54 protein-coding genes and 1 pseudogene (2 of these 55 running past the window's edge) are annotated in these 56,272 nt (G+C 63.1%); 30 read left to right on the top strand and 25 right to left on the bottom strand.

Annotated elements, in window-relative coordinates; genetic code table 11:
- A protein-coding gene (gene recN, locus F758_RS0113320) for a DNA repair protein RecN (RefSeq protein ID WP_024508336.1) crosses the window boundary here: on the top strand, positions 1-1,343 show its 3' portion. The gene continues 331 nt to the left of window position 1, outside the view; the window shows 1,343 of its 1,674 coding nt (coding positions 332-1,674); the start codon falls outside the window, past its left edge; it ends in the stop codon at positions 1,341-1,343.
- Positions 1,344-1,440: 97 nt separating this feature from the next.
- Here the strand turns inward: recN and F758_RS51790 are convergent.
- Positions 1,441-1,715 (bottom strand): annotated as a pseudogene (locus F758_RS51790) (GIY-YIG nuclease family protein).
- A 75-nt stretch (positions 1,716-1,790) separates the two neighbouring features.
- Between F758_RS51790 and ligA the strand changes: the two are divergent.
- The gene (gene ligA / locus F758_RS0113310; protein ID WP_024508335.1) at positions 1,791-3,938 is read left to right on the top strand and encodes an NAD-dependent DNA ligase LigA; all 2,148 of its coding nucleotides are present in this window, start codon (positions 1,791-1,793) and stop codon (positions 3,936-3,938) included.
- A gap of 69 nt (positions 3,939-4,007) precedes the next feature.
- Here ligA and F758_RS0113305 read toward each other — a convergent pair whose 3' ends face one another.
- Positions 4,008-5,288, bottom strand: a complete 1,281-nt coding sequence (locus F758_RS0113305; RefSeq protein ID WP_024508334.1) for a multidrug effflux MFS transporter — start codon at positions 5,286-5,288, stop codon at positions 4,008-4,010.
- A 328-nt stretch (positions 5,289-5,616) separates the two neighbouring features.
- Entirely contained in the window at positions 5,617-7,449 is a 1,833-nt protein-coding gene (locus tag F758_RS0113300; protein ID WP_024508333.1) for an aminopeptidase P family protein, read from the bottom strand.
- A 187-nt stretch (positions 7,450-7,636) separates the two neighbouring features.
- Here F758_RS0113300 and F758_RS0113295 point away from each other — a divergent pair, with 187 nt between their 5' ends.
- Positions 7,637-7,825, top strand: a complete 189-nt coding sequence (locus F758_RS0113295; protein ID WP_024508332.1) for a hypothetical protein — start codon at positions 7,637-7,639, stop codon at positions 7,823-7,825.
- Positions 7,826-7,949: 124 nt separating this feature from the next.
- On the opposite strand, the gene F758_RS0113290 is transcribed toward F758_RS0113295, so the two are convergent.
- Positions 7,950-8,846 (bottom strand): 50S ribosomal protein L11 methyltransferase, encoded by an 897-nt coding sequence (locus F758_RS0113290; protein ID WP_024508331.1) that lies wholly within the window; start codon positions 8,844-8,846, stop codon positions 7,950-7,952.
- Between the two features lie 158 nt (positions 8,847-9,004).
- Between F758_RS0113290 and F758_RS0113285 the strand changes: the two genes are divergently transcribed.
- Complete coding sequence (locus tag F758_RS0113285) at positions 9,005-9,169, top strand: Flp family type IVb pilin (RefSeq protein WP_024508330.1); 165 nt, start codon at positions 9,005-9,007, stop codon at positions 9,167-9,169.
- A 374-nt stretch (positions 9,170-9,543) separates the two neighbouring features.
- Here the strand turns inward: F758_RS0113285 and F758_RS0113280 are convergent, their stop codons facing one another.
- Entirely contained in the window at positions 9,544-11,151 is a 1,608-nt protein-coding gene (locus F758_RS0113280) for a phytoene desaturase family protein (protein WP_024508329.1), read from the bottom strand.
- Between the two features lie 235 nt (positions 11,152-11,386).
- Between F758_RS0113280 and F758_RS0113275 the strand changes: the two genes are divergently transcribed.
- Positions 11,387-13,660 carry a spermidine synthase gene (locus F758_RS0113275; RefSeq protein WP_024508328.1) on the top strand — a complete coding sequence of 758 codons (2,274 nt, stop codon included), beginning with the start codon at positions 11,387-11,389 and terminating at the stop codon, positions 13,658-13,660.
- A 333-nt stretch (positions 13,661-13,993) separates the two neighbouring features.
- Here the strand turns inward: F758_RS0113275 and F758_RS0113270 are convergent, their stop codons facing one another.
- A complete protein-coding gene (locus tag F758_RS0113270; RefSeq protein WP_024508327.1) occupies positions 13,994-14,776 on the bottom strand; it encodes a L,D-transpeptidase in 783 nt (260 codons plus the stop codon).
- Positions 14,777-15,062: 286 nt separating this feature from the next.
- On the opposite strand from F758_RS0113270, the gene F758_RS0113265 reads away from it, so the two are divergent.
- Positions 15,063-15,392 carry a hypothetical protein gene (locus F758_RS0113265; protein ID WP_024508326.1) on the top strand — a complete coding sequence of 110 codons (330 nt, stop codon included), beginning with the start codon at positions 15,063-15,065 and terminating at the stop codon, positions 15,390-15,392.
- Between the two features lie 171 nt (positions 15,393-15,563).
- Here the strand turns inward: F758_RS0113265 and F758_RS0113260 are convergent, their stop codons facing one another.
- The 5 genes from F758_RS0113260 to F758_RS0113240 form a co-directional block, all read right to left on the bottom strand.
- Positions 15,564-16,325, bottom strand: a complete 762-nt coding sequence (locus tag F758_RS0113260) for an ABC transporter permease (RefSeq protein ID WP_024508325.1) — start codon at positions 16,323-16,325, stop codon at positions 15,564-15,566.
- Positions 16,322-17,245, bottom strand: a complete 924-nt coding sequence (locus F758_RS0113255; RefSeq protein ID WP_024508324.1) for an ABC transporter ATP-binding protein — start codon at positions 17,243-17,245, stop codon at positions 16,322-16,324. The genes F758_RS0113260 and F758_RS0113255 overlap by 4 nt, the downstream gene beginning before the upstream one ends.
- 278 nt (positions 17,246-17,523) lie before the next feature.
- Positions 17,524-18,201: an OmpA family protein gene (locus tag F758_RS0113250; protein ID WP_024508323.1), complete on the bottom strand. Its 678-nt coding sequence runs from the start codon at positions 18,199-18,201 to the stop codon at positions 17,524-17,526.
- Entirely contained in the window at positions 18,201-18,614 is a 414-nt protein-coding gene (locus tag F758_RS0113245; protein WP_024508322.1) for a hypothetical protein, read from the bottom strand. Before F758_RS0113245 ends, F758_RS0113250 begins: the two co-directional genes overlap by 1 nt.
- 79 nt (positions 18,615-18,693) lie before the next feature.
- A complete protein-coding gene (locus F758_RS0113240) occupies positions 18,694-21,264 on the bottom strand; it encodes an ATP-dependent helicase (protein ID WP_024508321.1) in 2,571 nt (856 codons plus the stop codon).
- Positions 21,265-21,543: 279 nt separating this feature from the next.
- Here F758_RS0113240 and F758_RS47610 point away from each other — a divergent pair, with 279 nt between their 5' ends.
- On the top strand, positions 21,544-21,714 hold the full coding sequence (locus F758_RS47610) for a DUF1328 domain-containing protein (RefSeq protein ID WP_024508320.1): 171 nt from the start codon (positions 21,544-21,546) through the stop codon (positions 21,712-21,714).
- Here F758_RS47610 and F758_RS0113230 read toward each other — a convergent pair.
- Complete coding sequence (locus F758_RS0113230; protein ID WP_024508319.1) at positions 21,711-22,229, bottom strand: thioesterase family protein; 519 nt, start codon at positions 22,227-22,229, stop codon at positions 21,711-21,713. The genes F758_RS47610 and F758_RS0113230 overlap by 4 nt on opposite strands.
- Before the next feature lie 106 nt (positions 22,230-22,335).
- On the opposite strand from F758_RS0113230, the gene F758_RS0113225 reads away from it, so the two are divergent.
- Together F758_RS0113225 and F758_RS0113220 are read left to right on the top strand one after the other, a co-directional pair.
- Positions 22,336-23,736, top strand: coding sequence for an FAD-binding oxidoreductase (locus F758_RS0113225; protein WP_502689146.1), 1,401 nt, complete (start codon positions 22,336-22,338; stop codon positions 23,734-23,736).
- A 54-nt stretch (positions 23,737-23,790) separates the two neighbouring features.
- Positions 23,791-24,213, top strand: a complete 423-nt coding sequence (locus F758_RS0113220; protein WP_024508317.1) for a hypothetical protein — start codon at positions 23,791-23,793, stop codon at positions 24,211-24,213.
- A gap of 52 nt (positions 24,214-24,265) precedes the next feature.
- On the opposite strand, the gene F758_RS53240 is transcribed toward F758_RS0113220, so the two are convergent.
- Positions 24,266-24,418, bottom strand: a complete 153-nt coding sequence (locus tag F758_RS53240; RefSeq protein ID WP_502689145.1) for a microviridin/marinostatin family tricyclic proteinase inhibitor — start codon at positions 24,416-24,418, stop codon at positions 24,266-24,268.
- Here F758_RS53240 and F758_RS0113215 point away from each other — a divergent pair.
- Together F758_RS0113215 and F758_RS0113210 are read left to right on the top strand one after the other, a co-directional pair.
- Positions 24,353-25,657, top strand: a complete 1,305-nt coding sequence (locus F758_RS0113215) for a Spy/CpxP family protein refolding chaperone (protein WP_024508316.1) — start codon at positions 24,353-24,355, stop codon at positions 25,655-25,657. The two genes, F758_RS53240 and F758_RS0113215, sit on opposite strands and share 66 nt — an antisense overlap.
- Before the next feature lie 80 nt (positions 25,658-25,737).
- The gene (locus F758_RS0113210) at positions 25,738-27,147 is read left to right on the top strand and encodes a Spy/CpxP family protein refolding chaperone (RefSeq protein ID WP_024508315.1); all 1,410 of its coding nucleotides are present in this window, start codon (positions 25,738-25,740) and stop codon (positions 27,145-27,147) included.
- A gap of 123 nt (positions 27,148-27,270) precedes the next feature.
- On the opposite strand, the gene F758_RS0113205 is transcribed toward F758_RS0113210, so the two are convergent.
- Positions 27,271-28,980 carry a SulP family inorganic anion transporter gene (locus F758_RS0113205; protein WP_024508314.1) on the bottom strand — a complete coding sequence of 570 codons (1,710 nt, stop codon included), beginning with the start codon at positions 28,978-28,980 and terminating at the stop codon, positions 27,271-27,273.
- 220 nt (positions 28,981-29,200) lie between these two features.
- Complete coding sequence (locus tag F758_RS0113200) at positions 29,201-30,118, bottom strand: LysR family transcriptional regulator (RefSeq protein WP_024508313.1); 918 nt, start codon at positions 30,116-30,118, stop codon at positions 29,201-29,203.
- Between the two features lie 102 nt (positions 30,119-30,220).
- On the opposite strand from F758_RS0113200, the gene F758_RS0113195 reads away from it, so the two are divergent.
- The 3 genes from F758_RS0113195 (at position 30,221) to F758_RS0113185 (ending at position 32,180) form a co-directional block, all read left to right on the top strand.
- Positions 30,221-30,664, top strand: a complete 444-nt coding sequence (locus F758_RS0113195; protein WP_024508312.1) for a DoxX family protein — start codon at positions 30,221-30,223, stop codon at positions 30,662-30,664.
- A gap of 65 nt (positions 30,665-30,729) precedes the next feature.
- Positions 30,730-31,491: a DODA-type extradiol aromatic ring-opening family dioxygenase gene (locus F758_RS0113190; RefSeq protein WP_024508311.1), complete on the top strand. Its 762-nt coding sequence runs from the start codon at positions 30,730-30,732 to the stop codon at positions 31,489-31,491.
- 215 nt (positions 31,492-31,706) lie between these two features.
- Positions 31,707-32,180 carry a DsrE family protein gene (locus F758_RS0113185; protein ID WP_024508310.1) on the top strand — a complete coding sequence of 158 codons (474 nt, stop codon included), beginning with the start codon at positions 31,707-31,709 and terminating at the stop codon, positions 32,178-32,180.
- Positions 32,181-32,211: 31 nt separating this feature from the next.
- Here the strand turns inward: F758_RS0113185 and F758_RS49520 are convergent, their stop codons facing one another.
- Positions 32,212-32,658, bottom strand: coding sequence for a hypothetical protein (locus tag F758_RS49520; protein ID WP_157449988.1), 447 nt, complete (start codon positions 32,656-32,658; stop codon positions 32,212-32,214).
- A 506-nt stretch (positions 32,659-33,164) separates the two neighbouring features.
- Positions 33,165-34,187: a TAXI family TRAP transporter solute-binding subunit gene (locus tag F758_RS0113175; protein WP_024508308.1), complete on the bottom strand. Its 1,023-nt coding sequence runs from the start codon at positions 34,185-34,187 to the stop codon at positions 33,165-33,167.
- 455 nt (positions 34,188-34,642) lie between these two features.
- Between F758_RS0113175 and rfbB the strand changes: the two genes are divergently transcribed.
- Genes rfbB through rfbC form a run of 4 tightly spaced genes read left to right on the top strand, consistent with a single transcriptional unit; the run spans position 34,643 to position 38,023 of the window.
- Positions 34,643-35,701 carry a dTDP-glucose 4,6-dehydratase gene (rfbB, locus tag F758_RS0113170; RefSeq protein WP_024508307.1) on the top strand — a complete coding sequence of 353 codons (1,059 nt, stop codon included), beginning with the start codon at positions 34,643-34,645 and terminating at the stop codon, positions 35,699-35,701.
- Positions 35,698-36,597 carry a dTDP-4-dehydrorhamnose reductase gene (gene rfbD, locus F758_RS0113165; RefSeq protein WP_024508306.1) on the top strand — a complete coding sequence of 300 codons (900 nt, stop codon included), beginning with the start codon at positions 35,698-35,700 and terminating at the stop codon, positions 36,595-36,597. The genes rfbB and rfbD overlap by 4 nt, the downstream gene beginning before the upstream one ends.
- Complete coding sequence (gene rfbA / locus F758_RS0113160; protein WP_024508305.1) at positions 36,594-37,475, top strand: glucose-1-phosphate thymidylyltransferase RfbA; 882 nt, start codon at positions 36,594-36,596, stop codon at positions 37,473-37,475. Before rfbD ends, rfbA begins: the two co-directional genes overlap by 4 nt.
- Entirely contained in the window at positions 37,475-38,023 is a 549-nt protein-coding gene (rfbC, locus tag F758_RS0113155; RefSeq protein ID WP_024508304.1) for a dTDP-4-dehydrorhamnose 3,5-epimerase, read from the top strand. Before rfbA ends, rfbC begins: the two co-directional genes overlap by 1 nt.
- Positions 38,024-38,035: 12 nt before the next feature.
- On the opposite strand, the gene F758_RS0113150 is transcribed toward rfbC, so the two are convergent.
- The 5 genes from F758_RS0113150 to F758_RS51785 all read right to left on the bottom strand — a co-directional run bounded on the left by F758_RS0113150 (position 38,036) and on the right by F758_RS51785 (position 42,979).
- Entirely contained in the window at positions 38,036-39,463 is a 1,428-nt protein-coding gene (locus tag F758_RS0113150) for a lipopolysaccharide biosynthesis protein (protein ID WP_024508303.1), read from the bottom strand.
- A gap of 153 nt (positions 39,464-39,616) precedes the next feature.
- The gene (locus F758_RS0113145; RefSeq protein ID WP_024508302.1) at positions 39,617-40,693 is read right to left on the bottom strand and encodes an acyltransferase family protein; all 1,077 of its coding nucleotides are present in this window, start codon (positions 40,691-40,693) and stop codon (positions 39,617-39,619) included.
- 89 nt (positions 40,694-40,782) lie between these two features.
- Positions 40,783-41,793 (bottom strand): glycosyltransferase, encoded by a 1,011-nt coding sequence (locus F758_RS0113140; RefSeq protein WP_035721876.1) that lies wholly within the window; start codon positions 41,791-41,793, stop codon positions 40,783-40,785.
- A 239-nt stretch (positions 41,794-42,032) separates the two neighbouring features.
- On the bottom strand, positions 42,033-42,809 hold the full coding sequence (locus F758_RS43780; protein ID WP_245286487.1) for a c-type cytochrome: 777 nt from the start codon (positions 42,807-42,809) through the stop codon (positions 42,033-42,035).
- Positions 42,773-42,979, bottom strand: coding sequence for a hypothetical protein (locus tag F758_RS51785; protein WP_245286486.1), 207 nt, complete (start codon positions 42,977-42,979; stop codon positions 42,773-42,775). Before F758_RS51785 ends, F758_RS43780 begins: the two co-directional genes overlap by 37 nt.
- A 306-nt stretch (positions 42,980-43,285) precedes the next feature.
- Here F758_RS51785 and F758_RS0113130 point away from each other — a divergent pair, with 306 nt between their 5' ends.
- The 5 genes from F758_RS0113130 (at position 43,286) to F758_RS0113110 (ending at position 48,491) form a co-directional block, all read left to right on the top strand.
- Positions 43,286-44,107: a response regulator gene (locus F758_RS0113130; RefSeq protein WP_024508300.1), complete on the top strand. Its 822-nt coding sequence runs from the start codon at positions 43,286-43,288 to the stop codon at positions 44,105-44,107.
- A 188-nt stretch (positions 44,108-44,295) separates the two neighbouring features.
- On the top strand, positions 44,296-44,985 hold the full coding sequence (locus F758_RS51780) for a DUF1127 domain-containing protein (protein WP_024508299.1): 690 nt from the start codon (positions 44,296-44,298) through the stop codon (positions 44,983-44,985).
- A 2-nt stretch (positions 44,986-44,987) separates the two neighbouring features.
- A complete protein-coding gene (locus tag F758_RS0113120) occupies positions 44,988-45,983 on the top strand; it encodes a cytochrome-c peroxidase (RefSeq protein ID WP_349542667.1) in 996 nt (331 codons plus the stop codon).
- Entirely contained in the window at positions 45,980-47,788 is a 1,809-nt protein-coding gene (locus tag F758_RS0113115) for a DAHL domain-containing protein (protein WP_024508297.1), read from the top strand. Before F758_RS0113120 ends, F758_RS0113115 begins: the two co-directional genes overlap by 4 nt.
- Positions 47,712-48,491: an ATP-binding protein gene (locus F758_RS0113110; protein WP_024508296.1), complete on the top strand. Its 780-nt coding sequence runs from the start codon at positions 47,712-47,714 to the stop codon at positions 48,489-48,491. The genes F758_RS0113115 and F758_RS0113110 overlap by 77 nt, the downstream gene beginning before the upstream one ends.
- A 74-nt stretch (positions 48,492-48,565) precedes the next feature.
- On the opposite strand, the gene F758_RS0113105 is transcribed toward F758_RS0113110, so the two are convergent.
- A complete protein-coding gene (locus tag F758_RS0113105) occupies positions 48,566-48,793 on the bottom strand; it encodes a cysteine rich repeat-containing protein (protein WP_024508295.1) in 228 nt (75 codons plus the stop codon).
- Positions 48,794-49,059: 266 nt separating this feature from the next.
- Here F758_RS0113105 and F758_RS0113100 point away from each other — a divergent pair, with 266 nt between their 5' ends.
- Both F758_RS0113100 and F758_RS0113095 read left to right on the top strand, forming a co-directional pair.
- The gene (locus F758_RS0113100) at positions 49,060-49,296 is read left to right on the top strand and encodes a hypothetical protein (protein WP_024508294.1); all 237 of its coding nucleotides are present in this window, start codon (positions 49,060-49,062) and stop codon (positions 49,294-49,296) included.
- An 878-nt stretch (positions 49,297-50,174) separates the two neighbouring features.
- Entirely contained in the window at positions 50,175-50,468 is a 294-nt protein-coding gene (locus F758_RS0113095; RefSeq protein ID WP_024508293.1) for an antibiotic biosynthesis monooxygenase, read from the top strand.
- Between the two features lie 143 nt (positions 50,469-50,611).
- Here the strand turns inward: F758_RS0113095 and F758_RS0113090 are convergent, their stop codons facing one another.
- Complete coding sequence (locus tag F758_RS0113090; protein ID WP_024508292.1) at positions 50,612-52,057, bottom strand: helix-turn-helix domain-containing protein; 1,446 nt, start codon at positions 52,055-52,057, stop codon at positions 50,612-50,614.
- 174 nt (positions 52,058-52,231) lie between these two features.
- On the opposite strand from F758_RS0113090, the gene aceA reads away from it, so the two are divergent.
- From aceA to F758_RS0113075, 3 genes are all read left to right on the top strand, one after another.
- A complete protein-coding gene (gene aceA / locus F758_RS0113085; protein ID WP_024508291.1) occupies positions 52,232-53,539 on the top strand; it encodes an isocitrate lyase in 1,308 nt (435 codons plus the stop codon).
- A gap of 17 nt (positions 53,540-53,556) precedes the next feature.
- Positions 53,557-53,769, top strand: a complete 213-nt coding sequence (locus F758_RS0113080) for a DUF4170 domain-containing protein (protein WP_024508290.1) — start codon at positions 53,557-53,559, stop codon at positions 53,767-53,769.
- A gap of 233 nt (positions 53,770-54,002) precedes the next feature.
- Positions 54,003-54,554 (top strand): hypothetical protein, encoded by a 552-nt coding sequence (locus tag F758_RS0113075; protein WP_024508289.1) that lies wholly within the window; start codon positions 54,003-54,005, stop codon positions 54,552-54,554.
- A 59-nt stretch (positions 54,555-54,613) separates the two neighbouring features.
- Here F758_RS0113075 and F758_RS0113070 read toward each other — a convergent pair whose 3' ends face one another.
- Entirely contained in the window at positions 54,614-55,504 is an 891-nt protein-coding gene (locus tag F758_RS0113070) for a metallophosphoesterase family protein (RefSeq protein ID WP_024508288.1), read from the bottom strand.
- Positions 55,505-55,625: 121 nt separating this feature from the next.
- Here F758_RS0113070 and F758_RS0113065 point away from each other — a divergent pair, with 121 nt between their 5' ends.
- Together F758_RS0113065 and F758_RS0113060 are read left to right on the top strand one after the other, a co-directional pair.
- Positions 55,626-56,117, top strand: a complete 492-nt coding sequence (locus F758_RS0113065; protein WP_024508287.1) for an NUDIX domain-containing protein — start codon at positions 55,626-55,628, stop codon at positions 56,115-56,117.
- A 106-nt stretch (positions 56,118-56,223) separates the two neighbouring features.
- Positions 56,224-56,272: the start of a glycosyltransferase family 2 protein gene (locus F758_RS0113060; RefSeq protein ID WP_024508286.1), read on the top strand. It continues 887 nt past the right edge of the window; 49 of the gene's 936 nt are visible here — the first part of the coding sequence; the start codon lies at positions 56,224-56,226; its stop codon lies off the right edge, out of view.

The raw sequence follows: 56,272 nt of genomic DNA, 5'->3' as shown, positions 1-56,272 counted from the left end.
CGATCAGCGTCCAGACGCTGAAGGCGGTCGGCGCCGCGCTGGTCGAGATCCACGGCCAGCATGACGAGCGCGCCCTGGTAGATGCCGCGACGCATCGCCGCCTGCTCGATGCCTTTGCCGGGCTGGAAAAGGATGTCGCCGCCCTGGAGCGCCTCTGGGAGGCCCGCCGCACCGCCAATGCCGCGCTCGACGAGCACCGCGCCGGGATGGAGCGCGCCGCGCGCGAGGCGGACTATCTGCGCCATGCCTCCGACGAGCTGAAGGCGCTGGCGCCCAAGGACGGCGAGGAGACGCAGCTCGCCGAACGTCGCACCGTGATGATGCAGGGCGAGAAGATCGCGGCCGATTTGCGCGAGGCGCAAGATGCGGTCTGCGGCAATCATTCGCCGATCGCTTCGCTCTCGGCGGCGGTGCGACGGCTGGAGCGCCGCGCCGCCAATTCGCCGGCCCTGGTCGAGCCGGCGGTGAAGGCGATCGATGCGGCGATCAACGCGCTGGAGGAGGCGGACCAGCATTTGTCCGCAGCGCTCACCGCGGCCGATTTCGATCCCTTGGAGCTTGAGCGCATCGAAGAGCGCCTGTTCAGCTTACGCGCCGCCTCCCGCAAATATTCGACGCCGGTGGATGGGCTTGCCGCGCTTGCCGCCAAATACGCCGCCGACGTCGCGCTGATCGATGCCGGTGCCGAGCAGCTCAAGAAGCTGGAGGCCGTAGCGCACGAGGCCGACGAACGCTACAGGGCCGCCGCAGCAAAACTGTCCGCGGCGCGAGGTAAGGCGGCGGACAAGCTCAATAGGGCCGTCAACGCCGAGCTCGCGCCGCTCAAGCTCGACCGCGCGAAGTTCATGACCCAGGTCGAGAGCGATGAGAAAGTCCCGGGGCCGCAGGGATTTGACCGCGTCGAGTTCTGGGTGCAGACCAATCCGGGGACCAGGCCGGGACCATTGATGAAGGTCGCTTCCGGCGGCGAGCTGTCGCGCTTTCTGCTGGCGCTGAAGGTCGTGCTGTCCGACCGCGGCTCGGCGCCGACGCTGGTGTTCGACGAAATCGACACCGGAGTGGGCGGCGCGGTGGCGGACGCCATCGGCGCGCGGCTGGCGCGGCTCGCGAGCCAGGTGCAGGTGATGGCGGTCACGCACGCGCCGCAGGTTGCCGCACGCGCCGATCAGCATTTCCTGATTTCCAAGGACGCGCTCGACAAGGGCAAGCGCGTCGCCACCCGTGTCAACGCGCTTGCCGCCGACCACCGCCGCGAGGAAATCGCCCGCATGCTGGCGGGTGCGGAGATCACCGCGGAAGCGAGGGCGGCGGCGGAGCGGTTGTTAAGGGCCGCGACGGCGTAAGGAACGCGCGTCATTCCGGGGCGCTCGCGACAGCGAGCGAACCCGGAATCTCGAGATTCCGGGTTCGGTCCTTCCGGACCGCCCCGGAATGACGGAGTCACTCGCAGATTGACTCGTACAAGTCATTCCAGTCTGGATTCTGCGTCTCAATCAATTGGACCTTCCAGCTCCGCTTCCATTTCTTGAGCTCTTTCTCGCGAGAAATGGCCGTGTATGCATCTTCGTACATCTCGAACCAAACCAGCCGCGTGATATTGTATTTTGGACAGCTTTTATTCGATGTTCGTACACCCGACAAACGATGTCGTTCGTCACACTAACATAAATTGCCCCGTCCTTCCGGCTGGCGAGAATATATACATAGTAAGCCATGACGGTGCTTATAACCTCTAGATTCCGGGTTCGGTCCTTCGGACCGCCCCGGAATGACGAACCACAATACGCATGATGGCCAGAGCAGCAAAAGCAAAGACCCTTCCTGACGTTGCCGATCTCACAAAGGCGCAGGCCAAGACCGAATGGAAACGGCTGGCGCTGGAGCTCGAAGAGCACGATCGGCTCTACTATCAGGAAGACGCCCCGAAAATTTCGGACGCCGAATATGATGCGTTGCGAGCGCGCTTTAATGCGATCGAGGCGCGCTTTCCGGAATTCGTCACGCCCGAGTCGCCGTCGCAGAAGGTGGGCGCCGCGCCGTCGGGGCGGTTCAGGAAAGTCCGCCATGCGCTGCCGATGCTCTCGCTCGACAACGCCTTTGCGGAAGAGGATGTGCGCGATTTCGTCGGCCGCATCGCGCGCTTCCTCAAACTCGCCGACGACAGGATCGATTTTTCCGCCGAACCCAAGATCGACGGGCTCTCGATGTCGCTGCGCTATGAGGGCGGCGAGCTCGTCACGGCCGCGACGCGCGGCGACGGCGCGGAAGGCGAGGACGTCACCGCCAATATCCGTACCCTCGAAGACGTGCCGCAAAAGCTCAAGGGACGTAACATCCCGGACATCTGCGAGGTGCGCGGCGAGGTCTACATGACCAAGCATGCTTTTCTGGCGCTGAACGAGCGCCAGAAGGCTGCGGGCGACACCGTGTTCGCCAACCCGCGCAACTCTGCCGCAGGCTCGTTGCGCCAGAAGGATCCAAGCATCACCGCCTCGCGCCCGCTCGGCTTCTTCGCCTATGCCTGGGGCGAGATGAGCGCGATGCCGGAAGAAACGCAAACCGGCATGATCCACTGGTTCGAACGCTGCGGCTTCAAGACCAATCCGCTGACAAAGTTCTGTCACTCGGTCGATCAATTGCTCGCCTTCCACCACAAGATCGAGGAACAGCGCGCCGAGCTCGACTACGATATCGACGGCGTGGTCTACAAGGTCGACCGCATCGATTGGCAGGAGCGGCTCGGCTTCGTATCGCGCACGCCACGCTGGGCGATCGCGCACAAATTCCCGGCCGAGCGCGCCATGACCGTGCTCAAGGACATCGAGATCCAGGTCGGGCGCACCGGCTCGTTCACGCCGGTCGGCAAGCTCGAGCCGGTCGGGGTCGGCGGCGTCATCGTGCAGAACGTGACGCTGCACAACGAGGATTATATCAAGGGCATCGGCAACAAGGGCGAGAGCCTGCGTGAGGGACGCGACATCAGGATCGGCGACACCGTCGTGATCCAGCGCGCCGGCGACGTGATCCCGCAGGTGGTCGATGTCATCATCGACAAACGGCCGAAGGACGCCAGGCCGTTCCAGTTCCCGAAGAAATGTCCGTGCCCGCTTCACACTGACGTGGTGCGCGAGGAGACGGCGACCGGCGAGGAGGGCGCGCGGGCGCGCTGCACCGGCGAGTTCGCCTGTCCCTATCAGAAGATCGAGCACCTAAAACTGTTCTGCTCGCGCCGGGCTTTCGACATTGATGGTCTCGGCGAGAAGCAGATCGAATTTTTCTTCGAGCAAGGCTGGGTGAAGGAGCCCGCCGATATTTTCACGCTTTCTGCCCGCAACGCCAAGATCAAGCTGGAGGAGATCGAGGGCTATGGCGAGACTTCGGTCCGCAATCTCTTCAATGCGATCGAGGCGCGGCGCCGGATTGCGCTGGAGCGTTTCATTTATGCGCTGGGCATGCGCCATGTCGGCGAAACCACAGCGTTGGCGCTGGCGCGTGGGTATGGCTCCTGGGACGCCTTTCATGAGGCCTGCCTGAAGGTCGCTCAGGACGACGAGGAGGCGATCGCCGACATGGATGCGCTGGACCAGATCGGCGATACCGTGATCCACAGCATTGCCGCCTATTTCAAGGAAAGCCACAACCGCGGCATCGTCGAACGCCTGACGAAGGAAGTGACCATTCTCGATGCCGAGAGGCCGAAGAGCAATTCGGCGGTCGCCGGCAAGACGGTGGTGTTCACGGGAACGCTGGAGCGCATGACGCGCGATGAGGCCAAGGCCAAGGCGGAGCGGCTGGGTGCAAAGGTCTCCGGTTCGGTCTCCAAGAAAACCGATTATGTCGTCGCCGGCCCTGGCGCCGGCTCGAAGCTTGCCGAAGCGAAGAAGCATGGCGTCGCCGTGCTGACGGAAGAGGAGTGGCTGAAGCTGGTGGGGGAGTGAGGGTACCCTGCCTTTGCCGGGTCCGCGCTTCCCGCGGGCCGGATGGCATCGCCCCGGAGCGACGGTGCCTCACAGCATCCCCGACTCTTCCTCCTCCGCCTGCTCGATCAAGCTCTCGCTCACCATCACCTTCCGCCGCGGCACGATGAAGATCATCGTCGACACGCAAGCCGCGGAGAGTACGAGGATCGCGCTCGTCAGCGGCAGCGTGGTGGCAAAATGGCCGCCGAGATAGGCCCCTAGCTGTGAGATCAGCGAGCCCAGCCCCATCTGCAGGAAACCCATCGCGCCCGATGCGGTGCCGGCGGCCTCAGGACGCACGCTGATCGCGCCGGCCGCCGAGTTCGACATAACGAAAGCGTTGGCGAACATCACGATCATCTGGGTGCCGAACAGCCAGGACGGGACCTGGTTCACTCCGCCGAGGCTTAAGAGGAAATTCAACAGGCTGCCCGCGACTTGCAGCGCGAGCCCGAACCAGATCAATCGCTCCAGCGAATGGCGCGGGGAAAAGCGCACGCAGAAGACGTTGCCGATCAGATAGGCAAAGGCGGTCGTCGCAAACCAGGCGCCGTATTCGGCGCTGGAGCGCCCCATCTGCGTCACCACGATATAAGGGCCGCCGCCGGCGAAGGCGAAGATGATCTGGGAAGCCAGCACCTGGCACAGCATATAGCCGACGAAGGCGCGGCTCCCAAAGAGCTTGCCGACATCGCCGCGAAAGCCGCTCTTACCGCTGCCCTCGCGCCGCGTTTCCGGCAGCGCCAGCGCGATCGCCACCGCGGTCACGAGAGCGAATGCGGTAATGACGTAGAAGATCGCGCGCCAGCCGAATGCGGTCTCCAGCAGGCCGCCGGTCAGAGGGCTCAGCATCTGCGCGATCATCATCACGGCGATCACGAGCGAGATCATGGCGCCGATGCGCTCGCGCGGATAGAGATCGCGGATAATGGCGCGGCTGATCACCATGCCGGACGCGCCGCCAAGCGCCTGCAGAAACCGCGCCGCGATCAATTGCGGCAGGGATTGCGCGAAGATGCAGCCGACGCTGGCGGCCACCATCAGGCCGAGCCCGGCCAAGAGGACCGGCCGGCGGCCAAACCGGTCCGATAGCGGCCCCATGATGATCTGCGAGCAGGCGATGCCGACCATGTAGAGCGACACCGTCATCTGCGCGATGGCGATATCGCGCCCGAAGCCGACGGCGAGCAGCGGCAGCGCCGGTACCAGCAGATAGAGGGAAATCGGGGCGACGCCCGTCATCACGACGAGCAGCATCAGCATGACGCGCGAGGTCGCAGGCGTCTCGTCCGTGGCCGCACCTGGCGGCCTGCGCATCACGCCATGCATCGAGAGTTCAAATCCGCTGCAAACATGGCGCGGACTGTAGCGTCCTTACGCAAGACGAATACGCCTGTTTCGGAATGCGGCCATGCCGTTTGCGGGACTGTTATTATAACGTGGCGCGGAATGAGGCGGCGATGCGCGTGCGGTGGTCAGCCGGCACATGCTGAGCCGCATACTCGGCCGTCGTCACCCGCGAACGCGGCTGGCGTTGTTTGGCTCGTCATTCCGGGGCGATGCGGAGCATCGAACCCGGAATCTTGCGCCGCAGGGTAGCATCGCGCGCCACAACTTCTAGATTCCGGGTTCGCGCTGCGCGCGCCGCGGAATGACGTCAGCGGGTAGAAAGCGGCGCCGTCGCCTGATCCAGCCACGCCTTGGTCGCAGCGTCGAGCTGTCCGCGCACCTCGCGCGCAACGCGTGCGTGATAGGCGTTGAGCCAATCGAGTTCCGCCTGGGACAGCATGGCGATATCGATCAGACGACGATCGATCGGCGCCAGCGTCAGCGTCTCGAACGCATTCATCGGCTTCTCGCCGCCCGGAATATCAGCGGCGACCACCAGCTCCAGATTCTCGATCCGGATGCCGTAGCCGTCGGTTTTGTAATAGCCGGGCTCGTTCGACAGGATCATGCCGCGCTTGAGCGGTGTGGTGCCGAGCTTGGAGATTCGCGCCGGCCCCTCATGCACGGAGAGATAGCTGCCGACGCCATGGCCGGTGCCATGTTCGAAATCAAGCCCGGCCTGCCACAGGAACTGCCGCGCAAAACTGTCGAGCTGCGCGCCGGTCGTGCCGTCGGGAAAGACCGCGCGGGCGATCGCGATATGCCCGCGCAGCACGCGGGTGAAGCGGTCGCGCCTCTCATCGGTGGGGTCGCCGACCGCAACGGTGCGCGTGACGTCTGTGGTGCCGTCTTCATATTGCGCGCCGGAATCGATCAGCAGCAGATCGCCGGGCACGATGCGGCGGTTGCTTTTGCGCGTGACGCGGTAATGCACGATGGCCCCGTTCGGCCCGGTGCCGGCGATGGTTGGAAACGACACGTCCTTCAGCGCGCCGGTCTCGCGGCGGAAGGTTTCGAGCGCCTCGACAGTGTCGATTTCTGTCAGCGTGCCCTTGGGAGCTTCCCGGTCCACCCAGGCCAGGAAACGCGCCAGTGCCGCCGCGTCGCGCTGGTGCGCCGTGCGCGTGCCGTCGATCTCGGTGGCATTCTTGACCGCCTTGAGCAGGCTGACGGGATCGCTGCCGCGCACGACCTTGCCGCCGGCGGAACTGATCAGCCGGCTGAGCGCGTCCGCCGCCGTTGCGCTGTCGAGCGCGATTTGCACGCCGCGTTGGGCCAGCGCGGTGAGTTCGCGCGTCAGCGTATCCGGCTCGCGAACGTCGGCGGACTGTTCGAGATGGTCGCGCGTCGCGTTGGAGAGCTTGCGATGGTCGATGAAGATGGTCGGCCGGCCCTCTTTCGGCACCAGGGCGTAGGATAGAGGTAACGGCGTATGTGCGACATCCGCGCCGCGGATGTTGAAGGTCCAGGCTACGGCATGGGGGTCCGACAGTACCAGCGCGTCCGCACCGGACCGGCCGATCTCGGTCCTGATGCGGGAAAGTTTGTCGGCCTCGCTCTCGCCGGCAAAGCCGATGGCGTGGATGGCCACGGGGGCCAGCGGCGGGGCCGGGCGCTCGGTCCAGATCGCGTCCACCGGATTGCCGTCGACCGCAACCAGTTCCGCGCCCGTCTTGGCGCAGGCCGCAGCCAGCCGCTCCGCCGCGGCGGATGTATGCAGCCAGGGGTCGTAGCCCAGGCGGTCGCCGGGCTTCAGATGCTGTGCGAGCCAGCTTTCCGGCGGCGGATCGACCAGCGATTCGATCGCCCACGCCTTGCCGTCGACCTGCTTGCTCGCTTGCAGAGTATAGCGGCCGTCGACGAACAAGGCGGCCTCACTCGGCAGCACGACCGCAAGTCCGGCCGAGCCGGTGAAGCCGGTGAGCCACGCCAGCCGTTCTTCCGAGGGCGGGACATATTCATTCTGTTGCTGATCGGCGCGGGGCACCACGAAGCCGGTCAGCTTGCGCCGTCTCAGCTCCTCGCGAAAGGCGGCCAGCCGCGCTGTCAGCGCGACACCGGTCTCCGGTTCCTCAAAAGTTTGAAAATGGGCTTCGAACATGGTCCACCGATCTCAGAGATGGTGAAAGGACGTGCGCCACGTGGACGCTATTTGGGGGAATTTGGCACAACTTCTGACGGAATGCGCGATTGCGTTGACGAGGTCGAATGTTTTCTGTCACAGTGATGTCAAATGATAATTTTTGGAAACGCCAGGGTGTCTCAACTCAATGACGAGGGGATACACAATGCCGGCCTTTAGTTTTGAGAAGATTTCGCCGCCGGTTCGGCGTAACCCGATCACCCAAGCCGACGCTGGCGAGAAGCGCCCGCGCGGCCTCATCGTCCAGCTCCTGGACCGTCTGTCCGAGGCGCGGGTCAGGCGCTCGCTGCGTAAGCAGTCTTTTGACACCCGGCAGCCGAAGTCGCCGGATTAAAACAAACGAGATTGGGCTCGGCTGGCCCGACGGGCTCACCTCTCCGCAGCGGGAAGAGGTCGATCCGCGAGAGGTGACCGAGTTCGCCGCTCCCATTGCTTCAACCAAAACCGACCTCGCGAGCTCAGTTGGCTGAGCGGAGCAAAAGGCTGCTCCAACCTTCGATTTTGAGGTGCCGCACCGGCACCAGCCCACGGGCGCGATAGGCGGCGATGACGCCGCTCGCCTGAGACGTCAGCAATCCCGACAGGATGACCAGCGCCCGCGGCGCCAGATGGGCCGACATCGCCCCAGCCAATTGCTTCAGCGGATTGGCCAGAATATTCGCCAGCACCAGGTCGAACGGACCTGCCTGCGCGAAATCCGGCGCTCCGAGCCCGCTCGCGCGGATCACCGTCACGAGGTCGCCGACGCCGTTCAGGCGCGCATTCTCCCGCGCCACCTCCACGGATGCCGCATCGATATCGCTGGCCAGCACCTTCCAGCGGAGCGCCTTGGCCGCGGCGATGGCGAGCACGCCGGTTCCCGTGCCGAGGTCGAGCACGCGTCCGATACGGTGCGCCTTCAGGACATGATCGAGCAGCAACAGGCAGCCGCGCGTCGTGCCGTGATGGCCGGTGCCGAAGGCAAGCGCCGCCTCGATCTCGATACCGAGCTTATTGTTTGGTACGCGGGCGCGGTCATGCTGCCCATGCACGACAAAACGCCCCGCGGGTACGGGAACCAGGTCATCGAGGCTTGCCTTGACCCAGTCCTTGGCCTCCACCGTGTCGAAGCTCATGCCGCGGGCGACGTCCTCACCCGCCGCGTTGCCGACGAGTTCCCGCAATAGCGGTTGGTCCGGTGCGTCCGCAAAGTGCAGTGTCACGTCCCAGCGCCCGTCCGGTCGCTCGAAGGCGGCGACCGCGGCATCGCCTTCGAAGAAGATTTCGGTGAGCACATCGACGACGTGCTTGGCGGCCTGTTCGTCGCCGATCGCGAAGCTGGCCCGATAGGTGGCAGGGGGTTGGCTGGAAGTCATTTGTGTGCGTGAAGCCTTAGGACTTTGCGTAGAATTTGAGGAATGATCATCTTGCATTATCCGTAAAACTTGGAGGGCCCGCGTTCAAACAACCTTAGGATGCGTGCCGTATATTTACGGATGTTGGATCGAGCCAACACAACCATTCGGAGGTCATGGTGAAGGTTTTATTTTCGAAATTTTGGGCCGACAACTCGGGCGCGACCGCGATCGAATATGGGTTGATCGCCGCCGGCATCTCGCTCGCGATCATCCTCGTGGTGAACGGCATCGGGGGCACTCTGAACGACAAGTTCTCGTCCATTAACAGTTCGCTGAAATAGTTTCTGGCGCTCCCTTTCTCAGGGGGAGAACTCCGTTTGCCGCAATCAGGATAAAAAACGAGACCCCCGCGCGATGCCTCGCGCGGGTTTTGGCTTTGAGACCGGGTTTTCCAAACGTTCCGGGACACTTATCCAAAGCTTGCGCACAGACTTGTGCCGGTGCTTTGGCAACCTCTCCAACACCTGGGACCGGCGGGCGCTGGTCTCCCCAGTCTTCATGCCGCAGGCCGTCGTCGTGGCACTGGCACGGCGATGAAGATCAATTTTCAGCGCATGCGTTAACCGGTTACGAACCGGTTTTCCACAAACCATCCACAAAGCTGTCCACAGGATGCCGCCCCCATCGTCGTTGGTCGAAGCCGGGTCTCGGATGTTCAACGTCTCCCAAAGAGCGCCCGGTGGTCGCGCAAGATCACCTGCGCGGCGTTGTGGCCGGGGGCGCCGGTGACGCCGCCGCCGGGATGGGCGCCGGAGCCGCAATGGTAGAGCCCCTTGAGCGGACCACGGTAATCGGCATGGCCCAGCATCGGCCGCGCCGAGAACAACTGGTTCAGCGTCAGCGCGCCGTGGAAGATGTCCCCGCCCAACAGGCCAAATTCGCGCTCGAGGTCGAGCGGCGACAAGATCTGCCGTCCGAGGACGCTTTGCGCGAAGCCCGGCGCGTATTTATCGACGGTCGCGATCATGAGGTCGGCGACTTCCTCACGGTGGTCGTCCCAGGATTTTCCGCCTCCCAGATCGGGCGCGACATGCTGACAGAACAGGCTGGCGACATGCGCTCCTCCAGGCGCCAGTGAATCGTCGAGCGTGGAGGGAATCAGCATCTCGATGACCGGCTCGCGGCTCCAGCCATGCGCGCGGGCGTCGGTAAAGGCGCGGTCCATATAGGCGAGGCTGGGGGCGAGAATGATGCCGGCGGTGAGGTGGTCGCCGTCGCCCGTCAGCGCGGTGAAGGACGGCAGGCGCGATAGCGCCACGTTCATGCGGAAAGTGCCGGAGCCGTTACGCCAGCGCTTCATGCGCGCCAGAAATTCCGGCGGCAGCGCGCCGCTATCGATCAGCCTTGTGTAGAGCAGTTTTGGATTGACGTTGGCGGCGACATATTTGGCGCGAATGGTCTTGCCGTCTTCAAGGAGGACGCCGACCGCGCGACCGCTTTCCACGATCACCTCGCGCACGGCGGCGTTCACCTCGATCTCGGCGCCATGGTGACGCGCGGCGCTCGCCATCGCTTCCGTGATCGCGCCCATGCCGCCGATGGCGTGGCCCCAGACGCCCTTCTTGCCATTCACCTCGCCAAAGGCATGGTGCAGCATCACATAGGCCGAGCCTGGCGCGTAGGGACTGGCGTAATTGCCGACGATGGCATCGAAGCCGAACAGCGCCTTGACCAAATCGTTTTCAAAACGCTCGTCCAGTATCTCGCCGGCGGAGCGCGTGAACAGATCGAGCAGGTCGCGCGTCTGCTCCAGCGACAGCTTGCGCAGGATACCAGCGGTGCCGAACGCGTTGATGCTCTCACGGAGCGCGTCGAGACCAAAACCTTCGATCAGGTTCGGCGGCGCGCGCAGCACCAATTGGCGCAGCACGTCGGCGATGGTCTCGAGTTCGCGCGAGAAAGCCGTGATCGTTTCCGCGTCACGCGCGCTGAGCCTCGCGACGGAAGGCAAGGTCCGGCCCTCGCCGGTGAGCAGATGGCTTCCATCAGGTGCAGGCAGGAAATTTTGCGCCCGGCGCTCGACGATCCTCAGGCCACGCTCGGCGAGCTTTAAATCGGCGATGACCTGCGGATTGAGCAGGCTGACGGTGTAGGCCGCGACCGAATTGCGGAAGCCCGGGTGGAATTCCTCGGTCACCGCGGCACCGCCGACGACCTTGCGCCGTTCCACCACCTTCACGCGCAGGCCGGCCATCGCGAGATAGGCCGCGCAAGTGAGCCCATTGTGCCCCGCACCGATGATGATGACGTCCGGCTCGTTCATGCCTGTTTAGGAACCGCTTGTGTGTTGCACCGTCATTCCGGGGCGGCTCGCAGAGCCGAACCCGGAATCTCGAGATTTGCGGGTTCGCCCGCTTCGCGTGCGCCCCAGAATGACGGATGACGTTACATAGCGGACTCGTTCAATCCAGCACAGCGGTTTGATCGCGGGCCAGATTGCTCCGTGCCATTCCGTGTGCTCCATTGCGCCCTTCCACCGGGCCTCCGCCGGAGTTTTCATGTCATCTGCCGAAATCCTTAAAGATCAGCCCTCCGCTTCGCGCAACCGCCTGGTGTTATCGATCTATACCGCGGCGATTTTCTTGAGCGCGCTGTTGTTGTTCTCGGTGCAGCCGCTGTTCACCAAGATGGTGCTGCCGCGGCTCGGCGGCTCGCCCGCGGTGTGGTCGGTGGCGATGGTGTTTTTCCAGACGCTGCTGCTGGCGGGCTATGCCTACGCGCATTTTCTGATGCGGATCAGAAGCCGTGCCGTTCCGGTGGCCGTGCATCTTTCGTTGCTGGTGGTGGCGATGCTGACGCTGCCACTCTCGATCGCCGGCGGCTGGGGCGAGCCGCCGACCTCGGGCTATGCATTCTGGCTGCTTGGCCTGTTTGCGGTCTCGATCGGCCTGCCATTCTTCGCGCTCGCTGCGAACAATCCGCTGCTGCAGGCCTGGTTCGTCCGCACCGGCCATCCGGCCGGACCGGATCCCTATTTCCTCTACGCTTCCTCCAATATCGGCAGCTTCCTCGCGCTGTTGTCCTATCCGGTGCTGCTGGAGCCGATGTTCACGCTGCACAGCCAGGACCTGATGTGGACCTTCGGTTATGGGCTGCTGATCGTTCTGATCGCTGCTTGCGGGACGCTGTTGCTGCGTTCCCCCGTTCTTGCCGTTACCGACATGGAGGCCGAGGACACAGATGCGCCGCCGCCTGCCTGGAGCCTGCGCGCGCGCTGGATCTTCCTGGCCGCGGTGCCTTCCGGCCTCTTGATCGCGGTGACCGCGCATATCTCCACCGACGTCGCGGCGGCGCCGCTGCTGTGGGTGCTGCCGCTCTCGCTTTACCTTCTGACCTGGGTGCTGGTGTTCCAGTCGCGGCCGCTGTTGCCGCACAAATGGATGCTGATGGTCCAGCCGCTGGCGATTGCGGGCGTGGTCATCCTGCTTGCGGTCGGCGGCGAGCAGAACCTGTTGCTGACGCTCGGCGGTCATCAGCTCTGCTTTTTCCTCATCGCCATGGGCTGCCATGGCGAACTGGCGCGCAGACGGCCGGCCGCGAAATATCTCACCGGCTTTTATGTCGCGCTGTCGTTCGGCGGCATGCTCGGCGGCCTGTTCGCCGGGCTGATCGCGCCCTACAGCTTCTCCTGGGTCGCTGAATATCCGATCCTGCTGGCGTTGGCGGCATTGTGCCGGCCGGAAACGAGTGAACGTCTGCCGCGCTGGAGCCGCTGGTACTGGCCGTTTCTTGCCGTGCTCGCCGTTGCGCTGATCGCACCGGCCTATTCAAGCGGCAAGATCGGCCTGTGGCTCGAGAACCATCGGACGTGGGTGGCCGGCGGCGTCGGTGTGCTCGCCGCGCTGCTGGCGCTCGCGCTCAATGCGAGCCGCTGGAAGATCTTCGCGACGGTTGTGGTGGCGCTGATCCTGATCCGTGCCTATCCGTCGGATAACGGGCGGGTGGAAACCGTGCGCAGCTTTTTCGGTGTGCACAAGATCGTGGTGACGCCGGACGGGCAGTATCACGTGCTGATGCACGGCACCACGATTCACGGCGCGCAGAAATTCCTCAACGATGATGGTTCGAAGGTCGAAGGCCGGCCCGAGCCGATCAGCTATTATCACCGGGATGGCGGCATCGGGCAGGCGATCACCGCGATCCGGGCGCGCAAAGGCGCGCCGCTGCGGGTCGCCGTGATCGGCGTCGGCGCGGGCACGCTGGCCTGCGCCTCCGAGCTTGGTGAGACCTGGAAGTTCTTCGAGATCGACCAGACCATGGTCGATACCGCGCGCGATCCCCGCTATTTCAGCTATGTCCAGAACTGCGAGCCCGACTTCAAACCGGTGATCGGCGACGCGCGGCTCACCTTCGCCAAGGAGCCCGACGGCATCTACGACCTGATCATCGTCGACGCCTATTCGTCGGACGCGATTCCGATCCATCTCGCAACGCAAGAGGCGATGAGGATCTACAAGGACAAGCTCGCCCCGCAAGGCGCGGTGGTGATGCATGTCTCCAACCGGCATCTCGAGCTCGAAAGCGTCGTAGTGGGCATCGCCGATGCCAATGATCTGAAGAGCTGGGTCTATAACGAAGACTCCGGCCGCGACGACGAATATATCTTCGCAACAGACGTCGTGGTCTCCGCCCGCGACGAGGCCGACGTCGGCGCGCTCGCGTCTTCGGACAAATGGGTCGAAACCGAGCCCACTGAGAACCAGCGGGTCTGGACCGACGATTATTCCAACATTCTGGGCGCGGTGTACCGGCGGCTGCGGGACGGGGAGTAAATCCTTCCGGGCATTCGCTCCCACCTCGCCCCGTTTGCGGGGAGAGGTCGAAATTCACGCGGAACGCGCGGAATTTCGGGTGAGGGGGCTCTCCCAGAGCTCACGTGTGGAGAGTCCTCCTTATCCCGACCTTCTCCCCGCAAGCAGGGAGAAGGGAGAAGGAGGCGCAGATCCTACTTTAACTCTTGGCCGGCCCCTATGCCTGCGCCGCCCAGCTCGCATCGCGCTGCCTGACGGCAATAGCCATGTACGAACAAAAAGATAGAGCGGGATGCTCATCCGCCATCCCGCTCTCATGTTGATATTGAAGTGTAGCGCGCGGCGCGGGCCGCCTCAGTCCTGGAAGAAGCCGCGCGGCTGATAATATTGCCGCTGCTGGTAATAGCCCTGCGGCGCCTGCTGGTAGCCCTGGTTGCCATAATATTGCGGCTGCGAATAGGCCTGCGCATCGTAAAGCCTGCGGCTCGACCGCGGCGCCGGATAGATCTGCGCGGTGGAGCTGCCGTCGGCCGGATAGATGTAGCCGTCATCGGGGCGTTCCTGCGGCAGGGCACGGCGGCCCTGGTAGTACTGCGGCTGCGGCGTCAGCACGACCGGCTCGCCCGAGTCGGAATATTGCTGCTGATATTGCTGGGGCTCGGTGCGGGCGATCGCGGTGTTGTGGCGCGGGTTACGCGCCAGGGCGATCTGCGAGGAGCCGGTCAGCGTGACCGTGGTGTTGAGCACGCCTTGCTCCTTCACCAGCTCATACAAGGTCGCGGCATTGGCCTTCGAGAGCCGGACGCAGCCGTGGGATGCGGGCGTCCCGAGCTTGCTTTCGGAATCGGTGCCGTGGATCGCATGGCCGATCTTGGTGAAGAAGATCGAGTGCGGCATCGGCGCGTCGTCGAACTCCTTGGAGAAATGGTCCTCCTCCATGCGGAAGGTGCGGAAGCTGCCGCTCGGCGTCTCGTAGGAGGGAATGCCGGTCGAGACCGGCCAGTGATAGCGCTCGACACCGTCGACGGCGACGGTCATCGTCTGGTTGTTCTTGTCGACGGTGATGTCGACACGGGCCTGCGCAGCGGTGCAGGTCAGCAGGGTCAAACCGGCGAAAGCAGCGAAGAACGTACGCATCTTACCTCTGGCCTCCTGGCCTAATTCCACAACGCCGCAGTCTCTCCGTCCCCGGCATGCAATATGCCTGGAATCCGTGGTTTGTTCCAGCGGCCTGGGCCTGCATCGTTAATGGAGTGCGCGGCTTTAGCAATGTGCTTGGGCAAATTGCGGTGCTGACATTTTCGCGAGCCGCCGCCATTCTCGATCTCCAATTGGTCACAGAGGCGCAACCATTTGGCCGCATCGGCGTTTCAGATTCCCGCCTGTCGGCAGACCGTTGCTGCCGAATCGCTAGGAAATCCAGATGAACAAGACCATGGTTAAGAGCACGGGCCTGCGTTTGGGTCTGCGGCTGCCATTGATATTCGCAACCGCCGGGCTGGCGCTGGCGCTATTCGCAGCCAGCCATCCCGGCCACGCCCAGGGCATCGTCCGCGGCGCGCAGCAGGGGGCCTCGGAAGGCAACCGGATCGCCGGCCCGGTGGGCGGCGTGGTTGGAGGTGCGGTCGGCGCCGGCGTCGGCGGCGCCGTTGGCGCGGTCGAGGGGGTGTTCGGGATTCCCCATTATCATCATTGGCATCACCACTGCCGGGGCTTCTACGACGGCTATGGCCGCTATCACTGCTACAGGTGATTTTTTTACCCGCCCGCTGCGGGCAGCTTTAGGCACCGTCATTTCCGGGGGCGCTCGCAGTTTCAGGCACCGTCATTCCGGGGCGTGCGAAGCACAGACCCGGAATCTCCAGCTACAATCTCTCGATTCCGGGCTCGCTCGCGTTGCGAGCGCCCCGGAATGACAGCGGGTTCAATTCCTCAGGCGATAGCCGGTCTTGAAAATTGCCCACACCAGGATCATGCAGGTCACCAGGAAGCCCAGCGTCATGCCGACGCTCACGGCCACATCGACGTCCGCGATCTCGTAAAAGCTCCAGCGAAAGCCCGAGATCAGATAGACCACCGGATTAAATAGCGCGATCGTGCGCCAGGTCGGCGGCAGCATGTTGACCGAATAGAAACTGCCGCCAAGGAAGGTCAGCGGCGTCACCACCAGCATCGGGATCATCTGCAGCTTCTCGAAGCCGTCGGCCCAGATGCCGATGATGAAGCCGAACAGGCTGAAGGTCACTGCCGTCAGCACCAGAAATGCCAGCATCCAGACCGGATGATGGATCTGCAGCGGCACGAACAGGCCGGCGGTGGCGAGAATGATCAGCCCTAAGATGATCGACTTGGTCGCGGCCGCCCCGACATAGCCGAGCACGATCTCGAAATAGGAGATCGGCGCGGAGAGGATTTCGTAGATGGTGCCGACGAATTTCGGGAAATAGATGCCGAAAGAGGCATTGGCGATGCTCTGCGTCAGCACGGAAAGCATGATCAGCCCGGGCACAATGAAGGTGCCGTAGCTCACGCCCTCGACATGGCTGATACGCGAGCCGATCGCGGCTCCGAACACCACGAAATAGAGCGAGGTGGAGACCACCGGCGAGACGATGCTTTGCAGCAGCGTGCGCCAGGTGCGTGCCATTTCGAACAGGTAGATTGCTCGGATCGCTTGATGATTCATGGCGCGTGCACCAAACTGACAAAGATGTCTTCCAGCGAAGACTGCGTGGTATCGAGATCGAAGAAGCGGATGCCGGCGTTGCGCAAGTCGCCGAGCAGGCTGGTTATGCCGGTGCGCTCGCTCTTGCTGTCGTAGTCGTAGATCAGCGCGCGTCCACCGTCGCAAAGCTCGAGGTGATAGGGCGCGAGTGCATCGGGAACGCCGTCGATGGGATGCTGCAGATGCAGCGTCAGGCGTTTCTTGCCGAGCTTCTGCATCAGCGTCGCCTTGTCCTCGACCAGGACGATCTCACCCTTGTTGATGACGCCGACGCGATCGGCCATCTCCTCCGCTTCCTCGATGTAATGCGTGGTCAGGATGATGGTGACGCCGGACGCCCGGAGCTCGCGCACCACGTCCCACATGCCCTTGCGCAGCTCGACGTCGACGCCCGCGGTCGGCTCGTCCAGGAACAACACCTGCGGCTCATGCGACAGGGCTTTGGCGATCATCACGCGCCGCTTCATGCCGCCGGACAGCGTGCGGATCTGAGAATCCTTCTTGTCCCACAGCGACAGGTCCTTGAGGATTTTTTCGATCAGCGCGGGGGCCTTCGGCTTGCCGAATAGGCCGCGGGAAAAGCTGGTGGTGGCCCACACCGTCTCGAACGCGTCGGTGTGCAGTTCCTGCGGCACCAGCCCGATCAGCGAGCGTGCGGTCCGGTAGTCCTTGTTGATGTCCTGGCCGCCGACGATGACGCGGCCCTCCGACAGGTTGGTGATGCCGCAGATGATGCTGATCAGCGTGGTCTTGCCGGCGCCGTTCGGCCCGAGCAGCGCGAAGATCTCCCCGCGCTGAATGTCGAGATTGATGTTCTTCAGCGCCTTGAAGCCGGAGCCATAGGTCTTCGACAGGTTTGCGACGGAAATGATTGATGACATAGGACTTGGTGGCTGGGGCCGGAAAGCGGGGACGCGGCACATCGGACCGCTTTGCGGCAGGAGAAAGGCAGGGCTTCTCAGATAGGAACGCTATGGGCGTTCTGCAATCGGGCTTGGAGCTGGAATATTTAATCTGCGGCGTGGGCGGTCGCGCACAGTTCGATCAGGGCAGCCATATTGTCCTTGATCTGGTCGGTCGGCGCCGCGGACTCTGGTTCACCTCTCCCGATGGGAAAGGTGACGGAGTTTGCGGCCGCATCATACGCTTCGGCGACCCACTACCTCTTCTTCGCCGGCTTTTTCGCGGGCGGGGGCGCTGCCGCGGCCGCTTGGCCCGGTTGCTCGCTCTGCTCAGGTAGTTTGGCCACTGTCAAAATTTGGATCTGCAGATTGGCCGGCGATGTCGGATGCGCCTGGTCGATGAACTGCTCCTCGCCGACCCCCAGTGTCTGCAGCCGCTTTGCGGAAATCTTGAAGGTGTTGACGAGCACGTCGCGGATCGCGTCCGCGCGGCGCTGGCTCAAGACCACATTGGCCTCGCGCCTGCCGGTCGAATCACTATGGCCGACGATCAGAAAGCTGTAGGGCAGCAGGCTGGCGTTGACCAGCGCGTCGGCGAGGCGGCCGACCGTCTGATATGAATCGGGCCGGACCACCGGCGTATCGGTATCGAAATGGATGTCGAGTGTGACGGTCGGCAGATTGAGCAGCTCGGGCACGATCGGCGGCCGTTTCGACGGCTCCGGCTCGTTGCGCGACCGCGATCTGGACTTCTCGAGGACGCGCTGGCGCAAGCTCGTGATATCGAGCTCCGGCGCCGCATCAAAGCGGCTGAGCTGGCTGATGATCGCGTCCTTCTCCGGCACGCTCTGAGCGCGCGACGGTGAGGCAGCCGCGGCGAGCGCGGCAACGAGAGCGAGCTGCAGGCCGATGCCGCGCGGGCGCTTTGCTCGCATCACCGATACCCCGCATCATCCATGGCCTGGATGCAGTTGCGGCTAACGCCATGCGCCGCAATCAGGCAGGGAATCGATTTGCTGGTTTCCTTGGTCGAGCCGTTGCACAGCTTGACGATTTCCCGCGTGCAGGCATTGGCGACGGTAACGCGAGCTGCAATCCGCTTCTGGATCGCGTTGAAGGCGCGCAGATAATCGGTCCGGCACTGCGCCGACAGCACGTCGGTGTTGCGCGACAGGCACTCCCTCATGCGGTTGGCATCGAGGCTCACGCCGCGGCAATTGGCATCGATCTCGGCGCCGCAGCTCCTGGCGAGCAGTGCGGCCGAATCGGCAAAGCTCATCGTCTCCGCCGACGCCACCGGCGCCGTCGCAAGAAGAGCAACAAACAGGAAAATGCCTCCCCTGACCATGCGGTCATGTCATACGACGCGTGCCGCAGGGGTCAAGAGCTACGAAGGGGCAGAATTGTGGGCGGATAAGCATGACGTTTCACGCCCGCTCGACGAATGTATCGACCACCTTCTTCTCGCCGGCCTTGTCGAAGGCGATGGTGAGCTTGTTGCCGTCGACCTTCACGACATGGCCGTAGCCGAATTTCTGGTGGAAGACGCGGTCGTCGAGCGCAAATTCCGAGACCGTGCCGGTGGATTTTGCCACCAGTTCGCCCTCGATCGTCAGGGGTGCGCGCTTGTTGCGGCCGAAGCCACCGGAAAAACCGCCGCGCGCGCCCGAGAAAGGCGACTGCTCCTCGTCAAACCCGCCGCGGCTCCCTCCGCCTTGGCCGCCGCGCCGGGCCTGCGCGCGCTGCCAGCCCGGCGTCGAATAGCTGGAGCCGAAACTTTCCACATTATCGAAGCGCGACGGACCGTAGCCGCCGGCGCCGCCCCACCCCGAGCCGCCCTTGGATTCCGTGATCTCGACGCTTGCCGCCGGCAATTCGTCCAGGAAGCGTGAGGGAATGGTGGTGCTCCAAGTGCCATGGATGCGACGGTTGGTTGCAAAATAAAGCTTCGCGCGCCGCCGCGCCCGGGTCAGCCCGACATGAGCGAGGCGACGCTCTTCCTCGAGCCCCGCGCGGCCCTGTTCGTCCAGCGTGCGCTGGCTCGGAAACAGGCCTTCCTCCCAGCCGGGCAGGAAGACGTTGTCGAACTCCAGCCCCTTGGCCGAATGCAGCGTCATCAGCGAGACCGCGTCGTCCTCGCCGCCGTCCTCGCGGTCCATGACCAGCGCGATGTGTTCGAGAAACCCTTGCAGGTTCTCGAACTCTTCCATCGAGCGTACCAGCTCCTTGAGGTTCTCGAGCCGGCCTGCGGCATCGGCCGAGCGATCCTTCTGCCACATGTCGGTGTAGCCGCTTTCGTCCAGCACGATCTCGGCGAGCTCGGTATGCGCGGTGACCTCGGCTTGCGCGCGCCAGCGGTCGAACTGCTGGATCAGCTCGCGCAGGGACCCGCGCGCCTTCGGCTTCAACTCGTCGGTCTCGACCACGGCGCGCGCCGCCTCAAACAAGGGAATGCGGCGCTTGCGCGCGTGATCGTGCAGGAGCTGCACGGTGGCATCGCCTAAGCCCCGCTTGGGAACATTGACGATGCGCTCGAAGGCAAGGTCATCGGCGGGCGAATTGACCACGCGCAAATAGGCGAGCGCGTCACGGATTTCCGCCCGCTCATAGAAGCGCGGGCCGCCGATCACGCGATAGGGCAGGCCGAGCGTGACGAAACGGTCTTCGAACTCGCGCATCTGATAGGAGGCGCGCACCAGGATCGCGATCTCGTTGAGCCTCTCGCCCTTGCGCTGCAGTTCCTCGATCTCCTCGCCGATCGCGCGGGCTTCCTCTTCGGAGTCCCAGGCGCCGGTGACGGTGACCTTCTCGCCTTCGACATCCTCGGTGCGCAGCGTCTTGCCGAGACGGCCTTCATTGTGCGCGATCAGGTAGGAGGCGGCGGCGAGGATGTGGCCGGTGGAACGATAGTTGCGCTCCAGCCGGATTACCTTCGCGCCCGGAAAATCGTGCTCGAAGCGGAGAATGTTGTCGACCTCGGCGCCGCGCCAGCCGTAGATCGACTGGTCGTCGTCGCCGACGCAGCAGATATTTTTTGGGTGGGCTGTCGACGTCGACTCCGTCATTCCGGGATGCGCTGAAAGCGCAGACCCGGAATCTCGAGATGCCTCGATGCGCAATTGCGCATCGGAGTTTGCTTCTCCGAGGCGCCCCGGAATGACGGGGGCTGCTGCTTTGGAAGAGCTTGGCGCCTGCGCGAGCAGGCGCAGCCATAGATACTGCGCGACGTTGGTGTCTTGGTATTCGTCGACCAGGATGAATTTGAAACGGTTCTGGTACTGCCTCAGCACATCAGGATGCTCGCGGAAGATCCGGATGTTCTCGAGCAGCAGGTCGCCGAAATCGGCGGCGTTGAGGATCTTCAGGCGCTCCTGGTAGCTCGCATAGAGCTTGCCGCCCTTGCCGTTGGCGAACACGGCGGCTTCGCCCGAGGGCACCTGGCCCGGCATCAACCCGCGGTTCTTCCAGCCGTCGATCAGGCCTGCCAGCATGCGCGCCGGCCAGCGCTTGTCGTCGATATCCTCGGCCTGCAGCAGTTGCTTGAGCAGCCGCACCTGGTCGTCGACGTCGAGGACGGTGAAATTGGATTTGAGCTGCGCCATCTCGGCATGGGTGCGCAGGATGCGCCCGCCGATGGAGTGAAAGGTGCCGAGCCACGGCATGCCCTCCACCGCCTGGCCCAGCATCTGGGATAGCCGCATCTTCATCTCGCGCGCGGCCTTGTTGGTGAAGGTCACCGAGAGGATTTCGCCGGGACGCGCTTTGCCCGTGCTGAGGATATGCGCGATGCGCGTGGTCAGGACGCGCGTCTTGCCGGTGCCGGCACCGGCCAGCACCAGCACAGGCCCGTCCAGCGTCTCCACAGCTTCGCGCTGCTCGGGATTGAGCCCGTCGAGATAGCGCGGCGCGAATGAAGCGCGGGCGCGCGCTGCGATGCCGCCGGCCGCGGGCGTGTGGTCGGGAGCGGGAGAAGGATTGAACTTGTTCGGCTCAGTCATGCGAATCGATCTAGCCCCACGATGGCACCGCAGGGCGGTAAAGTTGAGCCTTCTTAGCAGGATTGTCGGGCATATAGGGATTTCGGACCGGTTTTGCAGGCCTTTGTGGCAGGCCAGGAGAGCGATTTGGGCCTCCAGCGGCCGATTTGTTCCGCCGCTCACGCGGTTTTTCAACGGCAATGGAGCGGAACGAACTGTTCCCCGCCCGGATTGGTCTCCCAGTCACGGCGGGCGCCTCAGCGGCGTTCGCCATCCATTTCGGAAACAGAGGTCCTGATCATGTTAGGCTGGGTCGTCACCTTCCTGATCATCGCGCTGATAGCCGGTATTCTCGGCTTCGGCGGCATCGCCGGCGCGTCGATCGAAATCGCCAAGATCATCTTCTTCATCGCCGTCGTGTTGTTCCTGGTCTCGGCCGTGGCCCACGTCGCCCGCGGCAGAAGGATCTAGGCCGTCCTGGTCGGCATGCCGACCTTGCGGCCGAGGCCGTCGGGCCGCGGGATCGCGGCATGGGCATCCGCGACCGCTTGAATACGGGCGCGGATGTCGGGTGGAAATGGCGCGACCTTTCGCGCCTTCATGTCGATGTGGATGGTCATGTTCTCGGAGGTCGCCGAGAGCCAGCCCTCGCTGGCATGGCGCATCTCCTCAAAAGTGTGCAGCCGCTTCTCGTCGGCGGCGACCACAACAATCGCGATCTGCACGGGATCGCCCTGATGGATCTCGCGCAAATAGCGGACGTGGCATTCGGCGGTGAACGTCGAGCCGTGGCGCTCGCGCATATAGGCCGGACCGATCCCGAGCTTGAACCATAATTCATCGATGGCGCGATCGAACATCACGTTATAATAGGCCATGTTGAGATGGCCGTTGTAGTCGATCCATTGCGGCTCGACCTGCATCACCGAGGACAAAAACGGGACGGGACGGAGCAGAGGGTCTTCAACGCTAAGTGGGCCTGTCATGATACCTTTCCGTACGGGGTCCCCGAAAATCTTGACCCCGCGTCTCAGCTTTGCCACGGTCGGATCGAGCCGGGAGGATAGTTTGAATATCATCATAACCGAGAATTTGAAGCGGCCGGATCCGGCCGCGCTTGCAAGCACGCTGGAGGCGCTGGCGGCCCGCTTCGGCAACCGCCTGATCACCTCGCAGGCGGTGCGCGAGCAGCACGCCCACACCACGACATGGCTGCCGATGCAGCCGCCTGATGGCGTGGTGATGGCGCAGGAGACGGCGGATATCCAGGACGTGGTGCGGATCTGCGCCAAGCACCGCGTGCCCGTCATCGCGTTCGGCACCGGCACCTCGCTGGAGGGCCAGGTGAATGCGCCGGCCGGCGGCATCTCGATCGACCTGCGCGACATGAACAAGGTGCTCGAAATCCACGCCGAGGATCTGGACTGCGTGATCGAACCCGGCATCACGCGCAAGGCGCTGAACGAGCATCTGCGCGACCAGGGCCTGTTTTTCCCGATCGATCCCGGCGCCGACGCCTCGCTCGGCGGCATGGCCTCGACCCGTGCCTCCGGCACCAACGCGGTGCGCTACGGCACCATGCGCGACAACGTGCTGGCGTTGAAAGTGGTGCGCGCCGATGGCGAGATCATCACGACCGGCACGCGGGCGAAAAAATCCTCCGCCGGCTACGATCTGACGCATCTGTTCGTCGGCGCCGAGGGCACGCTCGGCATCATCAGCGAGATCACCTTGCGATTGCGCGGTATCCCGGAAACGATTGCGGCCGCGGCCTGCTCCTTCACGACGCTGGGCGGCGCCTGCCAGGCGGTGATCCTCGCGATCCAGACCGGCATTCCGCTTGCCCGTATCGAGCTGCTCAACACCGAGCAGGTGAAGGCCTGCAACGCCTATTCGAGATTGACGCTGCCGGAGACGCCGCTGTTGCTGCTCGAATTTCACGGCACGGCGCTCGAGGTCGGCGAGCAGTCGAAGAATTTCGGCGAGATCGCGAAAGAATGCGGCGGCGGCGATTTCACCTGGACCACCAAGCCGGAGGATCGCACCAAACTCTGGCAGGCGCGGCACGACGCCTATTGGGCCGTGAAGGCCCTGCGGCCTGGCGCCGGCATAGGCGTCGTCGCGACCGACGTCTGCGTCCCGATCTCGCGACTTGCCGATTGCGTCACCGAGACGGAAGCCGACCTGAAGCGGCTGAACCTGATCTCGCCGATCGTCGGCCATGTCGGCGACGGCAATTTCCATTGTTCGCTGATCTGTGACGTGAACGATGCAGATGAGATGGGGCGCGGCGAGGAGTTCATGCACCGCCTGGTCGAGCGCGCGCAGGCGATGGGCGGCACCTGCACCGGCGAGCATGGCATCGGCCAGGGCAAGCAGAAATATCTGAAGGCCGAACTGGGCTCGGAAGCGCTGGATGCCATGCGTGCGCTCAAACGTGCGTTCGATCCCGACAATATTTTCAATCCCGGAAAGATCGTGCCGGCAGCGTAATTCACATCGGCCGCAACGGGGACCACGGCCGTCTGTGCTTTTGGGGCAGGGGCGATGTGGTGGTTTCGCAAGGAAGAGCCGAAAGACATCTGGGACGAAGAGATCAAATGGCCGATCGGCGACATCGAGGCGGCAGAGCGCATCCGCAACATCTGCCGCTCCGCGGCCGATAGCGCTGAAGCCGTCGGCGGGCGTGCGGTGTTCGCCGACGGCGGCGGCCAAAAGGCAAAAAAGACAAAGAAGCCGCAACGTGACAGCGGGCGCGACGCCGAGCGGTACGAACGTGCCGCAAGATGTGCGATGCAGATCGCGCTGAAGGTTTGCGACGATCTCATGCGCGACGCCGCTGTCGGTCAGATCGTGGACCTCTGCCTGAAGGCCAATGATCTCAGAACGGCCCGTGTCCTGTTTCGGGCGATCCAGGCCGACTCGATCCGCGAGGACGTGCTGAAGCAACACCCCGCGTTGCGGCAATAGGCGACGGCGGCGCTGCGCGATCCGATTTCCGCCGTCTTCCCGCGCAAATGCGTCAGCTCAGACGATGGGACGACGGGAACTTTCGGTTCCTTGCGGCGTCATCTAAGTCACTCGGTGAGGCTTGGCGCGGGGAGGTGCCATGTCGAGATTCCCTGTTGGCATTGCAGTCCTCGTTCTGGCCATCCTGCTGACGGGCGAAGCGCAGGGCGGAGGCCTCAGTTTGCGCGGCGGTCCCCTCGGCATCGTGAGATCAACATTCGCCCATCTGCTGCCGCTCGGGGCGCTTCATCGCACCCGCCATTATGCGCGCCACTACGCACGCCACGGTCGGGTCCGTAACGCGGCCTTCGCGCGCAACGAGCAGGGCAAGCCAGGTCAGCCGCAGCCGCCAAATCAGCCAAAACAGGAGAACAATATCGTTGCTGCGCCGCAAGTCAGCGAAGGCCGCGAGGGGCCGCTGCTTGGCAATCCCACGGCGCGCGGGCAGATCGTCGCGGCGGCAGCGCTGGCCGGCTGGCATGGCGGCAGCGTCGCAAATGGTTGGTGGCAGCACCGCGACGGCGGCTATGGCTGGGTGGGGCCGCTGTTTTGGCCGTTCGCCTATGACGACATCTACGACTACACCCTGCTCGGCGACGGCACGGGCTTCTGGGACTACGGCTACGCCGACATCTACGCCGGTATTTTCGCGCCTTATGCGCAAGGTGATCTTGCGAGCTATATGGGACAGGAGCCGTCCACGCGGCGACGCGCCAGGGTGCCTTCGCTGCAAGAGTTTTGCGGCGACGACAAGGGCGATACCACGTCTTCCGCAATCGATCAGATCCGGCAGGCGGTCCAGCCGAGCGATGCACAGCGCGCCGCCTTGGACGACCTCGCCAATGCATCAACGCAAGGTGTCCAGCTCATTCGCGCATCCTGTCCGACGCAAGCGCCGGCAGGGGCCCCGGCACGCTTGGCCGCCATGCAGGAGCGGATCGAGGCCATCATCAAGGCGGAGTTGAACCTGCAGTCGTCGCTGGGAAAATTCTATGACCTCCTGGATGACGAGCAGAAGGAGCGGTTCAATGCGCTTTCGGAAAATCGGCGCAAGACGACCGATCCGAGCCAGGCGTCCGCCAAGCGCTGCGACACAGCGCAAGCCGCCGCCCCGCGATGGCCTGCGGACGAGATCGAGCAGGGACTGCATCCGAACGACGCCCAGCGGGCCGCGCTTGGCGTTCTGCAGCGTGCCAGCGCCAGGGCCGCCGACATGCTGAAGGATGCTTGCGAAGAGGAGGATGCGATCACGCCAACCGCGCGGCTCGCAGCAGTGGATCGGCGGCTCGTCGCGATGCTGGAAGCCATCAAGCTGGTGCGCCAGGCGTTGGATGATCTTTATGGCACGCTGAGCGACGAGCAGAAGGCCCAGTTCGAGGCGATCGGGCCCAAACGAACGGCGTGACGGCTCCGCTGGCGGAGGCAGAAGTTTTCAGTGTCCGCAGGCGCGACGCGGCGATGCGGTCGGGGGTAGAGCGAGGAGCCATGTCGAAATCCCGCATTGCAGTTATCGTTCTGCTGCTCGCGACCGCATTGTCTGGTGCGGCGCTCGGCAGAGGCGGCGGCGGTGGCGGGCATGGTGGTGGCGGCCATGGTGGTGGCGGCGGCCACGGCGGAGGCGGCCATGGTGGCGGCCACTTCGGCGGCGGTCATTTCGGGGGAGGACATTTTGGTGGCGGCCACGCGGGCGGCGGCCATTTCGCTGGTGCGCATTTTGGCGGCGGACATTTTGGCGGACACCATGGCGGCGCGCATTTTGCCGGGCGCGCATTTTCCCATGGCGGCCGTTCCTTTGCCGGCCACGGTGGGACGCATTTCGGTCAGATTCGCAACGCGCCGGTTCGCGCCGCAAGCATTCACGGCGCGATGGCTTCGCTGTCGCATGCCGGTGGGCTGCGCAACGGCCGCTTGCTCAGCAATCCGGCCGCGCGCGGGCAGATCGCGGCGGCCGCGGCGCTCGCCGGCTGGCACGGCGGCAATTTTGGTAATGGCTGGTGGCAGCACGGTAACAGTTTCTATGGCTGGATCGGACCACTGTTCTGGCCCTTCGCTTATTACGACATCTACGACTACACGATCTGGGGCGATGGCCTCGGCTTCTGGGATTACGGCTATCCGGACATCTATGCCGGGATCTTTGCTCCTTACGGCTATGATGATCTTTCAGGTTACATCCGGCCGCCGGCGCATGGCCGACGTCATGGCAGGCTGCCCTCCGTCGCGCAGCTCTGTGGCGATGACAGTCGCGAGATCGCGGATCTGCCGATCGATCAGATACAGGAGGCGGTTCAGCCGAACGATGCGCAGCGAGCCGCACTTGATGAACTCGCCAATGCTTCGATCGAGGCCGCCCAGACCATCCGCGCGTCGTGCCCGACGCAGGTGGTGCTGACCGCACCGAACCGGCTCGCGGTCATGCAGCAGCGCATCGAGGCGATGATTGCCGCCGTCGGCATCGTCCGCCCGCCGCTCGAGAAGTTTTACGGTCTGCTGAGCGACGAACAGAAAGAGCGCTTCAATGCGCTCGCCGAAGGCCAGCGCAAGGCCCACCCGTCCCAGGCCTCGCTCGCGCAGAACTGCGGTAGTGCGCGGCCCGCAGCATTCCAATGGCCGAGCAGCGAGATCGAGGCCAGGGTGCACCCGAACGACATGCAGCGCCCTGCGCTGCAAGTGCTCGCGGACGCCAGCTCACAGGCTGCCGACATGTTGAAGGCGGCCTGCCGGCCGGACGACGCGGTGACGCCGCCGGCGCGGCTTGCGGCTGCGGCAAAACGGCTCGACACCATGCTGCAGGCGGTGAAACTGGTGCGTCCGGCGCTCGATAATTTTTACGCCACGCTGAGCGACGAACAGAAGGCGCAGTTCGAGGCGATCGGGCCGCGGCGGACGACGTGAGTGCTGCAACTTGACCGGCAGGATGCGCGTGCGCCGGCCCGTCGCTCTTCGAGGCTCGCTGGCGCGAGCACCTCGGGGTGACGGTGATAGATGGGGATTCGTGTTGATCCGATCGATCGCGCTCTACGACGATGGACCGTTAACCGCTGGCGAGGCCAATGCCTTCACGGCTTCATCCACGCTGCGGAAGATGTGATCCCGCGGCAGGACGTCGTAGAGTCCAAAACGTTCGAACGCGTCCTGCGCGCGCAAGGATTCGAGCCTTGCGATCGCGACCGTGATGCCGAGCTTGCGGCATTCCGTGAACAGATCGCGCAGCAGCTGCGCGGCGGTGAAGTCGATTTCCGGCGTGCTCGCGGCTTCCAGCACCAGCAAATGCGGCTTGGTCGCATGCAACATGTGAAACAGATCGGTGTGAAAGGTCGAGGCGTTGAGGAAGGACAGGGGTGCCTGCAGTCCGACCACCAGCACGCCCGGGATTTGCTCGCCGCTGATATGCGGGCTGGTCGGCCACCAGATCGTGGTCCCCGGCACGCGCTCGAACACCACGAGCCGCGCCCGCGTGCTGCTCCAGATGCCGTGCAGCAGCGACAGCCCGATGCCGATCGCAACACCCTGTTCGATCGGCAGCACGATGATGGCGGCTGCCGTGGCGATGACGAGAAAGAATTCCGGCAGCGACTCGCGAAAGATCAGGACGATCTGGCGGAAGCGAATGATGCGCAGGCCCACAAACAGCAGCACGCCGCCGAGCGCCGCATTCGGCACATGTTTGAGCAGTGTGCCGCCGAACACCGACAGCGCAAGCACGATCGCCGCCGCGATAAGCCCCGAGAGTTGCGTCTTGCCGCCGGTCTCGGCGACTATACCGGTGCGCGGCGGGCTGGAATTGACAGGGAATGCGCCGAACAGGCCCGCGAGCACGCTGCCGGCGCCAAGCCCGAGAAAGTCGCGGTCGACATCGGCCGGTTTGCCCGGTTCGGATGGAAAGGCGCGGGTGACGGCGGAGGTCTGCACCATCACCACGATCGCGATCAGGAGGCTCAAGGGGACGAGCTTCGCCCATTGCTCGGGATCGATGTCCGGCAATGACGGCGTCGGCCAGGTCGCCGGCACGCTGCCGACCACGTTGACGCCTTTGCTTTCCAGGCTCCCCGCAATCACCGCAATGGTTGCCGCGATCAGGCCGATCAATGCGCCTGGAATCTTCGCGCTCAGCGCCTCTGAAGCCGTCACGATGGCGAACACGCCCAATCCGATGCCGAGCGTGTAAGCGTTGGCCTGTCGCGCCTGGAGCGCCAGCACGGCGATCCGCTCCAGCATCGGGCCGTCGGGCGCGGGCAAGCCGAGCACGCCGGGCATTTGTGAGACCAGGATGTGCAACGCAATGCCGGCGAGAAAGCCGACCGTCACCGGCGTCGAGAGCAGGTTGGCGATGCCGCCCAGCCGAAACAATCCGCTGAGAATCAAGAACAGCCCGACCAAAAGCGCAAGCGCCATCGCCAGCGGCAGGTATTGCGGCGAACTGGACGCGGCGAGCAGCGCAAGTCCCCCGGCGAAGATCGGCGTGATGGTGGAATCCGCGCCCGCAGACAGGAAGCGGTTGCCGCCCAACATCGCAAAGCCGAGCGAGCCGGCGACGAACGCTAAAAATCCGATCTGCGGCGCGAAGCCGCCCAGCCGCGCGGTCGCCATCTGTTCGGGGATCGCGATCGCCGCAAGCGTGAGGCCTGCGATCAGGTCGCCCGGCAGATCATTCGGGCGGTAGGCCCGTAAGCTGCGAAACACCGGCCAGGATGTCTCGGAAGTGTGCTCAGCGTTCGAATTTGCCAATCCCCGACTCCCTTCAAGATGTCGAGGAACAAAACCGATCGCTGCGCGCGCCGCAAGGGCTTGCGCACGCCATCTGGCAGCCCCCCGCGGCCCATCCTTCGAGACGCCGCCTTGCGGCCGCTCGTCAGGATGAGGTGTCGCGCGCGGCACCATGTTAGACCTTCATGATGAGGAGCGCGACAGCGCGTCTCGAACCATAAGGCTCCGACAACCGCTCCTGTCAGACTACGCCGCGATCCCAGGGCGGTTCGGGCGCAAATTGCCCGGCGAGAAAATCGATGAAGGCGCGCACCTTGGCCGGCGGATGACGGTGCGGGAGATAGACGGCGTAGACTGCGAGCAATTCGCTCGGCGGCAGATCCAGCGCGAGCTGCACCAGGTGGCCCGCGCGCAAATCGTCGGCGACGATGAAGGTCGGCTGATAGATGATGCCCTGTCCGGCCACCGCGGCCGCGAGCAGCGCGTCGCCATTGTTGGCGCGCAGATTTCCGGAAACGGCAATGCTGAGCCCGGAGCGTCCCCCCATCACCCAGCGCTCCGCGCCGGCCTGCGCAAGCGTGTAGCCAAGGCAATTATGCTTTGCGAGATCCGCGGCGGTGCGCGGCGTGCCGTGGCCTGCGAGATAAGCGGGAGCCGCGCAAACCGCCATGCGGCAGGGCGCCAGCCGACGCGCCACCAGGCTTGAATCGCGCAAATTGCCGATCCGGATGGCGAGGTCCCAGCCCTCTTCTGCAAGATCGACGAGACGGTCATTCAGACCGAGCTCGATGGTGACGCGCGGATAAATCTGGGCGAACTGGGCGAGCCGTGGCGCGATCTGCCGCACGCCGAACACCAAGGGCACGTTGAGCCGCAGCTGCCCGCGGGGCTCGAGCCTGTCGGCCGCCACCTCCGCCTCGGCGGCCTCGATCTCGGCCAGGATGCGCTCGGAGGATTCGAGAAAGATGCGGCCGGCGTCGGTCATCGACAGCCGTCGCGTGGTGCGATGAAACAGCTTTGTGCCAAGGCGGGCTTCGAGCGCGGCGAGGTGCTTCGTCACCATGCTCTGGGACAGGCCCAGCGCCCGGGCGGCAGCGGAAAGCGAGCCGGTCGCGGCGACTTTTGCGAGCACCTCAAGCCCGGTCAGCCGATCCGGCATCTGGAATTTCACCCTCCTGGTGTGAGCTGAATTTCCCGGATAGCAGATTATCCGCCATGATGGAATGGATCATAAGGCCCGGAAGCCTAACCGGAGACAGTCATGGTCGATTCGAGAACCGCCCCCTATGCCGCGCTGCTGCTGCGCCTCAGCCTCGGCGTCCTGTTCCTTGCGCATGCGGGGCTGAAGATCCTGGTCTTCACGCCGGCCGGCACCGCGAAATTCTTCGGCAGCGTCGGACTGCCGCCTGAACTTGCCTATGTGATCATGACGGCCGAAGTGCTTGCCGCGATCGCCTTGATCCTCGGCATCTGGACGCGCGTGGTGGCGCTGCTGGCGACGCCGATCCTGCTCGGCGCCATCTACACGGTGCACGGCCCGGCCGGCTTCTTCTTCACCAACCCGCATGGTGGCTGGGAATATCCCGCGTTCTGGACCATCGCGCTGGTGGTACAGGCGCTGCTCGGGGACGGCGCTTACGCGCTGGGCGCGTCCTTCGCCAATCTCTTTGGTGGTACGAAGCTGTCGGGCGCGCATTCGCGCTGAGCCAGGCGCCAAACGGTCAGCGTCATGTTTCCCAGCCTGTTTCTCTCGCACGGCGCGCGCCGACCTTGCCGCTCACCGATACGCCGGCCCGGAGCTTCCTGCGCGGGCTCGGCGGCCGGCTCCCGCGGCCGAAAGCGGTTCTTGCGATCTCGGCGCATTGGGAGACCGCGCGGCCTGCGGTCAGCGCTGTGACGCGCAACGACACGATCCACGACTTCTATGGTTTCACCCGTGAGCTCTATCAGCTTCGCTATCCCGCGCCCGGCGCGCCGTCGCTTGCGAACGAGATTTCGGATCTGTTGAGCAAGGCCGGTCTTGCTTGCGGCATCGACGAGAGCCGTGGGCTCGATCACGGCGCCTGGGTACCGCTGATGCTGATGTATCCGGATGCCGACATTCCGGTGCTGCAATTGTCGGTGCAGCCGCATCTTGGGCCGGCGCATCATCTTCGCATCGGGCGTACGTTGGAAAAGTTGCGGGGCGAGGGCGTGCTGATGATCGGCAGCGGCAGCCTGACGCATGATTTGTCGGAATTTCGCGGCCAAAGCCTGGATGCGCCGACACCGGATTGGGTCGAGGGCTTTGCGGATTGGTTCAGCGACAGGCTGACGATGCGAAGGCCGGAGGATCTGCTCGATTATCGCCGGCAGGCGCCGTTTGCGACCAAGAATCATCCGAGCGAAGAGCACCTGTTGCCGATCTTCGTAACCCTGGGGGCCGCCGGCGCGAATTGGCGCGCCGAACGGCTGCACGCAAGCTCGACCTATGGCATCCTGCGCATGGACGTCTATGCATTCTTCGATGCCGCTGCAGGAACGCCAAGGTAAGCTGCCGCGTGCTTGGCCCCCGCTTGAAGGCGCCGCGCGGGACGGGAAGGTACTCTTGCACGGGTCAGAGCCAAGCTAGCCACTGCATCGGCCTTGCTGATGGTGCTTCAGACGTTTGGCAGTCGCATGATTTGGATTGGCAGACGACTGCCGGTGGAATTTAATACGAGACGCAATCGATTGCCTATTGTCGGTTTAATTGATGGGAGATTGTCATGCGCAAATGGTTTTTTCGGACCGTCGTCGTGGCGTTGTCCTCCTTGATTGTTGTTTCGGCCGGTCGAGCGGCCGACACTCGCGCACATCAGTCGGCCAAACCGCATCGCCTCCTCATCCAGATCGACCAGAACGATCCGGCGGTCATGAATCTCGCCCTCAACAACGCCAACAACGTCATCGAATATTATCGGTCGAAGGGCGAAGAAGTGGCGGTGGATATCGTCACCTACGGCCCGGGCCTTAACATGCTTCGAGCCGATACATCGCCGGTGCAGGATCGGATCAAGCAATTGAAGGGCGTGGCGTTCCCGAGCACGATCCAGTTTTCCGCATGCAATGTCACCAAGCAAGGGATGGAGAAAAAGGAGGGGCACGCGATCGACCTCGTGTCGGACGCGGTGATCGTTCCTTCAGGCGTCATCCATCTGATGGAATTGCAGGAGAAGGGCTGGAGTTACATCCGACCCTGAACCGCATCATGGACGGGCGCGGGCTCCTCTTTCACCGCGCTCCGAATGAGGTTTTGGCGGTCACTGGCGTCCGCTCGCAGGCAGCCGCGATTTTCTGTCGAATGACGGATAGTCCGGTGAGGTGAAAGATCGCTTCAGGGCGAATGCCTTGCTTGTCGGTGAAGGAGACTCTCATCGTTGCGCCCTCGGGGATCGATTGCAAAAACGCGATGGCGTCACCTTTGTAGACTGCGGTCTTTCCGTCTGCCGATACGGTCCATTGTTGCCGAACAGGCGATTGGTCGTTGATTTGATAGTCAACCGGGAGCTTATCGTGCTGTCGCACCGTCCATGCGCCGCCCATGCGGAGCGAAACCTCGGCTTGATGGGAGCGGCATCGAACCGAGAGCATATCGCCGCTGTCTTTCGCGCCCGCCCCTGAATGAAGCACTGCGGTCACGAGCGGAGCAAAGTCGACGGGCGATGTTGTCTCGCTCACAATCCAATTCGACTTCCCAGCGAGCCTGTCGTCCTTGGAAGATGCGTCAGTCCGTATCGATGTGCTGGGCGCCTCGGCAAACGATGAAAGACTGCTTGGCGAAGGCGATTTCGCCGCGGCGTCTGGCCGCGCCGCGGACCTGCCGACGGGAATGCTTGCGGTCGGATCCACCGGCACAGTCTCCTTCTCTCCGCCCACTGAAGACGCGGTCGGCACCGCCGTAGCGGAGGGAGGCGTCGACTGCGCCGTGTCGGAAGGAGCTGCGGGTACTTTCCGCCCGGCGGGCGCCACGGCGAGGACGCGTTCCAGGCATTCAAGCTCCACCTTCTGTGCCCTTACGGAGCAATTTACTCGCTGTTCCGGATCTGACAATTTCGAGCAGATCGCGTCCGCGACACGAACGTCCTGGAAGCACGATTCCAGTGTGGGCGAATTTTCGCTGGCGGATTGCGCTTGAGCGATACCGCCCGCGACAAACAGCGCAATGCCTGCCAGTCGGGTCCACATCACGGATCTCCGCTCTGTTTCGTCGTTGCGTAGCGATTCAGCCATTCCTGGGCCGCCCGAAAGCGTTCCAGCCCCGGAGCCCGCTCGGAGAGATTGACGTCCTTCCACTTGGCATCGAAGCCGGGTGAGCGCAGCCTGTCGAAATGGCCGAACAGCTCGTCGACAAATCGCGCCACGCGACGATAGCGGGGCGAGTCGGGACGCCAATTGAACGCTGCCAGGATCGTAGGAACCGAGATTGTGGCGATCCGCTCGCCCTTGGCGATGAGGCCGGGATAGTCAGTCGCCTCAAGATAGGAAGACAAATAGTAGTCCTCGAATTTCGGACCGTACTCGACCGGAAGGAATTTGAATCCGTCGCCCCACTTTCCCTTCACGAAAGCATCCACCGGCTTTGTCGTGACGAAAACGACAGCCGCAATCTCCCCGCGCTTCATCAGCTCGAGGGCAGCGGGATGCGGGATGAAGGTCTTGTCAACGTCTATGCCGAGACGGCTGAAGATGAGAGGTCCTGAATAAGCGGCGGCGGTGCCTTGCGTATTGAAATTGACCTTCTTCCCGGCCAGGTCTGCCAGTGTGTGAATCTCGGGCCGAACGAAGATGTGGAGTTCGGACGGAAACAGATTGAGGATGTAAACGATCCGTTGCTGGATCTGAGGCACCTGCGATTTGTACTCCTCCAGGGAGTCGCTGTTGATGATCGCGACGTCGACGCCCTTCAGGTAAAGAAGGTCGTTGACGTTTTCGGTGGGACCGCGGGTGACGATGGGCAGGACGTGCATCTGACCGTTGTCGTTAACGATCCGGGCCATTTCAGTCGCGAACCGGATCGGTGCGCCTTCGAGCAAACCGCCGGCGAGACCGACGCTCCAGGCGTTGACCTGATCCCTGATTTCCATCTCCGCCGCACGTTGAGTGCCGAGCACGTCGTCGGCTGATCGTCGAGAGCGTGCGCTCGTGAGATCGGACATCGCGAATAGCAGGATTGAGACAACAAGAACAAGTCGCACGAAAACGACCATGACTATATCTCAACTATAAATTGTAACTAACCGACGACGAATATCTGCCCCAGATGCTGAAAAGAGTTCGATTATATACCGATTTTTCGCAAGGTGAGCCGGAATCTGCGGGCCGCTTCAAGTTCCTTGCTGGATGTTCCAGCGCGACGCATCCATTCTTCGTCTCGGCAGCGTATCCTGGCGCGGGCCATCCGCACGCGCTTCTTGCTGCCCGTCCCAACCCTGGCTTGCGTGCGCGGCTATCGGCGGGGCGAACGGTTCACCGCTTGTCCGCCCGCCCGAATTGCCGGCTGTGACATGGCGAACGCTGGAGCTGGACCAGAGGTCGTTCGCTCCGCCCGCGAGCAGCGCCCTTTGGGGTTGCGGACCAGGATACCAGCGGCAGGTCATTTTCATGCCACCGGTTCTGACCTAAAGTGGCTTGCCTGACGACCTTGCCATTTTGCGGGGTGTAAATGTCGATTCTTGTTACTGGGGCCGCTGGGTTCATCGGCTCGAATTTTGTACTTGATTGGATTGGTGCTGGGCTTGAGGACGTGGTCAGCCTCGATAAGCTGACCTACGCTGGCAACCGCGAAAATCTCGCTTCGCTCGATGGCTGCGCGCAACACCGCTTCGTGCTCGGGGCGATCGAGGACGAAGCTCTCGTCAGCGACCTGCTGGCGTCGGAGAATGTCACTGCTGTCGTTAACTTCGCCGCCGAAAGCCATGTGGACCGCTCGATCGTTGGGCCGGGTGCCTTCATCGACACCAATGTGGTTGGCACGTTCAAGCTGTTGGATGCGGTGAGACGCTATTGGTCGGGATTGAGCGCCGATCGGCAGGACAGTTTCCGATTTCTTCACGTCTCCACGGACGAGGTTTATGGCAGCCTTGGGCCGGATGAGCTGCCCTTCAGCGAGAACAATCCATACCGGCCCAACAGCCCTTACGCCGCGAGCAAGGCGGCATCGGATCATCTCGTGAGGTCTTATGGTGAGACCTACGGCTTGCCGGTGCTCATCACCAACTGCTCCAACAATTACGGCCCTTACCACTTTCCAGAAAAGCTCATCCCGCTCGTGATCCACAATGCGCTGCGCGGCAAGCCCCTGCCTCTCTACGGCGACGGCAGACAGGTGCGCGACTGGCTCTACGTCAAGGACCACTGCGGTGCGTTGCGCGCGGTCCTGAAGGGCGGCCGCCCCGGTCAAACATACAATGTCGGCGGCGAGAGCGAGCGCGCCAATATCGATGTCGTCAAGAGCGTCTGTGACATTCTCGATCGATTGCGGCCGCTTGGTCACAACAGGACCTATGCGGATCAGATCACCTTCGTCAAAGATCGGCCGGGCCACGACCGGCGCTATGCGATCGATGCCAGAAAGCTCAAGAGCGAACTGGGCTGGCGGCCGCTGGAAAGCTTCGAGAGTGGCCTCGAAAAGACGATCCGGTGGAACCTCGACAATTCCGGTTGGGTCGAACGGGTCACCAGCGGCGCCTACCGGGACTGGGTGGCGAGACACTACGCATGAAGATGCTCTTGCTCGGCAAGAACGGTCAGTTGGGCCGGGCGTTGCAGCGGCGGCTCCAGCCGCTCGGCCAGCTCATCGCTTGCGGTCGGGCCGAGGCCGATCTTGAACGAGTGGATGCGCTGACGGACCTCGTCGAAATGGTACGGCCCGACGTCATCGTCAACGCGGCGGCTTATACGGCCGTGGATAAGGCGGAAAGCGAGCCGGAACGCGCGCGCCTGGTGAATTCGCAAGCCGTCGCGGCGCTGGCGCGCTGTATGGGAAACGGCTGGCTCATCCATTTCTCGACCGACTTTATTTTCGACGGCCTGAAGCAGGCGCCGTATGTCGAAACGGACGAGGCAAAGCCTCTCAGCGTCTATGGCGCAACCAAGCTGGAAGGAGAGCAGGCCGTCACCAGCTCCGGCTGCAAGCACCTCATATTCAGAGTGAGCTGGGTTTATGCGCCGGGGCACAACAATTTTCCGGCTGCGATCCTGCGATTGGGAAAGGAGCGCGCCAACATCGATGTCGTGTCCGATCAGGTCGGGGCCCCGACCAGCGCCGGCCTGATTGCCGAGATCACCGCAAACGCCCTGGCGAAGATCGCCGGGTCCGGCGCGGCAGCCTCGAGCCTCTCGGGTATCTATCACTTGGCAGCTTCAGGGGAGGTCGGCCGCGCGGATCTGGCAAAGTTCATCGTCGCCGACGCCCGGCAGCAGGGCGTGCCGCTGACGCTTTCACCCGAAGGCATTAGGCCGATTGCGACCGCGGACTACCGCACGCCCGCCGCGCGGCCACTGAACTCGCGATTAAGTACAACAAAGCTCGAGCATGGTTTGGGTGTCTCCCTGCCGCCCTGGCAATCGGACATGCGAAAATTTGTGGCGGACGTGATCAAAGGAAATTTCATTTGAACCGCAAAGGCATCATTCTCGCAGGCGGTACCGGCTCCCGGCTTTGGCCGGCGACTCTTTCCATCTCCAAGCAGCTTCTGCCGGTCTTCGATAAGCCGATGATCTATTATCCGCTCTCGACGCTCATGCTTGCGGATATCCGGGATGTGTTGATCATCTCGACGCCTGAAGACACGCCGCGTTTCAGGCGCTTGCTGGGCGACGGCGGATCCTGGGGGCTCAACATCTCCTATGCTGTTCAGCCCAATCCCGAAGGCCTGGCTCAGGCTTTTCTTATCGCCGAGAAATTCATCGGCAATGATCAATCGACCCTGGTGCTCGGCGACAACATTTTCTTTGGTCATGGTCTGCCGGAGCTGCTGAATCGGGCGGCAAACCGAACAAAGGGCGCAACCGTGTTCGCGTACCACGTTCTTGATCCGGAGCGCTATGGCGTCGTGGAGTACAACAGTCGTGGCGAGGTCCTGTCGATCGAGGAGAAGCCGAAGGTTCCGAAGTCGAATTATGCGGTGACGGGCCTGTATTTCTATGACGGCGAAGTCGTCGAACTCGCCAAGTCCTTGCAACCATCCGCGCGCGGCGAGCTTGAGATCACGGATCTCAACCGCCTGTATCTGGAGCGATCCGCGCTGAACGTCGAGCTGTTGGGCAGAGGTTTTGCCTGGCTCGATACCGGTACCTTCGACTCTCTTCTTGATGCCGGACAGTTCATCTCGACCATCGAGAAGCGACAAGGTCAGAAGATCGCGTGTCTCGAAGAGATCGCCTGGCGCCAGGGCTGGATATCGACCAACGAGCTGGTCTCGCTCGCCGCCTCGCTCGGCAAGAGCGGTTACGGGCAATATCTGCTGACGCTCGCCAAGGAGGCCGGTAGCTGATGGACTACAGTCGTCTGACCATTCCGGAGCTGATCGTTTTTCAGCCTCGCGTCTATGCGGACGACCGGGGCGCGTTCTTTGAGAGCTTCAGCCGGCCGATCTTCGAAATGGCGACAGGATTGCGCTGCGACTTTCCGCAGGACAATCATTCAGTGTCCAGAAAAGGCGTCCTACGCGGCCTGCATTACCAGTTGCCGCCGCATGCGCAAGGCAAGCTCGTTCGTGTCGTGCGTGGAGCGGCCTTTGACGTTGCCGTGGACATTCGCAAGAGCTCCGGCACCTTTGGACGATGGGCAGGGGCTTTGCTCACGGCCGAAAATCGTCGGCAGCTCTGGGTGCCCGTGGGATTTGCCCATGGCTTCCTCGCGCTGCAGGACGACACCGAGTTCCTCTACAAGACGACCGATATCTACAGCAAAGCCGACGAGCGCTGCATTCGATGGGATGATCCGGACATCGGCATCGATTGGCCGCTGACGGAGAGCCCGATCATGAGCGAGAAGGACGCGCAGGCGCCGGCGCTGCGCGGTGCCGAGGTGTTCGGCTGAAGCCGGCAGGAATCAACCGATCGCCAGCCTCCAGTTCGTCATCAGCCGGACCCCAAGCGCATAGAGCGCGCCGAAGTAGACCGCGGCGCCGACACAGACCGTAACGACCAGCTCGATCAGCATCCCAACGTGCTGCGCCGCCATCTCGTGACGGACGACCAGGACGAGCAGCGCCATGATGACGCCGGCCGCCGCGATCTTTCCCAGCTTGAAAGCCTCGGTTGCGGTATTGAAGCCAGTCAGTTGCCGCGCGGTTGCAAAAACCAAAACGAACATGATCAGCGAGATGAGCAGGCGCGCAAAAATCGCGCCCATGAGTGAATAGAAATGAAGCCCCAGCGGTATCAGGACGATCCGCAACAGAAACTCCGTGAGGCTCAATCGAAAGACGACATTGGTCCGGTTGGTGGCCAGAGCGAGGGCATGGACCGGAGGATAGAAGGCGCTGAGCATGGTGGCGAGGGCCAGCCACTGCAGGAAGACGTCGACCTCCTTCCATTTGGCTCCCAGGAGCACGTTCACGAGCAGATCCGACGTCAAGGACATGCCGATACAAATCGGGACCGCGACCAGCATCGTCAATTGCGATGCCTTCGAATACGCATTCTGAAGCCGCTTGCGATCGTTGTGGATTCTGGAGAATGCCGCCATGACCGGCTGCATCGCCGGACCGATCAGGCTCTGCGTCGGCAAGACCGCGAGGTCGGTAGCCATCGTGTAGTGCCCGAGGTCGGATCTATTGACGAAGTATCCAAGCAATATCCGGTCGAACTGCCAACTGAACGCGATGACGATCTGGGCGGTACTGAACCACCCGAGGAAGCCGGAGAAATCGGAAAAATCGGCCAGGGTGATCCTTGGTCGGTACGGCGCAAGAATATAGGAGATCAATGTTGCCGCGACGGACGCTGAGACGCCGTTCGCGACGATGGCCCAATATCCGCCGCCCAGATACAGCACCGAGATCGCGATCGTGGCGGCAATGATCTTTCCGACAAACTCTGCGATGAAGATCTGCCGGAAGCTCATCTCCCGAACATACTTGACCATCGCCGGGCTGTAGAAGCTTCGCATCAACGGCCCGATCGCAGTCGTCGCCACCAGCGGGATCAGGCGATTGTCGTGGTAGATGTAGGAGAACGGCCAGGCCGCCGCGAGGACGACAAACAGGAGAAAGAGTCCCCGTAAGACGCCCAGCGTGAAGGCCGTGTCGATGTGAGATTTTCTCACCTCGGGCAGCCGCGTCAGCGCTTGAATGAGCGGAACCTCGAGCACCATGTCGACGATCGTCGTGAGCGTCATGGCGAGTGCCGTCAGCCCGAAGTCGGCCGGAGACAGCATTCGGGCGAGGACGAGGACGGTCACGAAGTCAATCAGGCGGCCGGCCAGTCGCGACGACACCGTCCAGCCGGCGCCGAGAATTGTCTTGGTGGTCAGCATTCCGGATCTCGTTCTCTTGTCAGACAGGCGGCGCGAACCGGCATGTCGAGTCTTGCTTGCGTCAGGGTTGCTTTGCCGCGGTTCCGCCGCCAATCCATCATCGTCGGCAGCTCGTTCACCGCAAGATGCGTACGGACGGCATCGCCGGCTCGTCTATTCGGCGGGAACGGCCGCTTTCGCCCGCCTGGCAACGAGCTTTCGCGACAAATAGGATCGCACCGGTTCATCGTAGGCACGTAGTGCCAGATAACTCAAGCCGATCACGGCCACGAAGATCAGGGTCGCCTCGATCCAGCCGTCCCGCGAACCCAGCAGCATCCTGAAAGCGCCGTTGATCCAGCAGAACAGCGGATAGTGCAGCGCGTAGACAGGGTACGACAGGGCGCCGATCCCAAGGGCAAATGAATCTATCCTCTTTCCGAATTGAACGTGAGCGCCCGCGAGCACCAGCAGCGGGGACAGAAATAATTTCCATGCGAGTTTTACAGTGAAAGTTGCTTCATATGGAGCGAAAAAAATGACGATCATGCTTGCGGTCAGGCCCCAGAAGAGCGGTGTCCAGCCGCGCCAGGAGGGCAGTCGCTGATCGAGGTGATAGATGAGAACGCCGAGCGCGAATGAGGCGCCCACGTGCGGAAAACCATACCAGAACGTCTCGGTGGTATCTCCGCCGATTCCGATGAGAACAAGTATTTCCGCAGAGACGACGGCGACGACAGCGGCGACCGCCATCTGAGGCAGGTAGCGGCCCGCCCACCAGATGATGTTCGCGACGACTTCGAGGAAGAGCGAGTACTGAGGTCCGTTCAACGGGAAGAGCTGCGGCCCCCCGACGGCAGGCGGCGCGTAGAGGTACGGCAAGTTCAATACGCCCAGCAGCGCAGCCGATAAGATCGCTGCCGCGGAAACGTCGATGTGGGAGACGACGCTTCGAAAGAACACGTAAGGTGCGCTGATGGCGACCGACAGCACAATCATCGGCATCAGCCGTATCAGGCGCGTGACGATAAACGCGTTCATGGAGAGGGTGGCGATCTTCCGTCCATAGGCGAGGGGAAGGACGTAGCCGCTCAGGCAGAAAAAAGTATCGACCGAAAGATTGCCGTTGGCGCAGAGCCAGGGAATATCGAGCCAGCGACCAAGATGAAATGCGAGGACCGATAAGGCCGCAAATCCCCTGATGCCGTCGAGCGTCGTGTAATGATCGGTGCGAGTAATCGGAGTGGTCATGAAAAACCGAATTTTGTGATGATGATTTGGTCAAGGGCTCCGGCAATAATTGAACTTGGATCGTTTATAACTGTAGTGAATGGGTTCGGCTAGGCGCCCAGCGCGGCAAACTTGGCGTCCCTCATGAGCGACTTCCAGCGCATGCTGCCGTCATGGACATTCCTGTAGGAGCCCTGGCTAAGACAGGCCCAGATTTGGCGGAAGGCCGTCGACGTCGACGGAGATTCGTAGATCGTGTGTCTGCGCGTGAGCTGGAGGAGGGCAGAGCTCAAAAACCGATGACAGCGGTCTTTGTCGAACAGCGGAAAACTCTCGTTGGTGTCCGTCGGCATTTTTGCCACGACGTCGAGCATCTGAGAGGTGGCATTGATGTAGATTTCCGATCGCCGGCGAAGATCGAAGGCGGAATGCTTGCGCCTCTGTGAGCCGAAGAGATTGGTTGCGTGCTGCCTGTAGCCTACAAGCGGCTCCTTGATTTCGGCGGTCGCGCCGACCATCTGTCCAAGCAACATGACCCATCTGTCGTGCGCGAGCCGTTCGCTCGGGACGATGTAGTCGATGATCCTGTCCTGAATGTCCACCAGCTCGATGATCTCGCGGCGAAACACCATCGAGAACCCCCAAAAGGTGTCCCAGGGGTCATAGCTGAGAGGCGGTTTGACGGTCGTATTCGTAATCCCCTGGCGAAACATGCCGATGGGATTGGACGCATCGTCAATGAGTGTTGCGGCGTGGGCAATAAGGGAAACCGTCCTGTCTTCGAAGAATTGCGAACACGTCTCCAGCTTCGTCGGATGCCAGACGTCGTCCTGATCGCTGAATGCGATGAAATCGCCCCGCGCAAGCAGACAGGCCTTGAGAAAATTGTCCCGGAAGCCGAGCGCTTTTTCGTTTCGAACGATTTTTGTGGTGAAATGACATTCCGCCAATACGTCCTGAATGATCTGGAGCGTATTGTCGCTCGAGGCGTCGTCGGAAATGATCAATTCGAAAGGAGCGAGCGTCTGGGCGGCGATGCTCTTGATCTGCTCCTCAACATATTGGGCTCCGTTATGTGTCGCGAGCACGACTGATACGGTCTTCGATGTTGGCTTACTCATAACTCACATGGTTTAGGCGGGATGACTGCAACCGATGCTCGGGCAGCTTAGCACAAATATCGGCGCGCGACCCCTGCCAGCATCGATGAAAAAAGCGGCAAAACCGCCTCGGACCGTTCCGCTCGTGGACTCAATGACTCAATAACGTCACATTTGAAAGCCGCGACGGCGCGGGTTCCTGCCTTGCTCGCGCGGCGCGGCCCTCGATTGCAGTCATGATGCGGGCCGCGGGAAGCCGTCTACATGTTCGGCAATCCCGCCAGATATTCGTAGATCGCGCGAAGCTCGTCATCGTCCAACCGGCTGATCGGTTGCCACGGCATCTGCTTGCCGAGTTGATGGCCATAGGGATCGACGCCGGTGCGCAGCGTCAAGACGAAGTCTTCGAATCTCCAGGTCTTGACGAGGCTGAGATCCGGTCCGAGCGGAGCAAGCTGACCGGGAGTGCCACCGGTCAGCATCGCGCCGTGGCATTCACGACAATCGAGATAGGACACGAGATATTCGCCATAGTCGGAGGTCGGAGCCCTCGGCGGCGCGGTGACCACGCCGGCCGACACCGGCTTGCCGGTCGGCAGCATGCCGGCACCCAGCATCATGATGCCGAGCAGGTTGAGATGATCGGGTGGATCAGGAGTGGGTTCTCCGTCCGGACGCAGGCTGCGGAGATAGGCGATGACGGCCCAGAGATCCTGGTCGCTGAGCTTTCCGGCATTGGTGTAGGACATGATGATCAGCCAGCGGCCGTCGCGGTCGACGCCATAGCGAATGGCGCGGAAGATGTCGCCATCGCTCCATCCGCTCAGTCCGGCGGACGTGAGATTGGAGGAGACGAAAGAGCCGATGGGCAGGGGAAGTTCTTGCGCGATGTCGCGACCGCCGGTGAGGGCGCCGTTCGGCGCATGGCAACCGCCGCAGAAGCTTGCGGCGATCGCCTCGCCGCGGCGAATCTGTTCGGCCGTGCCGGTCACCTTCAGCCTCACGGTCGGCGCGCTGCGCGCATGTAGCTTGAACAATCCAGGATCAATACGACGCCCAGCGCCACCAGGATTGCGGCCAGCAAAGCGGCAAGGCTCGCGCCGCCCCATTTCAGCCAAGGATTTTTTGCGCGCCAGGCATGGACGCTTGAGCGGGCCAGCAGGGCGGCAGTGGCAATCGGAACTGCGGGTTCGAACAATTCAACCATCGTAATCATCCGATGTGTCGTAGGTCGCGACGGGCAGATTCGTCGTGACCTGCCGGCGAACCGACCGGACGGCTCAGCCGCGGCATTGGAGACCAGCGATGGCGGAATTATCGGGCGTGCGATGCCAAATTCATTTCGCCAGAGCCCATTCGCGTTACGACTGTAACCAAGCGCCTCATCGCCGATGCCGCGACGCCGACAAGTCGCTCGAAAAATCGCGAACCGATAACAGATCGCTCTCTGAAACGTGTGCTGCAGCGCAAGGTGGTGTGCCCTATAGCGATACCGGGGGCGCCGGAGAATATGATGACTGAAAGGACCGAGAGCCTCGCGGCCCGCCCAGCCAGCCAATTCGACAGCAATGCATTTGCGCCGCCCGGACCGGCGTCCGCGAGCAACAGCACGGATCGCAAATCGCCGGTGTGCCTGGTCGTCGAGGACGACAGCACCATGCGGCACCTGGTGACGAATTATCTTGAGGATCACGACATCCGCGCGATCTCCGCCTCGCGCCGGGATGAGGTGGCAGGCCTGCTTGCCCGCAGCCAGCCGGACCTGGTGGTGCTTGATCTCAGGCTTGGTCAGGAAGACGGTCTCGATCTCTTGCGCGAGATCCGCGCGAACTCCGATGTGCCCGTGATCATCACCACGGGACATCGGCGCGACGAGATCGACCGTGTGGTCGGACTGGAGCTCGGAGCCGACGACTACATCACCAAGCCGTTTGGCTTGCGGGAACTCCTGGCGCGCATCCGCGCCGTTTTGCGGCGGCGGGAAGCCGGACAGACCGCGGCCCAGCGCGACGTCGAGAAAGGCCGCTGCCGTTTCGGCGATTGGCAGCTTGACCGCCGGAGCCGGCGACTGACCAATTCGCGCGGCGAGCCGATCGCCCTCACCAAGGGCGAGTACGCGCTCTTGCTCGCCTTTGTCGATGCGCCACAGCGCCCGCTCTCCCGCGAGCATCTTCTGCAGGCGACGCGAATTCACGAAGATGTCTTTGACCGCAGCATCGACGTGCAGGTGCTGCGTCTTCGGCGCAAGCTGGAAACCGATCCGAGCTCGCCCTCCATCATCCGCACCGAACGCGGCGTGGGATACGTTTTCGCGCTGCCTGTCGAACAGCTCTGATGCGAGAGCGCAGGCCCGAGCGGACTTCGAGCACCTCGCTGCGACCACGAGGCCGCGCGACGCCCCCTTCCAGGCCAAGCGCGGCGTCAGACCGCATTACAACCGTAGCCTTAATTTGCGGCAGCGGAATGCTGCGGAAACATCCGCGCGACAGAGTCTCCCTGACTCGCATTGCCAGGGAGATATCGATGCCATTCTCGAAGCAATTGTCCTCAAGGCAATTGTCCGTCGTCCAGGCGGAATCGCAAACTCAAGAGATACGCCGGATTGGTCGGCATCCGATTCCGATCCGCCCTTTCGACGATGACCGGCGCGCGATAGCGCGGCAGGATATCGCGCGACGTGATATCCCGCCGGCGGTGCTTCGCTTCACCTTCGAAGCGTTTGCGCGATTGGGAGCTGGTGCCGGGACGACGTTTCCGAATGTCCTGCTGGGCATCGTCACCTGCGTGATTGGCGAATTTCTCGCTGGCTGCGCCGCTTACGGCGAGGCCATGTACATGGTGCCTGTGCCGGCGGAGGATGACGCGAAGGCTGCAAACCCGCTGACATCAGCGTTGCCGCGCGCCTGCGGAAGCGCTGCAAGCCCAAGGCCCAAGCTGCGCGTGATTGCCGGCACGGCAGCGCCGGGGGTCGAGAGTCACGAACCGCTTCCGCTGTCGGAGCCGCCTGAGCCCTCGCTACCGACATCGCAGCAGGAGGCGCCTTGGTATGTGTCGATCAGCTCCGCCGCGACGGTCTGGTTCAGGAGCGTGCGGCAGGCGCGCGTGCGGCGCGGCGCCGTCATCGAACTCAAGGCGCTCGACGACCGATCGCTACGCGACATCGGCCTATGCCGCAGCGATATCGAAGCCGCCGTCAAGGGCGAAGGCCGGTGAGGATGATGCGGGCATGGTCGCCAGCGATCAGCGCGCGCCTATCGCCTCCGCTCTGGGCATTGGCTTGCGTCGTCGTGCTGCTGGTGAGCATCGCGGCGACTCAGGCTCCGGCGCCGCCGCCAGCACCTGCGCAAACGAACCACACGGCCGATCAGGAGCCGATCACGCCTATACCGCCGCCGCCCGCCGCCGATCCGCTGAAGCTGGCGCTGGGCGAACGCCTGTTCGGTGACGGCCGCCTTTCCGCGACCGGAAATGTCGCCTGCTCGTCCTGTCATGATCTCCGCACCAACGGCGCCGACCGCAACCGGCGCAGGATGGCGCAGGACGGGACGCGGCTGCCGTTCGACACGCCCACGGTGTTCAACGCCGCGCTCAGTTTCCGCCTGAACTGGGAAGGCAATTTTCGCACCCTGGCGGCGCAAGCCGTCTCGTCGATTGAAAGTCCGGGCAATGATATGCACTCGAGTGTCGCCGAGGTCGTTCGCAAGCTGAACGCCGATCCGGCCATCAGCCGGCAGTTTTATGCCGCCTATGGGCAGGCGCCCGATCGCGACAATTTTCTAGATGCGCTCGTGACGTTCGAGCGCTCCTTGCTCACGCCGGGAAGCCGGTTTGATCGCTGGCTCGAAGGTGAGGCGACGGCGCTCTCTTCGGACGAGCTCGAAGGCTATCGCATGTTCAAATCATACGGATGCAGCTCCTGTCACCAGGGGGTCAATGTCGGCGGCAATTTGTTCGAGCGACAGGGTGTGTTTCGGCCCTTAGTTGAAGGACAGCCCAAGATCGTGCGCGTGCCAAGCCTGCGCAACGTCGCGACGACAGCGCCCTATTTTCACGACGGAAGCGCAGCGACGCTCGAAGAGGCGGTGCGCCGGATGGCGGCGGCGCAGCTCGACCGCACGCTCACCGATCAGCAGGTCGCATCCGTGGTGGCGTTCCTCCAGACGCTGACCGGGAATTATCGCGGCAAACCCGTTGTAGGAGCCTCGCCATGAGAGCCGCGCCTGCAACGGCAATCGTCGTCATTCTGGTCGCATTGCTCACCTGGTTCTCGTCGCGCGCCTCCAATCCCGACGCCGAGCTGTTCGACCGCGCCCTCGCCCAGCTCGATCGCTTCGGCATGTTCGAGAACGCGCTGTATCGCGATATTTTCACCGCGCGCGCCGGCATGCTGCGCAACTACGATCCGCTGGTGAGCGAGATCAATGCTCTGCGCGACTCGCTCGAACGTCTGAGCCGTGCATCCGACCTGGATGACGAAACCACGCTGGCCGTCGATCGGCTGGCGCTCTCGCTCGACCGGCAGGAGCAGTTGGTGGAGCTGTTCAAGAGCGAAAACGCGCTGCTGCACAACTCGCTGGCCTTTTTCGGACGTCTCGGCGTCAATTCACTCACGCCGGATCTCGATCCGGCGATCAGCGGGGCCGCCGCCGCGATCCTGCACCTTTCGCTCGATACGTCATCCTCGGCGGTGAGCGACGTCGAGGACCGCTTGAACGAGCTTGACGAGCAGGCCTCTCGCAGTGGCCATGCCGCGGCGGTCGAAGCGCTGCTCGCGCATGGGCGCCTGCTGCACAGGTTGCTGCCCTCCGTCGACAACACGTTGAAGTCCATGCGGGCGCTGCCGGAGAAGCGCGACGAGGAAGCCCTGCGCCGCCTGATCCTGGCGCGCCAGATGACATCGCGCGAGTCCGCCCGATGTTTTCGCCTTTTGCTGTACAGCACCTCGCTTGTGCTGGTGGGGTTCCTCGTTTATCTCGGCATTCGACTGAGATCGGGCGCCCAGGCGCTGCGCCGGCGGGCCGCGCTCGAGCATGTGATCGCCGGCATCTCGATGCGCTTCATCAAGGCATCGCCGCAGAACATCGACAGCGCAATCGACGGCGCATTGGCCGATCTCGCGGCCCATAGCGACTCGGATCGCGTCTATTTCGTGATGTCCGGCCCCCGGCAGCGTTTGCACGTCTGGCATAAGCCCGGCATGGAGCCTCCGCCCGGCTGGCCCGCGCGGGCTCCCGAGCTGGCCCGTCGGATCGGCGCCGGGTCTGATGCCGTCGTCCATATTCCCCGCGTCGGCTCGATGCCGGTAGGCGACGATAAGGCGGCATGCCTTGATGTCGGCCTGGGAGGATGGGCCTGCGCGACCAACGTCGACAGTGCCGGCGTCAGTGTCGCGCTCGGCTTTGACGCCGTCGGCAGGCCCAGTCGCATCTCGCATACAGGCGAGCTCGCGCTGCTGCGAGTGGCGCTCGACACCTTTGTTCAGGCGATCGAGCGGCAATCCATGGAGAAGGAGCGTACGCGCCTGGAAGTGCGCTTGCAGCAGGCGCGGCGCATGGAGAAGATCGGCATCTTCACCAGCGGCATCGCCCACAACTTCAACAACATATTGGGCGGAATTCTCGGTCATTCCGAAGTGATGGAAGAGTATGTCGGTTCGGACGCAAAGCTTGTGCGCAATCTCGGCGCGATCCGGCGCGGCGCGGAGCGGGCGCGAGATCTGGTCGACCAGATCCTGGTTTTCGGCCGGCGCCGCGAGATCGGCCACAAGCCGCTCAGCGTCGGCGCGTTGGTCGCCGAAACCGCGTCCCTCATGGAGGCCTCGCTGCCGCCGGGGCATCGATCTCGTCATTCGGCAGCCACCGGCCGCCACCGTCGTATCCGGCGAGAGTGCGCAGCTCCAGCAGGTGATTCTCAATCTCTGCAACAATGCAGCCAACGCTATGCCGGACGGCGGCCACATCGAGGTCGCAACCGAACTGCACGAGCTGTCGCAGTCGCGTTCGCTGAGCCACGATGAGATCAAGCCGGGCTCTTACGTCTGCGTCGTCGTGTCCGATATCGGCGCGGGCATGGATGAGCTGACGCTGGCGCGGATTTTTGAGCCATTCTTCACGACACGATCGTCCGGCAACGGCCTTGGGCTTGCCACGGTGCGCGAGATCGTCCGCGACCATGGCGGTGCGGTCAACGTGCAAAGCAAATTGGGCGAGGGCAGCCGTTTCGAGGTGTGGTTGCCGCGGTTGGCGGCTGAGCTCACGCCCGAGCCGGGGGCGGGCATCCTTCCGACGGGAGAAGGCCAGACAGTGATGCTTGTGGCGCTGGACGAAGAGCACGTGCTGCGGGACGAGGAGACCCTTGCGGCGCTTGGTTACGAACCGGTCGGATTCGCCACGGCGGAGGCGGCGCTCGCCGCCTGCGCCGCTGCACCCGATCGTTTCGATATGGCGATCATCAGCCAGTTCGGGTCGGTCAGGCAGTCGCTTGAATTGGCGGCCACATTGCATACGGCCGTGCCGCGTCTGCCCATCGTGCTGGCCAACAAGGGTGCGATCGAAGCCGGCGCCGATGTATTGATGGGCGCCGGCGTCGCCGACATCGTGCGCTGGCCCATTGTCGCCGAGGAGATTGCCGTGGCGCTCGCACATTGCGCGGCCGCGGCTAGATCGGAAAAAGCGCCGCAGCGCCGGCTGGCGCGGATCGCGTCCTGCCCGGTGGAATGAGCCGGCCTTGCGGCGGAGGCGTCTGTCTGCTGCCGCCGGATGCTCGGACCTCCGCGGCCGTCCCGAGGCGGACTTTACATGCCGTGACTCTCGAACACTTTCCGGCAGGCCGAGGAAAGCCTGTGGCGGTGCTGCTCCAGACATTGCCGCACCGCGCTGTCATCGCCCAGGACGCGTCGGCAAAAGCGCGAGGCGTCGCGCGAGCAGGCCTGCTGCTCTTGTGGCGTCCCGGCATGATCTTGCGCCAGAACGGAGGACGAGGGCGTAAGCGCCACGATCAACGCGATTGCAAATTTACCCATGTTTCCGATCCAAGAATTTCATCTGCCCAGTGAACGTCCCGAAGTCTCAAAACTTCAAAGAAGCTCGCTTGGTTCCGAGAGCTCGGCTCCTCCCGCGTCGGTCTGCCTGCAACCCCGATGAGATCGTTCGGCGCGTTGAGGACAAGCAGGTGCGCAAGTACGGCACGCTACGTTCACTTCTACACCGAGCGGGCGAGGCTGAACGCGTGTTTGCGCCTGTACGCCCGAGGGCATTCGGCCTAAGCTTGCACCCGTGAGGACCGGCTATGGGCGATTTTGACGATCGGACTCAGGCCAACATGGACGTGGTGCTCGATGAGGTCTGTGCCGAGCTGCCGAACGGCGGCGACCATGAGAGCCGCAAGTTCGTCGCTGAGCAGCTCATCCAGGCTGCGCGCGCCGGAAAGACCACGCTGGGCGAACTGACCTATATCGGCCGGCGCGCCCTGGTTCAGCTCAAGAAAAGGTCCGCGACGCCTGGAGAACAATCCAATGGCGGCTGAGCAATGCTTTGATGCTGGCGAGAGCGTCCGATCAACTCTGAAATCTAGGTCGCGATGTTCCGTCGCCTTGCCCACTCTACGAACTGGCTACAATGACTTGGCTCGTCGGGAAATCATCTCGTTCTTGCGTGCGGTTGCTGCTCGTGCGTCCTGCAAGGACCTGAAAAGGCGATGCGCGCAAAAGCTAATTTCGTGAGCTCTTTCAACCTGATTTGGGTCGTCCAGATCTCACGCAAAAAATAAATCGCTTTGCGCTTTACCCAAATCAGTCGCATCCTCCTCGCGTTCCGCCTCGGCAAGAGGGACGTACGCGTCGTCACGGACGTTGAGTGCGGGATGCGGTGGACGCGAGGGAGCCGAAAGACGAACGGCTCTTTCGTGGACGGCGAAGTCGTGTGGTCCTGGCGCCCCAAGGCTGGCGCTAAGTCGCGAAAGATGCGTAAGCGCATCGCGCGGATGACGGTGACAACAAAGTCTGGCTCACCGGGGAGAGCTCGAAGTAAGCCGTAAACCACTGCGCAGGGAAGGCCGGAGTGAACCCGGCTGTACCTGTGGTTGCTCCCGTGTGCATTTCTTTGCGCATCTGCCGCACACGGGGCCATGGGTGCGGCGGACACCCGGCCTTCCCTGCGCCCTCTGTTGTCGACAGGGACGAGGAGATGCAAAACTCGGGCGCGTGTCGCGCGGCGAGAACGACAAGTCGTATCGCCGTCTTTGTCGTGGCGCATCCTTCGAGGCGCGGCGTCGGACAGGCGCTCGGAAAATTGCATCAGGCGCTCCGTGTCACGTGGATCGGAAGTACCGCATGGAGTACGCTGGAGACACCAAGCGCGCAGGCAAGACGCGCCTCATTATCGACAAGCCGGAAGGAGGAACCCATGTATGCCGCGATCCGTCAGGCCAAGGCAAAAGCGGGAAGTGCCGAGGAGCTGGCGCGCCGGATCAAGGAGGGCGCCATTCCCATCATCAGCGACGTTGAGGGCTTTATGGGTTACTATGTCGTCTATGCCGGCGACGACACGGTCACGGCGATCAGCATCTTCAACAAATACGAGCAGGCCGAGGAGGCGAACCGGCGCGCGCTCGCCTGGGGCGAGCAAAATCTCGCGCCCCTGCTGGTCGGCCCTACGACCGCAGTCGCCGGCCCGGTGATCGTGCATACGCTGGCGTGAGCGCAATGGCTGGTCATGGCCCGCGAAGACGGCCATCCAGTATTCCCAGAGACGGCAATGGTGCTCTTGAGAGAGCGCGGCGTACTTGATAGCCCGCATGCGCGGGATATCACGGTGGCGTGTGATGTGGGCAGCGAAGGCCCTCACAGCTCCCTTGCATTGGAAAACACAAATGAGCTCACCCGCCGCGTGTTCTCGTCCAAGATCAGCGTGCGCGTGATCGGGGGCTCGGCGCGTTGGCTGCAGTTTTCGCGTTCGCAGAGGCGGCAGTTGACGCCAATCGGCGTGCCTTCCGTCTTCTCCAGATCCATGCCGGCGGCGTAGACGAGTTTTGACGCATGGCGGATCTCGCAACCCAGACCGATCGCAAAACGCGGCTGCGGCAAAGGATGCGGCGCGATGGGGCGGCGCACCATCTGCGCGATGGAGAAATAACGCGTGCCGTCAGGCAGTTCGATCACCTGCTTGAGCAGCCGGTCCGGGGTGTCGAAGGTCGAATGCACGTTCCACAGCGGGCAGGTGCCGCCGAATTTCGAGAACGGAAAGGTGCCGGAGGAGAAGCGCTTGGAGACGTTGCCGGCATTGTCGACACGCAGCATGAAAAAGGGAATGCCGCGCGCGTTCGGGCGCTGCAGTGTGGTCAGGCGATGGCAGACCTGCTCGAAGCCCGCATTGAACCGCTGCGCCAGCACGTGCAGGTCGTAGCTCAGTGCTTCGGCCGCGGAGAGGAAAGCCTGGTAGGGCATCATCACCGCGGCCGCAAAATAGTTCGCGAGCGTAATCCGGTAGAGCCGGCGCGGCGCGTCATCCAGTGCGCCGGCGCGGCCGACCAGGGTCTCGAACAGGGGGGCGCATTCGGCAAGGCCGATCTGGAACGCAAGCTGGAAAGTGCGCGCCGAGCCGTCCACCAGCTCGGAAATCAGAAGCTGCCGCCGGTGGCGGTCGAACCGGCGCAGCGTCTCGCGCATCACGTCGACCGGCATGATGCGGGTGGTGATGGAATGTTTTTCGCGCAGCCGTGCGACCAGGGCTCCATAGAGGCCCTCGGCGGGCGCGTTCAGTTCGTCGCGCAGATTTTCCGCGGACTGTTCGAGCTCGGCGAAGTAATTGCGGTTGGCCTCGATCAGCTCGCGCACGCGCTCGATCGGATTGGTCTCGAAACGGCTGGCGACGTCGCGGTCGGCCATTTGCGCCGCCACCAGCGTCTCGCCGCGCCGCGCCTCGGTATAGGCGGCGTAGAGCCGCTGCAGCGCATGGGTAACGCCAGGGCAGAGCTCGGCGAGGTCGCGCAATTCCTGCTTGGGCAGCTCGATCTGGCGGAACAGGGGGTCGGAAAAGATCTCGTTCAACTCGGCGAAGAAACGATCTTCGTCCGCGGTGGCGAGGTCGCGCAGGTCGAGGTCGTAGGCCTCCGCCAGCCGCAACAGGATCTGCGCCGTGACCGGGCGCTGGTTACGCTCGATCAGGTTGATGTAGCTCGGCGAGATGCCGAGTCCTTCCGCGATCTGGGTCTGGGACAGGCCGAGCTGCTGGCGGATGCGGCGGAAGCGCGGACCGACGAACAGCTTCTTTCCGGTATCGCCAGGCATGGCAGTCTCATTGACCTATATTTGTGACAAAATTTACAAAATGACATTTGACACGGGCGAGTATGTTACATCGCATCACCAATCAAAAGCAAGGAAACTGTACTTATTGACCTGATTCGCGTTTACCTCCTGACACGCATTTCGCAATGCACTGTCACGATTGTGGAGAGAAAAATGGCGAAGACCTTTGAGCAACTCGTGCCTGCGCCGACAGGCCGTTTTGACGGCATCACCCGTCCCTACAGCTCGGCTGAGGTAGAGCGGCTCCGCGGCTCCGTGCCGATCGCCTATACGCTCGCCGAGCGCGGCGCCAACCGGTTGTGGAAGGCCCTGCAGACCGAGCCCTATATCCATTCGCTGGGCGCGGTCACCGGCAACCAGGCGATGCAGCAGGCGCGCGCTGGCCTGCCCGCGATCTATCTCTCGGGCTGGCAGGTTGCCGCCGATGCCAACACCGCTGGCGCGATGTACCCGGACCAGAGCCTCTATCCGGCCAACGCCGGCCCCGAGCTCTGCCGCCGCATCAACCGCGCCCTGCAGCGGGCTGACCAGATCGAGCACTCCGAAGGCGGCGCCAAGATCGACTGGTTCCTGCCGATCGTCGCCGACGCGGAAGCCGGCTTCGGGGGGCCGCTCAACGCGTTCGAGATCATGAAGGCCTATATCGAGGCGGGCGCGGCCGGCGTTCACTTCGAGGATCAGCTCGCATCGGAAAAGAAGTGCGGCCACATGGGCGGCAAGGTCTTGATCCCGACCGCGGCCCATGAGCGCAACCTGATCGCGGCGCGTCTGGCTGCCGACGTCTGCGGCGTGCCGACCTTCGTGATGGCGCGCACGGATGCGGAAAGCGCAAAGCTGATCACCTCCGATATCGACGAGCGCGACCGCGAGTTCATCACCGGCGAGCGCACCGCGGAAGGCTTCTACCGCTTAAAGCCGGGCACGGGTCTCGCGCATTGCATCAAGCGCGGCCTCTCCTTCGCGAAATATGCGGACCTGTTGTGGTGGGAGACCTCGACGCCGAACCTTGAAGATGCCAAGGCGTTCGCGGAGGCCGTGCGCAAGGTCTATCCGAACAAGATGCTCGCCTATAACTGCTCGCCCTCGTTCAACTGGGAGGCCAACATCGACAAGGCGACGATCGCAAAATTCCAGCGCGAGATCGGCGCGATGGGCTACAAATTCCAGTTTGTGACGCTGGCGGGCTTCCACTCGCTCAACCACGGCATGTTCGAGCTGGCGCGTGGCTACAAGACCGAGGGCATGGCGGCCTATTCCCGCCTGCAGCAGGCCGAGTTCGCCTCGGAGAAGTTCGGCTACTCGGCAACGCGCCACCAGCGCGAGGTCGGTACCGGTTATTTCGACCTGGTCTCGACCACCATCACCGGTGGCCAGTCGTCGACCACGGCGCTGCACGACTCGACCGAAACCGCGCAGTTCAAGTCGCAAGGTTCGGACATCCACGTTCAGGCTGCAGAATAGCTTTTGAGGAGGAGATCATGACCAAAGGCAGCAATTTCTGGGTGATTGGCGGTGAGTTCGGCTCGATGAACTTCCACAAGCTCGTGGAAGGCTCGGCCCAGGTCAAAGGTCCATTCAAGACCCGCAAGGAAGCCGAGGACTGCTGGCGCGAGGTGTCGGAAGAACACCGTCACAAGGCCGGCGTGCGCTTCTCGATCGTGGAGGAGCCCAGCCGCATCGCGGCGGCCTGACAGGCCTCATGGCCGGGTAGAGCATGATCCGGAAAAGTGGGTACCGGTTTTCCGATAGGATCATGCTCCAGAAATAAAATGCCCAAGGCAGGCGGCTTCATCCGGATCCCCGGGTGGGGCCGTTTGCCTTTTCATCCCCAGGGAGATAAGTCCTTGAGAATAAAGCTGCTTTGCGCGGGTTCTGGTTACTGATAGGCTAATGGGGTCAAAACCCACCTTTTTAAGGCCGTCAGATGTCAGAGGCGCAAACTACGCAAAGCACAGCCGAGAGCCGGCCGATCAGCTTGCGCGATGCGCTCCGCAAGGCGCGGATCGAGGCCGCCGACCGCACCGGTGTCGTGGTCGATCTGCGCGATGCGGAAGTGGCGCGGCTGGAAATCCTGAACGAGGCGCTCGATCCCGTGTTCGCGCAGGTGCCAGGAGAGATCGATCTGTTCGATCGCGGCATCAGCCAGGGCGAAACGCCGCGGTTATGGATCGATGTTGTGGCCCATATCGTGATGGGACGCGACAAGCGCATCTACCGCTTCGTACAGGACACGCGCTTTGGCCGCATCGTGCTTGCGGAGTCGCACGACGTGCCGGCCATCGTCGAGGCGGTGACCGATTATGTCGCCCGCCGCATGATCGAGCGCGAACATGCGCTGGCCGCGACGCCGGCGCCCAAGCCGATCGCGGCCGAGAAGCGGCGGCGCCATGGCTTCTGGGTGTTCGCGTTCGGCTTCGTGCTCGGCGCGCTGGCGCTGTTCGCGCTCGCGCTGGTTGCTGCCTTGCAGAATCTGTAGGATGCCCACCGTCAATCCGGGTTCGATGCTACGCATCGTCCCGGAATGACGAGAGAGCCTTATATCAACCGCGTGCGATTGAGCTCCACAACGTGCAGTGTCTCGTTCATGCCGCGCACGATTTGCTCGCAGCGCCAGCCGTTGCCCTCGCGTGCGATCGAGAACAGGTTGTATGCGGCGGCGGGATGGCGGCCATGGGGAAGCGCAGAGGCCGACGGCACGCCGATGGCGGGAATCTTGCCGTCCGGTCCGTCGATCCAGATGGTGGAGTGAATGTGGTCGTGACCGTGCAGGATCAGTTGTACGCCGTGCCGGCGCAGGATGGCGCGCAGTCCGGCCGCATCAGTCAGCCGCTTGATGTAGGAATCCGAGCGCAGCGGATGATGCACCAGGAGCACGCGAAACAGCGGTTCGGCGGACAATTGGTCGAGCAAGCTTGCGAGCGCCGCAAGCTGGCCGCGCCCCAGCGTGCCGGTCGCGAAGAACGGCGGCGTCGGCAGCGCGGAGGAGAGGCTGATCAGCGCAAGCGGACCGCGCCGGCGCAGCGACGGAAAGCGCGCATTGGCCGTGGCCGCGTCGCCGCGCAGATAGTCCGCGAAGATCTGATCAAAGCAATGGCTGGTCGCGCGCACATAAGCGTCGTGATTGCCGGGGATGGCGGTCACCTGCTCGGGCCTGCCGATCGACTGCAGCCAGCGGGCCGCAGGCGCAAATTCAGCGCTCAGCGCGAGATTGACGAGATCGCCGGTGACTGCGATGTGGTCGGGCGCCTGCGTCTTGAGGTCCGCGGCCAGGGCATCAAGCACGTCGCGACGGTGATATTTATGGCGATTACGCGTCCAGTTGAGATAGCCCAGCGCACGCTTGCCCATGAGCTCGGACAGGCGCGGCGCGGGCATCGGCGGCAGATGCGGATCCGACAGATGTGCAAGGGTGAAGGTGGCCGTCATCCAATCCCCTGTCGCGCAACTGTAAGCGATTGCATGGCTACCACGTGAGACCTTTCCGAATGCTCATCTATTCGCAAGCCACTGGCGCCGGCGCAACTGTAAACGCCGACGGGGGAGACGCATGACGGGCAAGGGGGAGGGCTTGCGAAGGCGGATGGAGCCGTGGCTACGGCGGCTGTTTCACTTCTATTGGCGCTTCGCCCGCGGTATGACGCTGGGCGTGCGTGCCGTGGTGCTGGACGGCGAGAACCGCATCTTCCTGGTCTTGCACAGCTATGTCTCCGGCTGGCATCTGCCGGGTGGCGGCGTCGAGGTCGGCGAGAGCCTCACGGAGGCGCTGAAACGCGAATTGATGGAGGAGGGACGCATCGAGCTTGCCGCGCCGCCGGCGCTGCACGGCGTATTCTTCAACAGCCACGTGTCCCGACGCGACCATGTCGTGGTCTATGTGGTCAGAAGCTACCGCCAGGACCGCCTGCCCGGGCCCAATCGCGAAATTGCCGCCTGCGGCTTCTTCGCGCCCGATGCCCTCCCGGAGGGCACCACCAAAGGTACGCGCCTGCGGATAGCGGAAGTGCTTGAGGGTAAGCCAACCATTGCGACGTGGCGGTGATGTCACGTGGCAGTGGATGATAAGCCTGTCGGAGGGGCGGCCAAGGCTCTGGTCGTGATATGCAGCCGGGGGCCTGGTGCACCTCCATGGACGGACGTTTTCGAAAATGAGCCTGTCATCGCTGCGGATTGCCGTTCTGATCCCCTGCTTCAACG

Origin of the sequence: Bradyrhizobium sp. ARR65 (genome assembly GCF_000472385.1) — a bacterium.
Taxonomy (GTDB): Bacteria; Pseudomonadota; Alphaproteobacteria; order Rhizobiales; family Xanthobacteraceae; genus Bradyrhizobium.
The sequence above is the reverse complement of the archived record's forward strand: the minus strand, read 5'-3'. Positions and strand labels throughout refer to the sequence as shown.

Coding starts and splice junctions, on each gene's coding strand:
- F758_RS0113075 (WP_024508289.1), top strand. CDS start 54,003: ATGTCAGAGGCGCAAACTACGCAAAGCACAGCCGAGAGCCGGCCGATC.
- F758_RS0113100 (WP_024508294.1), top strand. CDS start 49,060: ATGGGCGATTTTGACGATCGGACTCAGGCCAACATGGACGTGGTGCTC.
- F758_RS51785 (WP_245286486.1), bottom strand. CDS start 42,979: ATGGTTGAATTGTTCGAACCCGCAGTTCCGATTGCCACTGCCGCCCTG.
- F758_RS0113265 (WP_024508326.1), top strand. CDS start 15,063: ATGAACAAGACCATGGTTAAGAGCACGGGCCTGCGTTTGGGTCTGCGG.
- F758_RS0113095 (WP_024508293.1), top strand. CDS start 50,175: ATGTATGCCGCGATCCGTCAGGCCAAGGCAAAAGCGGGAAGTGCCGAG.
- F758_RS0113090 (WP_024508292.1), bottom strand. CDS start 52,057: ATGCCTGGCGATACCGGAAAGAAGCTGTTCGTCGGTCCGCGCTTCCGC.
- F758_RS0113080 (WP_024508290.1), top strand. CDS start 53,557: ATGACCAAAGGCAGCAATTTCTGGGTGATTGGCGGTGAGTTCGGCTCG.
- F758_RS0113065 (WP_024508287.1), top strand. CDS start 55,626: ATGACGGGCAAGGGGGAGGGCTTGCGAAGGCGGATGGAGCCGTGGCTA.
- rfbC (WP_024508304.1), top strand. CDS start 37,475: ATGGACTACAGTCGTCTGACCATTCCGGAGCTGATCGTTTTTCAGCCT.
- F758_RS47610 (WP_024508320.1), top strand. CDS start 21,544: ATGTTAGGCTGGGTCGTCACCTTCCTGATCATCGCGCTGATAGCCGGT.
- F758_RS0113255 (WP_024508324.1), bottom strand. CDS start 17,245: ATGTCATCAATCATTTCCGTCGCAAACCTGTCGAAGACCTATGGCTCC.
- F758_RS0113200 (WP_024508313.1), bottom strand. CDS start 30,118: ATGCCGGATCGGCTGACCGGGCTTGAGGTGCTCGCAAAAGTCGCCGCG.
- aceA (WP_024508291.1), top strand. CDS start 52,232: ATGGCGAAGACCTTTGAGCAACTCGTGCCTGCGCCGACAGGCCGTTTT.
- F758_RS0113130 (WP_024508300.1), top strand. CDS start 43,286: ATGACTGAAAGGACCGAGAGCCTCGCGGCCCGCCCAGCCAGCCAATTC.
- F758_RS0113140 (WP_035721876.1), bottom strand. CDS start 41,793: ATGAGTAAGCCAACATCGAAGACCGTATCAGTCGTGCTCGCGACACAT.
- F758_RS51780 (WP_024508299.1), top strand. CDS start 44,296: ATGCCATTCTCGAAGCAATTGTCCTCAAGGCAATTGTCCGTCGTCCAG.
- F758_RS0113110 (WP_024508296.1), top strand. CDS start 47,712: ATGCCGGACGGCGGCCACATCGAGGTCGCAACCGAACTGCACGAGCTG.
- F758_RS0113215 (WP_024508316.1), top strand. CDS start 24,353: ATGTCGAGATTCCCTGTTGGCATTGCAGTCCTCGTTCTGGCCATCCTG.
- F758_RS0113270 (WP_024508327.1), bottom strand. CDS start 14,776: ATGCGTACGTTCTTCGCTGCTTTCGCCGGTTTGACCCTGCTGACCTGC.
- F758_RS0113245 (WP_024508322.1), bottom strand. CDS start 18,614: ATGGTCAGGGGAGGCATTTTCCTGTTTGTTGCTCTTCTTGCGACGGCG.
- F758_RS0113290 (WP_024508331.1), bottom strand. CDS start 8,846: ATGACTTCCAGCCAACCCCCTGCCACCTATCGGGCCAGCTTCGCGATC.
- F758_RS0113250 (WP_024508323.1), bottom strand. CDS start 18,201: ATGCGAGCAAAGCGCCCGCGCGGCATCGGCCTGCAGCTCGCTCTCGTT.
- F758_RS0113185 (WP_024508310.1), top strand. CDS start 31,707: ATGCGCAAATGGTTTTTTCGGACCGTCGTCGTGGCGTTGTCCTCCTTG.
- F758_RS0113220 (WP_024508317.1), top strand. CDS start 23,791: ATGTGGTGGTTTCGCAAGGAAGAGCCGAAAGACATCTGGGACGAAGAG.
- F758_RS0113175 (WP_024508308.1), bottom strand. CDS start 34,187: ATGGTCGTTTTCGTGCGACTTGTTCTTGTTGTCTCAATCCTGCTATTC.
- F758_RS0113115 (WP_024508297.1), top strand. CDS start 45,980: ATGAGAGCCGCGCCTGCAACGGCAATCGTCGTCATTCTGGTCGCATTG.
- F758_RS0113230 (WP_024508319.1), bottom strand. CDS start 22,229: ATGACAGGCCCACTTAGCGTTGAAGACCCTCTGCTCCGTCCCGTCCCG.
- F758_RS0113145 (WP_024508302.1), bottom strand. CDS start 40,693: ATGACCACTCCGATTACTCGCACCGATCATTACACGACGCTCGACGGC.
- rfbB (WP_024508307.1), top strand. CDS start 34,643: ATGTCGATTCTTGTTACTGGGGCCGCTGGGTTCATCGGCTCGAATTTT.
- F758_RS0113070 (WP_024508288.1), bottom strand. CDS start 55,504: ATGACGGCCACCTTCACCCTTGCACATCTGTCGGATCCGCATCTGCCG.
- rfbD (WP_024508306.1), top strand. CDS start 35,698: ATGAAGATGCTCTTGCTCGGCAAGAACGGTCAGTTGGGCCGGGCGTTG.
- F758_RS0113295 (WP_024508332.1), top strand. CDS start 7,637: ATGCCGGCCTTTAGTTTTGAGAAGATTTCGCCGCCGGTTCGGCGTAAC.
- F758_RS0113105 (WP_024508295.1), bottom strand. CDS start 48,793: ATGGGTAAATTTGCAATCGCGTTGATCGTGGCGCTTACGCCCTCGTCC.
- F758_RS0113150 (WP_024508303.1), bottom strand. CDS start 39,463: ATGCTGACCACCAAGACAATTCTCGGCGCCGGCTGGACGGTGTCGTCG.
- F758_RS0113275 (WP_024508328.1), top strand. CDS start 11,387: ATGTCATCTGCCGAAATCCTTAAAGATCAGCCCTCCGCTTCGCGCAAC.
- F758_RS0113260 (WP_024508325.1), bottom strand. CDS start 16,325: ATGAATCATCAAGCGATCCGAGCAATCTACCTGTTCGAAATGGCACGC.
- F758_RS0113240 (WP_024508321.1), bottom strand. CDS start 21,264: ATGACTGAGCCGAACAAGTTCAATCCTTCTCCCGCTCCCGACCACACG.
- F758_RS0113300 (WP_024508333.1), bottom strand. CDS start 7,449: ATGTTCGAAGCCCATTTTCAAACTTTTGAGGAACCGGAGACCGGTGTC.
- F758_RS0113280 (WP_024508329.1), bottom strand. CDS start 11,151: ATGAACGAGCCGGACGTCATCATCATCGGTGCGGGGCACAATGGGCTC.
- F758_RS0113195 (WP_024508312.1), top strand. CDS start 30,221: ATGGTCGATTCGAGAACCGCCCCCTATGCCGCGCTGCTGCTGCGCCTC.
- F758_RS0113210 (WP_024508315.1), top strand. CDS start 25,738: ATGTCGAAATCCCGCATTGCAGTTATCGTTCTGCTGCTCGCGACCGCA.
- F758_RS0113305 (WP_024508334.1), bottom strand. CDS start 5,288: ATGCATGGCGTGATGCGCAGGCCGCCAGGTGCGGCCACGGACGAGACG.
- F758_RS0113120 (WP_349542667.1), top strand. CDS start 44,988: ATGATGCGGGCATGGTCGCCAGCGATCAGCGCGCGCCTATCGCCTCCG.
- ligA (WP_024508335.1), top strand. CDS start 1,791: ATGGCCAGAGCAGCAAAAGCAAAGACCCTTCCTGACGTTGCCGATCTC.